This is a genomic window from Xylophilus sp. Leaf220, assembly GCF_001421705.1.
Lineage (GTDB): Bacteria > Pseudomonadota > Gammaproteobacteria > Burkholderiales > Burkholderiaceae_C > Xylophilus.
This window is the reverse complement of the sequence record NZ_LMKO01000026.1, coordinates 1-55,482: the sequence shown is the minus strand read 5'-3', so window position 1 is coordinate 55,482 and position 55,482 is coordinate 1. Positions and strand designations below refer to the sequence as shown.

Annotated in this window: 54 protein-coding genes and 1 pseudogene (1 of these 55 only partly in view); 26 read left to right on the top strand and 29 right to left on the bottom strand. The window is 70.0% G+C overall.

The window, feature by feature from the left end:
- From ASE76_RS21410 to ASE76_RS17495, 9 genes are all read right to left on the bottom strand, one after another.
- On the bottom strand, positions 1-540 hold the start of the coding sequence (locus ASE76_RS21410) for a methyl-accepting chemotaxis protein (protein WP_055842592.1). The gene continues 1,413 nt to the left of window position 1, outside the view; only the first 540 of its 1,953 coding nucleotides appear in the window; the start codon lies at positions 538-540; its stop codon lies off the left edge, out of view.
- A gap of 91 nt (positions 541-631) precedes the next feature.
- Positions 632-1,627, bottom strand: coding sequence for a D-glycerate dehydrogenase (locus ASE76_RS17530; RefSeq protein WP_055842590.1), 996 nt, complete (start codon positions 1,625-1,627; stop codon positions 632-634).
- A gap of 61 nt (positions 1,628-1,688) precedes the next feature.
- The gene (locus tag ASE76_RS17525; protein WP_055842585.1) at positions 1,689-2,681 is read right to left on the bottom strand and encodes a sugar kinase; all 993 of its coding nucleotides are present in this window, start codon (positions 2,679-2,681) and stop codon (positions 1,689-1,691) included.
- On the bottom strand, positions 2,678-3,457 hold the full coding sequence (locus ASE76_RS17520; RefSeq protein ID WP_055842581.1) for a sugar phosphate isomerase/epimerase: 780 nt from the start codon (positions 3,455-3,457) through the stop codon (positions 2,678-2,680). Before ASE76_RS17520 ends, ASE76_RS17525 begins: the two co-directional genes overlap by 4 nt.
- 81 nt (positions 3,458-3,538) lie before the next feature.
- Positions 3,539-4,324 carry an amino acid ABC transporter ATP-binding protein gene (locus tag ASE76_RS17515; RefSeq protein WP_055842578.1) on the bottom strand — a complete coding sequence of 262 codons (786 nt, stop codon included), beginning with the start codon at positions 4,322-4,324 and terminating at the stop codon, positions 3,539-3,541.
- 122 nt (positions 4,325-4,446) lie between these two features.
- On the bottom strand, positions 4,447-5,247 hold the full coding sequence (locus ASE76_RS17510) for a transporter substrate-binding domain-containing protein (protein WP_055842576.1): 801 nt from the start codon (positions 5,245-5,247) through the stop codon (positions 4,447-4,449).
- Positions 5,248-5,306: 59 nt separating this feature from the next.
- Positions 5,307-5,960, bottom strand: a complete 654-nt coding sequence (locus ASE76_RS17505) for an amino acid ABC transporter permease (protein WP_055842574.1) — start codon at positions 5,958-5,960, stop codon at positions 5,307-5,309.
- 10 nt (positions 5,961-5,970) lie between these two features.
- Positions 5,971-6,642, bottom strand: coding sequence for an amino acid ABC transporter permease (locus ASE76_RS17500; RefSeq protein WP_055842567.1), 672 nt, complete (start codon positions 6,640-6,642; stop codon positions 5,971-5,973).
- 100 nt (positions 6,643-6,742) lie between these two features.
- The gene (locus tag ASE76_RS17495; RefSeq protein WP_055842565.1) at positions 6,743-7,831 is read right to left on the bottom strand and encodes a LacI family DNA-binding transcriptional regulator; all 1,089 of its coding nucleotides are present in this window, start codon (positions 7,829-7,831) and stop codon (positions 6,743-6,745) included.
- A 120-nt stretch (positions 7,832-7,951) separates the two neighbouring features.
- Between ASE76_RS17495 and ASE76_RS17490 the strand changes: the two genes are divergently transcribed.
- The 4 genes from ASE76_RS17490 to ASE76_RS17475 all read left to right on the top strand — a co-directional run bounded on the left by ASE76_RS17490 (position 7,952) and on the right by ASE76_RS17475 (position 11,115).
- Positions 7,952-8,842, top strand: coding sequence for a hypothetical protein (locus tag ASE76_RS17490; protein ID WP_055842562.1), 891 nt, complete (start codon positions 7,952-7,954; stop codon positions 8,840-8,842).
- A 272-nt stretch (positions 8,843-9,114) separates the two neighbouring features.
- On the top strand, positions 9,115-10,185 hold the full coding sequence (locus tag ASE76_RS17485) for a flavodoxin family protein (RefSeq protein ID WP_055842559.1): 1,071 nt from the start codon (positions 9,115-9,117) through the stop codon (positions 10,183-10,185).
- A 30-nt stretch (positions 10,186-10,215) separates the two neighbouring features.
- The gene (locus tag ASE76_RS17480; protein ID WP_055842556.1) at positions 10,216-10,653 is read left to right on the top strand and encodes an OsmC family protein; all 438 of its coding nucleotides are present in this window, start codon (positions 10,216-10,218) and stop codon (positions 10,651-10,653) included.
- 72 nt (positions 10,654-10,725) lie between these two features.
- Entirely contained in the window at positions 10,726-11,115 is a 390-nt protein-coding gene (locus ASE76_RS17475) for a hypothetical protein (protein ID WP_055842552.1), read from the top strand.
- A 28-nt stretch (positions 11,116-11,143) separates the two neighbouring features.
- Here the strand turns inward: ASE76_RS17475 and metW are convergent, their stop codons facing one another.
- The 5 genes from metW to ASE76_RS17455 all read right to left on the bottom strand — a co-directional run bounded on the left by metW (position 11,144) and on the right by ASE76_RS17455 (position 14,486).
- Positions 11,144-11,728: a methionine biosynthesis protein MetW gene (gene metW, locus ASE76_RS17470; RefSeq protein WP_055842549.1), complete on the bottom strand. Its 585-nt coding sequence runs from the start codon at positions 11,726-11,728 to the stop codon at positions 11,144-11,146.
- The gene (locus ASE76_RS17465) at positions 11,725-12,972 is read right to left on the bottom strand and encodes a homoserine O-acetyltransferase (RefSeq protein WP_369793415.1); all 1,248 of its coding nucleotides are present in this window, start codon (positions 12,970-12,972) and stop codon (positions 11,725-11,727) included. Before ASE76_RS17465 ends, metW begins: the two co-directional genes overlap by 4 nt.
- 142 nt (positions 12,973-13,114) lie before the next feature.
- The gene (locus ASE76_RS17460; protein ID WP_236698512.1) at positions 13,115-13,957 is read right to left on the bottom strand and encodes a transglutaminase family protein; all 843 of its coding nucleotides are present in this window, start codon (positions 13,955-13,957) and stop codon (positions 13,115-13,117) included.
- A gap of 83 nt (positions 13,958-14,040) precedes the next feature.
- Complete coding sequence (locus tag ASE76_RS20725; RefSeq protein ID WP_156362865.1) at positions 14,041-14,304, bottom strand: hypothetical protein; 264 nt, start codon at positions 14,302-14,304, stop codon at positions 14,041-14,043.
- On the bottom strand, positions 14,301-14,486 hold the full coding sequence (locus ASE76_RS17455; protein WP_055842546.1) for a DUF1328 domain-containing protein: 186 nt from the start codon (positions 14,484-14,486) through the stop codon (positions 14,301-14,303). The genes ASE76_RS20725 and ASE76_RS17455 overlap by 4 nt, the downstream gene beginning before the upstream one ends.
- A 268-nt stretch (positions 14,487-14,754) precedes the next feature.
- On the opposite strand from ASE76_RS17455, the gene gstA reads away from it, so the two are divergent.
- The 3 genes from gstA to ASE76_RS17440 all read left to right on the top strand — a co-directional run bounded on the left by gstA (position 14,755) and on the right by ASE76_RS17440 (position 17,527).
- Positions 14,755-15,363, top strand: a complete 609-nt coding sequence (gstA, locus tag ASE76_RS17450) for a glutathione transferase GstA (RefSeq protein WP_055842541.1) — start codon at positions 14,755-14,757, stop codon at positions 15,361-15,363.
- 178 nt (positions 15,364-15,541) lie between these two features.
- The gene (locus ASE76_RS17445) at positions 15,542-16,648 is read left to right on the top strand and encodes an alkene reductase (protein WP_055842538.1); all 1,107 of its coding nucleotides are present in this window, start codon (positions 15,542-15,544) and stop codon (positions 16,646-16,648) included.
- A gap of 192 nt (positions 16,649-16,840) precedes the next feature.
- A complete protein-coding gene (locus ASE76_RS17440) occupies positions 16,841-17,527 on the top strand; it encodes a type 1 glutamine amidotransferase domain-containing protein (protein ID WP_055842534.1) in 687 nt (228 codons plus the stop codon).
- Positions 17,528-17,710: 183 nt separating this feature from the next.
- Here ASE76_RS17440 and ASE76_RS17435 read toward each other — a convergent pair whose 3' ends face one another.
- Both ASE76_RS17435 and ASE76_RS17430 read right to left on the bottom strand, forming a co-directional pair.
- Positions 17,711-19,138, bottom strand: a complete 1,428-nt coding sequence (locus ASE76_RS17435; RefSeq protein ID WP_055842531.1) for a sensor histidine kinase — start codon at positions 19,136-19,138, stop codon at positions 17,711-17,713.
- Positions 19,139-19,187: 49 nt separating this feature from the next.
- Positions 19,188-19,907, bottom strand: coding sequence for a response regulator transcription factor (locus tag ASE76_RS17430; RefSeq protein ID WP_055842529.1), 720 nt, complete (start codon positions 19,905-19,907; stop codon positions 19,188-19,190).
- Positions 19,908-20,024: 117 nt separating this feature from the next.
- On the opposite strand from ASE76_RS17430, the gene ASE76_RS17425 reads away from it, so the two are divergent.
- The 3 genes from ASE76_RS17425 to ASE76_RS17415 are packed head-to-tail and all read left to right on the top strand — an operon-like array spanning position 20,025 to position 25,801.
- Positions 20,025-21,386, top strand: coding sequence for a TolC family protein (locus tag ASE76_RS17425; protein ID WP_082448692.1), 1,362 nt, complete (start codon positions 20,025-20,027; stop codon positions 21,384-21,386).
- Positions 21,387-21,443: 57 nt separating this feature from the next.
- Positions 21,444-22,679 (top strand): efflux RND transporter periplasmic adaptor subunit, encoded by a 1,236-nt coding sequence (locus tag ASE76_RS17420; protein WP_055842526.1) that lies wholly within the window; start codon positions 21,444-21,446, stop codon positions 22,677-22,679.
- Positions 22,676-25,801 (top strand): efflux RND transporter permease subunit, encoded by a 3,126-nt coding sequence (locus ASE76_RS17415; RefSeq protein WP_055842523.1) that lies wholly within the window; start codon positions 22,676-22,678, stop codon positions 25,799-25,801. The genes ASE76_RS17420 and ASE76_RS17415 overlap by 4 nt, the downstream gene beginning before the upstream one ends.
- 24 nt (positions 25,802-25,825) lie before the next feature.
- Here the strand turns inward: ASE76_RS17415 and ASE76_RS17410 are convergent, their stop codons facing one another.
- A complete protein-coding gene (locus tag ASE76_RS17410; protein ID WP_055842520.1) occupies positions 25,826-26,494 on the bottom strand; it encodes a DUF4197 domain-containing protein in 669 nt (222 codons plus the stop codon).
- A gap of 67 nt (positions 26,495-26,561) precedes the next feature.
- Between ASE76_RS17410 and ASE76_RS17405 the strand changes: the two genes are divergently transcribed.
- Entirely contained in the window at positions 26,562-27,914 is a 1,353-nt protein-coding gene (locus ASE76_RS17405; RefSeq protein WP_055842516.1) for a class I SAM-dependent RNA methyltransferase, read from the top strand.
- A gap of 75 nt (positions 27,915-27,989) precedes the next feature.
- On the opposite strand, the gene ASE76_RS17400 is transcribed toward ASE76_RS17405, so the two are convergent.
- Positions 27,990-28,358 (bottom strand): RcnB family protein, encoded by a 369-nt coding sequence (locus ASE76_RS17400; protein WP_055842513.1) that lies wholly within the window; start codon positions 28,356-28,358, stop codon positions 27,990-27,992.
- 152 nt (positions 28,359-28,510) lie between these two features.
- On the opposite strand from ASE76_RS17400, the gene ASE76_RS17395 reads away from it, so the two are divergent.
- A complete protein-coding gene (locus ASE76_RS17395) occupies positions 28,511-29,365 on the top strand; it encodes an urease accessory protein UreD (protein ID WP_055842510.1) in 855 nt (284 codons plus the stop codon).
- Positions 29,366-29,408: 43 nt separating this feature from the next.
- On the opposite strand, the gene ASE76_RS20205 is transcribed toward ASE76_RS17395, so the two are convergent.
- Positions 29,409-30,161: an IPTL-CTERM sorting domain-containing protein gene (locus ASE76_RS20205; RefSeq protein ID WP_156362861.1), complete on the bottom strand. Its 753-nt coding sequence runs from the start codon at positions 30,159-30,161 to the stop codon at positions 29,409-29,411.
- A 125-nt stretch (positions 30,162-30,286) separates the two neighbouring features.
- Here ASE76_RS20205 and ASE76_RS17390 point away from each other — a divergent pair, with 125 nt between their 5' ends.
- From ASE76_RS17390 to ASE76_RS17345, 10 genes are all read left to right on the top strand, one after another.
- On the top strand, positions 30,287-30,589 hold the full coding sequence (locus tag ASE76_RS17390; RefSeq protein ID WP_055842507.1) for an urease subunit gamma: 303 nt from the start codon (positions 30,287-30,289) through the stop codon (positions 30,587-30,589).
- Between the two features lie 110 nt (positions 30,590-30,699).
- The gene (locus ASE76_RS17385) at positions 30,700-31,338 is read left to right on the top strand and encodes a HupE/UreJ family protein (RefSeq protein WP_055842504.1); all 639 of its coding nucleotides are present in this window, start codon (positions 30,700-30,702) and stop codon (positions 31,336-31,338) included.
- A 14-nt stretch (positions 31,339-31,352) separates the two neighbouring features.
- Complete coding sequence (locus ASE76_RS17380) at positions 31,353-31,658, top strand: urease subunit beta (protein WP_055842501.1); 306 nt, start codon at positions 31,353-31,355, stop codon at positions 31,656-31,658.
- An 87-nt stretch (positions 31,659-31,745) separates the two neighbouring features.
- Positions 31,746-33,464 carry an urease subunit alpha gene (ureC, locus tag ASE76_RS17375; protein WP_055842498.1) on the top strand — a complete coding sequence of 573 codons (1,719 nt, stop codon included), beginning with the start codon at positions 31,746-31,748 and terminating at the stop codon, positions 33,462-33,464.
- Between the two features lie 50 nt (positions 33,465-33,514).
- A complete protein-coding gene (locus ASE76_RS17370) occupies positions 33,515-33,811 on the top strand; it encodes a type II toxin-antitoxin system Phd/YefM family antitoxin (RefSeq protein WP_055842495.1) in 297 nt (98 codons plus the stop codon).
- Positions 33,808-34,074: a Txe/YoeB family addiction module toxin gene (locus ASE76_RS17365; RefSeq protein WP_055842494.1), complete on the top strand. Its 267-nt coding sequence runs from the start codon at positions 33,808-33,810 to the stop codon at positions 34,072-34,074. The genes ASE76_RS17370 and ASE76_RS17365 overlap by 4 nt, the downstream gene beginning before the upstream one ends.
- A 16-nt stretch (positions 34,075-34,090) precedes the next feature.
- Positions 34,091-34,915, top strand: coding sequence for an urease accessory protein UreE (ureE, locus tag ASE76_RS17360; RefSeq protein WP_055842491.1), 825 nt, complete (start codon positions 34,091-34,093; stop codon positions 34,913-34,915).
- Positions 34,908-35,600, top strand: coding sequence for an urease accessory protein UreF (locus ASE76_RS17355; protein ID WP_055842488.1), 693 nt, complete (start codon positions 34,908-34,910; stop codon positions 35,598-35,600). Before ureE ends, ASE76_RS17355 begins: the two co-directional genes overlap by 8 nt.
- 6 nt (positions 35,601-35,606) lie before the next feature.
- Positions 35,607-36,269, top strand: coding sequence for an urease accessory protein UreG (ureG, locus tag ASE76_RS17350; protein ID WP_055842484.1), 663 nt, complete (start codon positions 35,607-35,609; stop codon positions 36,267-36,269).
- Positions 36,266-36,763 (top strand): putative toxin-antitoxin system toxin component, PIN family, encoded by a 498-nt coding sequence (locus ASE76_RS17345; protein ID WP_055842482.1) that lies wholly within the window; start codon positions 36,266-36,268, stop codon positions 36,761-36,763. The genes ureG and ASE76_RS17345 overlap by 4 nt, the downstream gene beginning before the upstream one ends.
- Positions 36,764-36,791: 28 nt before the next feature.
- Here the strand turns inward: ASE76_RS17345 and ASE76_RS17340 are convergent, their stop codons facing one another.
- The 10 genes from ASE76_RS17340 to ASE76_RS17295 form a co-directional block, all read right to left on the bottom strand.
- Entirely contained in the window at positions 36,792-37,799 is a 1,008-nt protein-coding gene (locus ASE76_RS17340) for a hypothetical protein (RefSeq protein ID WP_055842479.1), read from the bottom strand.
- Positions 37,800-37,803: 4 nt separating this feature from the next.
- A complete protein-coding gene (locus tag ASE76_RS17335) occupies positions 37,804-39,342 on the bottom strand; it encodes an efflux transporter outer membrane subunit (RefSeq protein ID WP_304437655.1) in 1,539 nt (512 codons plus the stop codon).
- Complete coding sequence (locus tag ASE76_RS17330; protein ID WP_055842476.1) at positions 39,339-42,500, bottom strand: efflux RND transporter permease subunit; 3,162 nt, start codon at positions 42,498-42,500, stop codon at positions 39,339-39,341. The genes ASE76_RS17335 and ASE76_RS17330 overlap by 4 nt, the downstream gene beginning before the upstream one ends.
- Before the next feature lie 60 nt (positions 42,501-42,560).
- Positions 42,561-43,847, bottom strand: a complete 1,287-nt coding sequence (locus ASE76_RS17325; protein ID WP_055842473.1) for an efflux RND transporter periplasmic adaptor subunit — start codon at positions 43,845-43,847, stop codon at positions 42,561-42,563.
- A gap of 162 nt (positions 43,848-44,009) precedes the next feature.
- On the bottom strand, positions 44,010-44,858 hold the full coding sequence (gene asd, locus ASE76_RS17320; protein WP_055842470.1) for an archaetidylserine decarboxylase: 849 nt from the start codon (positions 44,856-44,858) through the stop codon (positions 44,010-44,012).
- Positions 44,859-44,959: 101 nt separating this feature from the next.
- Positions 44,960-45,670: an SH3 domain-containing protein gene (locus ASE76_RS17315; protein WP_055842466.1), complete on the bottom strand. Its 711-nt coding sequence runs from the start codon at positions 45,668-45,670 to the stop codon at positions 44,960-44,962.
- Positions 45,671-45,788: 118 nt separating this feature from the next.
- A complete protein-coding gene (locus ASE76_RS17310) occupies positions 45,789-46,835 on the bottom strand; it encodes a homocysteine S-methyltransferase family protein (RefSeq protein ID WP_055842463.1) in 1,047 nt (348 codons plus the stop codon).
- Between the two features lie 85 nt (positions 46,836-46,920).
- The gene (locus tag ASE76_RS17305; RefSeq protein ID WP_236698511.1) at positions 46,921-48,744 is read right to left on the bottom strand and encodes a nitric oxide reductase activation protein NorD; all 1,824 of its coding nucleotides are present in this window, start codon (positions 48,742-48,744) and stop codon (positions 46,921-46,923) included.
- A 13-nt stretch (positions 48,745-48,757) separates the two neighbouring features.
- The gene (locus tag ASE76_RS17300; protein WP_236698510.1) at positions 48,758-49,597 is read right to left on the bottom strand and encodes a CbbQ/NirQ/NorQ/GpvN family protein; all 840 of its coding nucleotides are present in this window, start codon (positions 49,595-49,597) and stop codon (positions 48,758-48,760) included.
- A gap of 19 nt (positions 49,598-49,616) precedes the next feature.
- On the bottom strand, positions 49,617-50,657 hold the full coding sequence (locus ASE76_RS17295) for an aliphatic amidase (protein WP_055842457.1): 1,041 nt from the start codon (positions 50,655-50,657) through the stop codon (positions 49,617-49,619).
- 180 nt (positions 50,658-50,837) lie between these two features.
- Between ASE76_RS17295 and ASE76_RS17290 the strand changes: the two genes are divergently transcribed.
- The 4 genes and pseudogenes from ASE76_RS17290 to ASE76_RS20195 form a co-directional block, all read left to right on the top strand.
- Positions 50,838-53,075, top strand: coding sequence for an NADP-dependent isocitrate dehydrogenase (locus ASE76_RS17290; protein ID WP_055842453.1), 2,238 nt, complete (start codon positions 50,838-50,840; stop codon positions 53,073-53,075).
- A 36-nt stretch (positions 53,076-53,111) separates the two neighbouring features.
- A complete protein-coding gene (locus ASE76_RS20720; RefSeq protein ID WP_156362857.1) occupies positions 53,112-53,966 on the top strand; it encodes a hypothetical protein in 855 nt (284 codons plus the stop codon).
- 74 nt (positions 53,967-54,040) lie between these two features.
- Positions 54,041-54,793, top strand: coding sequence for a hypothetical protein (locus ASE76_RS20200; protein ID WP_082448690.1), 753 nt, complete (start codon positions 54,041-54,043; stop codon positions 54,791-54,793).
- A 280-nt stretch (positions 54,794-55,073) separates the two neighbouring features.
- Positions 55,074-55,406: pseudogene (locus tag ASE76_RS20195) on the top strand (hypothetical protein); the annotation flags it as partial.
- Between the last annotated feature and the right edge of the window lie 76 nt (positions 55,407-55,482).

Here is a 55,482-nt window from a genome sequence, read left to right as displayed (position 1 = left end):
CAGGTTCAGCACGCCGTTCTGCAGGTGGTAGCCGCTTTCGTTGGGGTGCAGCACGATGCCCGATTCGGTCGCGATGCTCTGCAGCAGCGCCAGTTCCTGGGCCACCAGGGCGGTATGGGCCGCGTTGCTCTGCGGTCCGGTGAGGGTCTTGCCGCGCACGCCGCCGGACAAGGTCTGCCAGGCGCCGGCGACGCCATCGGCCTGGGACGACACCAGCGCGACGCCCATCGCACGGGTGCTCTGCTGCGTCCGGTCGAGCGCCTTGGCCACCTCGGCACCCTTGGCGGTGGCGTCGGCAGCAGCGGCCTCGTTGCCGCCCAGCAGCTGGGCCGACAGCGCCCGGTGCTGCTGCGTCAGCTGGATCAACTGCAGCAGTGCCCCGGCGGGCGGCAGGCCCGAGGTCTCGCGCTCGGCGGTGCGCAGTTCAAGCACCTTGTTCTGGATGAGAAAACCGCTCGGCACGGCGGCCGTCACGAGAGCGATGATGCCGATCAGCAGGAATTTGCCGCGCATCGGAAGGTTCTGGATGGATCTGTTCATTTTGCAGGGTCTGGCGATGCACCAGGACCGGGCGTAGCGGATTGCCACCGCTGCTTATCGACAGATCCGCACCAAGCTTGAGCGCTGCCCGCTAAATACTTCCCGCCGTGTCGTAGACCGCCGCAGGCCGTTCGCCGGCCAGGGTGTGCAGCAGGTTGTCGGTGGCCAGCACCGCCATCGCGCGGCGGGTCTCGTGGGTGGCCGAGCCGATGTGGGGCAGCGGCGTGACCCGGGGATGGGTGCGCAGCGGGGACTCGGCGGGCAGCGGCTCGGTGGCGAAGACATCCAGGCCGGCGGCGCGCAGCGGGCCGTGGTCGAGGGCCTGCAGCAGCGCGGCCTCGTCCACCGTGGCGCCGCGGCCGCCGTTGACGAAGATGCTGCCCGGCTTCATGCGGGCGAAGACGGACGCGTCGAGCATGCCGCGAGTGGCGGGCGTCAGCGGCAGCAGGGCGGCCACGATGTCCGACTGCGCCAGCAGCGCGTCGCGCGGCGTGTGATGCGCCCGGCCCTCCAGCGGCGTGCCGGCCAGCGCGACCGGACGCCGTGCGTGGTAGAGCACCCGCATGCCGAAGCCCAGCGCGGCGCGCCGCGCCACCGCCTGGCCGATGCGGCCGAAGCCCAGCAGGCCGAGCGTCTTGCCGTGCACGTCGGTGCCGAACAGATCCTCGCCGATGTTGTGCTTCCAGCGGCCTTCGCGCACCAGGGTCGAGAGCTCGACGATGCGGCGGCTGGTCGCCATGACCAGGGCGAACACCGTGTCGGCCACCGTCTCGTCGAGCACGCCGGGCGTGTGGCACAGCACGATGCCGCGGGCGTGCAGCGCGGCGAGGTCGTAGTTGTCCACCCCCACCGAGATGCTGGAGACGGCGCGCAGCCGCGGCGCCTGCGCCAGCAGCGCGGCGGTGACCGGGTAGCTGGAGCCGACCAGCCCCTGCGCGGTGGCCAGCGCCGCGTCGAACGCCGGCTTCTGCGCGGCGATGCGGGGGTTGGCGACGGTGACCTCGTGCACCGCCTGCAAGCGTGCGAGCTGGTCGGGCGGCAGCTCGCGGAAGACGAGGACGTGCTGGCGCGGGAGGCTTGTGGTCATGGCGATCCTGTCGGTGCGTAGAGGCCGGCACAGGCGGCCGGCGCAGGGCGGGGCGCGGGCTCTACAGCCCCGCGGCCTGCAGTTCGGCCCGGGTCGGCAGGCCTTCGGAATCGCCCGGCACCTGCACCTGGCGCGCGCCGATCCAGCTGCCGCGGCGCACCGCGTCGGGCACGCTGCGGCCTTCGAGCAGCGCGCTCACCACGCCCACCGCGAAGCCGTCGCCCGCGCCCACCGTGTCCACCACCTTCGCGACCGGGAAGCCCGCCACGTGGCCGGTGCCGGCGTCGGCATCGTCGTAGTAGGCGCCCTCGGCCCCCAGCTTGATCACCACCAGCCGGGCGCCGGCGTCGCGGTAGAAGCGGGCGATGGCGTCGGGCGCGGCATGGCCGGTCAGCAGCTGGCCCTCGGCCAGGCCGGGCAGCACCGCGTGGGCCTTGGCGGCCAGGCGGTTGATCTCGGTGCGCATCGTGTCGGTGGACGACCAGAGCGTCGGCCGCAGGTTGGGATCGAACGAGATGCTGCGGCCGGCCGCACGCGCCACGTCCAGGCTGCGGTGGGCCGCGGCCAGGCTGGTGGCGGAGATGGCGGCGAAGACGCCGGTGGCGTGCAGGTGGCGGGTGGCCTGCAGCCAGGCCGCGTCCACGTCGTCGGGGCCCATCAGGCTGGCGGCCGAGCCCTTGCGGTGGTACTCCACCGGCGGATCGCTGCCGTCGTCGACCCGGCCCTTGAACTGGAAGCCGGTGCGCTGGCCGGCATCGCTTTGCACCTTGCCGCAGTCGACGCCCTCCTTCTGCAGCTCGGCCAGCAGGTAGCGGCCGAGCGAATCGTCGCCCAGCCGGCTGGCCCAGCCCACCCGCAGGCCGAGCCGCGCCAGGCCGACGGCCACGTTGATCTCGGCACCGGCCATGCGGCGGTGGAAGGTCTCGACCCGCTCCAGCGGGCCGGGCTCGCCGGCGATGAACAGCGTCATCGCCTCGCCGAAGACGGCGACGTCGCGGGCGGCGCCGGGCAGCGGCGCGGTGAAGGGGGAATCGGGGGGGGCAGGCGGGTTCATGCGGTCTCTTTCTGCAGCCGGGCGGCGGCGCGCAACAGGTTCACTTCGCGGCGGGTCACGGCCGGCAGGTCGTCGCCGACCAGCGGGTATTCGATGGCCCAGGGCACGTCCACCGGCAGGCCGCGCAGCACCGCGCGCCAGGGCGCGGACGATTCCGCCAGCGGCACCGCCACCCATTGGTCGGGCCGGCGGTGCATGCCCTTGGCGTGCACGTAGCCGACGCGCGTGGCGAAAACGGCGGCGGCCTGCAGCGGGCATTCGCCCAGGGTATGCCAGTTGCCCATGTCGAAGGTCATCGGCAGCGCGAGGCCCGCCCCATCGGCCGCGGCGAAGAAGCGGCGCAGCGCGGCGACGGTGCCGGCGGCGGGCGTCTGGTCGTTCTCGATCACCAGCTCGCACGGGGCGTCGGCCAGTGTGTTCTGCAGGTCGCGCAAGGACGCGGCCGAGCCGGCGCCGAAGCCGCCGATCGACATCTTAAGCCGCGCCGCGCCCAGCTGGTCGGCGATGCCCAGCGCGCGGTGCAGGGCGCCCGCGTCCAGCGTGCCGTCGGCGGCCCACAGGCCTTCGGGGCTGGAGTAGACGCGCACGTTGCCGGTGGCGCGCAGGGCGGCCAGCTCCGACGCGGCGGGCGGCACCGCGAGCAGCTCGCCGCGCACCTCGACCCCGTCGGCACCGGCCGCACGGGAGAGTTCGGCGAAGTAGCGCTGGCCGTGGCGCTTCACCTCGGCGGCGCCGAAGGCGGTGAGGGAGATGAGGATCGGAGGCACGTCGGGCATGGGGGCTCTTGCGAAGGCACCGGGGCACGGGAGGCCGGCGCGAGCGCGGCGCCCTCTACCCCGGCGGGTTCTGTCGGCGGTTCAGGCGTGGTTCGCCGTCAGGATCTGGCCGAGGAAGGTGCGGGTCTTCTCGTGCTGCGGATTCGAGAAGAATTCCTGCGGCGGCGCCTGCTCGACGATGCGGCCCTCGGCCATGAAGATCACCCGGTCGGCCACGCTGCGGGCGAAGCCCATCTCGTGGGTGACGCAGAGCATGGTCATGCCGTCCTCGGCCAGCGACACCATGGTGTCGAGCACTTCCTTGACCATCTCGGGGTCGAGCGCCGAGGTGGGCTCGTCGAACAGCATGATCTTGGGCGACATGCACAGCGCCCGCGCGATCGCGACCCGCTGCTGCTGGCCGCCCGAGAGCTGGCTCGGGTACTTGGCGGCCTGCTCGGGAATGCGCACCCGGGCGAGGTACCGCATCGCCACCTCTTCGGCCTGCGCCTTGGTCATGCCGCGCGAGCGCATCGGTGCCAGGGTGCAGTTCTCGAGGATGGTGAGGTGCGGGAACAGGTTGAACTGCTGGAACACCATGCCCACCTCGGCCCGCACCCGGTCGACGTTCCTGCCGCCGGCCGTCAGCTCGATGCCGTCGACCACGATGCGGCCCTGCTGCACCGTCTCCAGCCGGTTGATGCAGCGGATCAGGGTGGACTTGCCCGAGCCCGACGGCCCGCACACCACGATCCGCTCGCCGGTGCGCACGCTCAGGTCGATGCCGGTCAGCACCTGGAACTGGCCATACCACTTGTTCACGCCGTCCATCCGGATGATCGGGTCGTGCGGTACGGCGGGGGCGGTGGGGGCGACTGGGTCCGTCATGCTCGTGAATCTCGTGTTGGTCAGGCGCCGCGGCCATCAGCCGGGTCCAGGGGTACCGCGGATCCGGCTCCGCCGGTCCGCTGGTACCGCCCCCTGCAAGGGGGTAGGCGCAGCCTGGGGATTTACTTGAACGCCGGCAGATCGGCGCCGAGCCACTTCTGGTAGAGCTTGTTCAGCTCGCCGTCGGCGCTGCGCTTGGCGACGAAATCGTTGACCGTCTTCTCCAGCTCGGCCTGGCCGGGGCGCATCGCGATGCCCATGTTCTGCTGCACCAGGTTGAACTTGTTCTCGAACATGCCGGCCGGTGCGCGCTTGGCGATCTGCGCGGCCACGGTGACCGAGCAGCCGATCGCGTCGACCTGGCCCGACAGCAGCGCCTGCATGGCCGATGCGTCGTCGTCGAAGCGGCGGATCTCGGTGCCCTCGGGCGCGGCCTTGGTCACCGCGATGTCCTGGGTGCTGGCGCGGGCCACGCCGATGCGCTTGCCCTTGAGCGCAGCGGCGTCGGCGATCGCGTCGGACTTCTTGCCGTACAGCACGATGGTGGCGGCCGCGTAGGGCTGCGAGAAGGTCACCTGCTTGGCACGCTCGGGCGTGATCGCCAGCGAGGCGACCAGCAGGTCGACCTTGTTGGTCAGCAGGAACGGGATGCGGTTGGGGCCGGTGACCGGCACGATGTTGGCCTTCACGCCCAGGTCCTTGGCCAGCAGCCTGGCCACGTCGGCGTCGTAGCCGTCGGGCTGGTTCTTGGCGTCGGTGGTGCCGTAGGGCGGGAAGTCGACCAGCATGCCGATCGTCAGCTCGCCCTTCTTCTTGATGTCGGCCAGCGACTGCGCATGGGCCGGTGCCAGGGCGGCGAGCGAGGTGCCCAGCGCCAGGGCTGCGGCGACGACGACGGTGCGGCGGGGGAGGAAGCGGGTCATGGGGTCTCCTGTTGTGGGGAACGGTCGAGAGAGAAGGGAAAGCGGGGGCAGCGGCGGCGTCAGCGCGCGTTGGCCACGGCCAGGCGGCGCTCCATGTGCCCGGCCAGCAGCGAGAGCGGCCAGCACAGCACGAAGTAGATGGCGGCCACAACGCTGAACACGATCAGCGGCTGGAAGGTGGCGTTGTTGATGATCTGGCCGGCGCGGGTGATCTCGGTGAAGCCGATGATCGCGGCGAGCGAGGTGCCCTTGATCACCTGCACCAGGTAGCCGACGGTGGGCGGCACCGCGATCTTCCAGGCCTGGGGCAGCACCACGTCGCGCATCCGCGAGACGTAGGAGAGATTGAGCGCCTCGGCCGCTTCCCACTGGCCGCGCGGAATCGCCTGGATGCAGCCGCGCCAGATCTCGCCCAGGAACGCGGCGGTGTTGAGCGACAGCGCGATGCCGGCGGCGATCCACGGGTTGATGTCCAGCCCGAGGATCGGCGCGCCGAAGAAGATCAGGAAGAGCTGCAGCAGCAGCGGCGTGCCCTGGAACACCTGCACGAATGCGGTGGCCGCGCCGCGCACCCCGGCCACCGGCGAGACGCGCGACAGCGCCACCACCAGCCCGCCGAGGGCGCCGAAGAAGAACGCGATGGCCGAGAGCGCCAGTGTCCACTTGGCGGCCTCCAGGATGAACCAGAACTCGGGCATGCCGAACGTACGCATCGTGGGCCCTCTACTTCCGGTCGGGGTAGTTGAGCGTGGCGTTGAACACCAGCTTGAAGAAGCCCGAGAACGCGAGCGACAGCAGCAGGTAGATGCCGGCCACCACGATGTAGATCTCGAAGCTGCGGAAGGTCTGCGACTGCAGGTTGGCCGCGACCGAGGTCAGGTCGTCGGCCGAGATCACCGACACCACGGCCGAGCTGAGCATCAGCAGAATGAACTGGCTGGTGAGCGCCGGGTAGATCGCCCGCAGCGCCGGCGTGATGACGACGAAGCGGAAGATCTCCCAGCGCTTCAGGTTGAGCGCCAGGCCCGCCTCGATCTGGCCCTTGGGGATCGACTCGATGCCGGCCCGGATGATCTCGGCGGCATAGGCGCCCAGGTTGACCACCATCGCCGTCAGCGCCGCGGTGTAGGGCGTCCAGCGCAGGCCGAGCGCCGGCAGCGCGAAGAAGAAGAAGAACAGCTGCACCAGGAAGGGCGTGTTGCGGATCAGTTCGATGTAGACGTTGATCGCCCAGCGCAGCGGCTTCGGCCCCGAGGTCTTGCCCCAGGCGCAGAGCACCGCCACGCACAGACCCAGCGCCATCGCCAGGAAGGACAGCTGGAGCGTGGTCCACGTGCCTCGGAGCAGCAGCGGCCACGCGGCGAAGACATCGCCGAATTGAAACGTGTAGTTCACGGAACGGAGGGGGTTCGCAGGGAAACCGGGCCTTGCGGCCGGTGTCTGAAACCGGTTTCAGTTTAGCGACGCAGCGTGCGGCGCGAACTCGGGAAATACCCTAGTCGGCTGCGCGCGGTGGAAGCACGGCGGCGCCCGGCACCACCGACGAGGCCCGCGGCACCAGCCGGCCCGGCAGCAGGATCTCGCGCGGCGCATGGGTGGCGCCACGCAGCCGCTCCAGCAGGCACTCGACCGCAGCACGGCCCAGCGCATCGGTCGGCTGGGCGACGGTGCTCAGGCCCGGGCCCACCAGCGGCGCCCATTCGGTCTCGTCGAAACCGACGAAGCCCAGCTCCCGGCCGAACTGCCAGCCGAGCCGCATCGCGGCGGCCGCCACGCGCAGCGTGGCGACGGCGTTGGCGCTCAGCACCGCGGCGGGCCTGCCGGTGGCCCCGGCCTCGGCATGCAGGCGGCGCAGGGCGTCGTCGAGCGCCGCGTCGTCGCCTTCGGCATGCTCCAGCACGGTGGCGGCGGTGCCGGTCTCGGCCGAGAAGGCGCGGAAGGCGGCGGCCCGCTCGTGCCGGGAACTGACGTCCTCGATCGGTTCGGTCACGAAGAGCTGGTGGTGGTAGCCGGCGCCGTGCAGGTGCGCGGCCGCCATCCGGGTGGCCGCGGCGTTGTCGAGCGAGACGAAGTCGGCCGCCAGCGTGTCGTTGCGCCGGTCGACCAGCACCATCGGCCGGGCGCTGCGGGCGGCCTCGGCCATCGCGGCGGCGTCGTCGCCCACCCGGTTGAGGATGAAGCCCTCGACCTGGTAGGCGGCCAGCGCCTCGATGGCCTGGCGCTCGCGCCCGCCCTCGTTGCCCAGGTTGAACAGCATCAGCAGGTAGCCGGCCTCCTGGCAGGCTTTCTCGGCGCCGCGCAGCACCGCCACCGAATACGGGTTGGTGATGTCGGCCACCACCAGGCCGATCAGCCGCGAGCGGCCGCGCTTCAGGGCCTGCGCCATCGGGCTGGGCGAGTAGCCGAGCGCGGTGACCGCCACCTGCACCCGCGCCGCGATGTCGGGCGTCAGCAGCGTCTCGCGGTGGTTGAGGAAGCGCGACACCGTGGCCTTCGACACGCCCGCGGACCGCGCCACGTCGTCGATCGTGGCGCGGGCCGGGGCGGTGCGGCCGGTCGGGGAAGGCGGTGGGGTCGTCGGCATCGGAAACCAGTTTCAGGGTGGCGACGATGGTACCCGCGCAGGCCTGCTGCGCCCGCCGCGCCGCCGCCGGGTACCTGTATGAAAGTACAGGTCTTTCGCCCCCCGCTACCCTTGCCGCCCATGTCCGCGCTGCCCCTCGCCGAACCCCTGCCCCTGGCCGACGTCCTGGAGACGGCCGCGCCGCCGGCGCCGGTGCTGGGCCGGACCCACGCCCGGCGGCTGCGCGAGATCTACCGCTCGGCCGGCTGGCCGTGCCAGGACCTGGTCGAGGTGGAGCTGCTGGCCTTCGGCCTGGTGGAGCGGGTGGCCTCGTCCGCCGGCGAGACGCTGCGGGTGACCGATGCCGGCATCGCCGCGATCGCGCAGAGCCTGCAGCGCAACCGGGCCTGCCTGTCGCAGCACGAGGCGCTGGTGGAGGCGGTGGCGCGCGAGATGCAGCGCGCCGGCCGCATCGCCTGGCGCGGGCTGTCGCTGCGGGCCCAGGTGCAGCGCGATCCTGTGCCCGGCGCGGACCCGGTGGAGCCCGGGGCCGACGCGATGGCCGCGCCGGCGCCGGCTGACCTGCGCTGGTGCATCGCCAAACCCGATGTCTTCTCGATCCGCAACACGACCGTCGAGGCCTACGCCCTGCCGGTGGTGCACGAGGTGAAGGTCCGCCGCGCCGACCTGCTGGGCGACCTGCGCAAGCCCGCCAAGCGCGCCGCCTACCTGCACATGGCCAGCGAATGCTGGTACGTGCTGGGCAACGACGCCCGGGGCCGGCCGATCGCCGCGGCCAACGAGATCCCGCTGGAGTGCGGCGTGATGGTGCTCGAAGGCACCCGCCTCTGCGTGGCGCGGCCCGCACCGCGCCGCGCCGCCCTGGTGCCCTTCGCGGTGTGGATGACCCTGGCCAAGGCCACGCCGGTGCCCTGGCTCGACGAGGGCGTGCAGCAGATGCTGGGCGAGTGCGGCGCACCGGACGACGGCGGTGCCCCGGCGGGGGGCTGCCTGAACGTGGTGGAGCCGTAACGGACGGTACGACAGGGGCGGCGAGAGCTACCGGCCGGTCCATGGGCAATTGGTCGATTTGTCGATTGACCGTTTGCTACATATTTAATAGCACGAGGTCGGCATACCGTGCGGGCCCTGGCTATTTTCGGCTTGAAACCGACCCGGTGCCCGGATCGGAGGCCGGGGTGTAGGAAGCCGCAGCCACCATCTACGCGGCAGCGTCCGACGGTGGGCGCTGGCGCCGGCGGCCATGCTGCGGCAGCTTCGCCCACAAGAACACCCGCCCCACCATGACAACCCCCCGCACCGGACAGGCACCGCCCCACCTCGACCGCGCTGCCTTCGGGCAGCGTTTCCGCTTGCGCTACTACGACCCCGCCTACCGGGCCGAGGACGCGGCGATCGCCCGGCTGGAGGCGATCGCATGGGAAGCGTACGACGAGGGCCGCAAGGCGCCGGTCACCGAGAAGGCCGGTGCCGGCTTCGCCGACCCCGACTACGACATGTCGGTCGAGTGGATGGACACCCACCGCCGGCTGGAAGCCGCCCAGGCGCGCTGGAAGGAGCCGGCCACCCGCTCCCGCGTCCTGCTGATCAACGGCAGCGCCCGTAACGACGGCACCTGCCCGGGCGAGATTTCGAAGACCTGGCGCTTCAACCAGATGGCCCGCAAGGTCGTGGAAGACGCCGGCATGGAGGCCGACCTGCTCGACCTGAGCCTCGTCACCTCCGAATACGGCCGCACCATCCACCCGTGCAAGGGCTGCGTCTCGACCGCGATGCCGCTGTGCCACTGGCCCTGCAGCTGCTACCCCAACCATTCGCTCGACCAGGCCGACGACTGGATGGCCGAGATCTACGAGCGCTGGGTCTCGGCCCACGGCATCGTGATCATGGCGCCCACCTACTGGAACCAGTCGCCCAGCCCGCTCAAGCTGATGATCGACCGCCTGGTCTGCGCCGACGGCGGCAACCCCGACCCGAGCAGCACCCACGGCAAGAAGGCGCAGGAGGCCAAGGACATCGAGCAGAAGGGCTGGGATTTCCCGAAGCATGTGGCCGGCCGCGCCTACGGGGTGGTGGTGCACGGGGACGTGTCGGGCATCGAATCGCACCGCCGCAACCTGACCGACTGGCTCGACTGGATGGGCCTAGTGCCTGCCGGCCACTGGTCGCAGATCGACCGCTACATCGGCTACTACGCGCCCTACTACGACAGCCACGAGACGCTCGACCGCGACACGCCGATGCAGGACGAGGTCTCCAACGTCGCCCGCGCGGTGGTGCAGGCCGTGCGCCAGCTGCGCGCCGGCGAACTCCGCCAGCCCGACCACGCCATCCGCCCGCCGCGCCCGAAGTGACGCGGCTCCTCCACCCCTGAAAGGAAATCCATGATCGAGAAGAACGCACGCGTCCATTGGGAAGGCCCCGGCAAGAAGGGCCAGGGACAGATCACCACCGAGACCGGTGCGCTGAAGGCCTATCCGTACGGCTTCGGCACCCGGTTCGAGGACGACCGCACCGGCACCAATCCCGAGGAGATCGTCGGCGCGGCCCATGCGGCCTGCTTCACCATGGCCTTCGCACTGGCCGCCGAGAAGGCCGGTTTCCCGACGAAGGACGTGGACACCAATGCGGTGGTGCGCCTGGCCAAGGACGGCGACGGCTTCAAGATCGACCGGATCGCGCTGACGCTGGACGCCTCGGTGCCGGGCATCGACGACGCCCGCTTCCAGGAACTGGCGGAAACCGCCAAGCGCGGCTGCCCGCTGTCGAAGGCGCTGGCCGGCGTGCCCGAGATCACGCTGACCGCCACGCTACGGCCCTGATCGCACCCGCTTTCCAGACTCCCCGCGGCCGGCAACGCCGGCCGTCGTCCCCATCGTTTTCGAGGTAGCCCCATGACATCCATCGTTTCCTGCATCGCCCGCGCCGCCGGCATCGCCCTGCTCTCCAGCACCGTCTGGCTGGGTGCCGCCCAGGCGCAAACCCCTACCGCACCGGTCGAAGCCGGCTGCACCCCGGCCGGTGCCCAGAGCGACCCGGCCGCCTGCCGCCGCGAAGGCGGCGCCGCTAAGCAGGAAGCCGCCCGCGGTGGCCTGACCTCGCCGAGCACGCCGGAACAAGGCCGCAACGGCACCGACCGCTGCGGCAGCCTGCCCGCCGGCGAGCGTGCCGACTGCATGAAGCGCATGGGCGCCTCGAGCGCCCCCGGCACCACGACCAGCAGCGGCAGCGTGGGCAGCGGCGGCATCATCCGCGAGACGGTGACGCCGGTCCCCGCCAAGTAACTTCGCGGGTCTTGCAGCGCGGCCCGCGTCAGCCGCGCTGGAAGCGGAACACCGCCGTGCCCGCCAGCAGGTTGGGCAGCCAACGTACCTCGCGCCCGTCCTGCAGCCCGAATCCGTCGAGGATCTGCAGGGCGTTCTTGCGCGCCAGCACCTCGAAATCCTTGAAGGTACCGACCCGGATGTTCGGCGTGTCGTACCACTCGTAGGGCAGCCGCCGCGTCACCGGCATCCGGCCACGCGCCACGCTGACCCGGTTGGGCCAGTGCGCGAAGTTGGGAAACGCGACGATGCCCATGCGGCCCACCCGCGCGGTCTCGCGCAGCATCGTCTCGGTGTTGTGCAGGTGCTGCAGGGTGTCGAGCTGCAGCACCACGTCGAAGGCCTGGTCGTCGAACAGGTCCAGGCCCGCGCCCAGGTCGCGCTGGATCACGTTGACGCCGCGCTGCACGCAGGCCAGCACGTTGGCGTCGTCGATCTCGATGCCGTAGCCGGTGCAGCCGCGCTCCCGCTGGAGCAGGTCGAGCATGGTGCCGTCGCCGCAGCCCAGGTCGAGCACCCGGGCGCCCTGCGGCACCAGCCGGGCGATGCGTTGCTTGGTGGCCAGGTCGCTCATGCTGCCGCTCCTTCCACTGGCGGCGGTGGCGCCACTGCCGCGGCTGGCGCGGTTGCCGGCTCGCGTGCGATGCGGTCGAAGTAGGAGCGCACCAGCGCCAGGTAGCGCGGGTCTTCCAGCAGGAACGCGTCGTGACCGTGCGGCGCGTCGATCTCGGCGTAGCTCACGTCGTGCCCGTTGTCGAGCAGCGCGCGGACGATCTCGCGGCTGCGGGCCGGGGAGAAGCGCCAGTCGGTGGTGAAGCTGGCGATCAGGAAGCGGCACTGCGCGCGCGCCAGCGCCTCGGCGAGCCGGCCGCCGTGGTCGCGCGCCGGGTCGAAGTAGTCGAGCGCGCGGGTGATCAGCAGGTAGGTGTTGGCGTCGAAGTAGTCGCTGAACTTGTCGGCCTGGTGCCGCAGGTAGCTCTCGATCTGGAACTCGACGTCCTGCGTGGTGTAGCGGTAGGCGGCGGGGGCCGCGGCGTCGCCGCCCGGGCCCGCACCCTCGACCGTGTCTTCCACTGCGCGGCGCAGCTGGCGGCCGAACTTCTCGTTCATCACGTCGTCGCTGAGGTAGGTGATGTGGCCCACCATCCGGGCGATGCGCAGGCCGCGCTTGGGCACGGTGGCGTGCTCGTAGAAGTTGCCGCCGTGGAAGTCCGGGTCGGTCACGATCGCGCGGCGCGCCACCTCGTTGAAGGCGATGTTCTCGGCGTTGAGGTTGGGCGCGCTGGCGATCACCACCGCATGGCGCAGCCGCTCGGGGTGCTGCATCGTCCAGGAGAGCGCCTGCATGCCGCCGAGGCTGCCGCCCATCACCGCGGCCAGGGTGCGGATGCCCAGCGCGTCGAGCAGCCGGGCCTGCGCGTTCACCCAGTCCTCCACCGTCACCACCGGAAAGTCGGCGCCCCAGATGCGGCCGGTGGCGGGGTTGGCGTCGGCCGGCCCGGTGGAGCCGAAGCAGGAGCCGAGGTTGTTGATGCCGATGACGAAGAAACGGTCGGTGTCGACCGGCTTGCCGGGCCCCACCATGTTGTCCCACCAGCCTTCGGACCGGGGCTGGCCGGCGTAGCTGCCCGCCACATGGTGCGAGGCGTTGAGCGCGTGGCAGATCAGCACCGCGTTGGAACGCGCGGCATCGAGCGTGCCGTAGGTCTCGTAGGCGAGGGTGTAGTCGGCGATCGCCGCGCCGCTCTGCAGCGGCAGCGGTTCGGCGAAGTGCATCGACTGGGGCGTGGCAATGAACGACATGGAAAAGCCCGGCATCGCTGAAAACGAGGCCGGGCTTCTGGACGTGGGGTGCAGCGCGTCGGTCCGTCTTTAGCAGGATTTATAGAGCGCCCGCAAGCTGGAGCAAATCGGCGCGGGGCCAGTATAGCAACCGGCCCGTTCGCGTGGCGGTGCGGCCTCAGGCCAGCAGCACCGTCGCCTGGGCGGGATCGGGGTTTTCGGATGGCGGCGTGCCGTCCTCGTTGACCTGGATGATCATGCGGGTCATCTGCACCGGGCCGAAGATCGTGGCGAATGCGGTGTCCTTCGCGTCGCGGCCCGAGCTGACCCGCACGATGCGGTCGACCTGCGCCATGTCGGTCGGGTCGAACAGCACCCAGCGGTTGCCGATGAAGGCCTCGAACACCGCATGGAAATCCTGCGGCGGATCGGCGAAGCGCACATAGCCCACCACCAGCCGCGCAGGAATGTTGAGCGCGCGGCAGAAGGTGATCGCCAGGTGGGCGAAATCGCGGCACACCCCGGCGCGCTGCAGGTACACGTCCTGCGCGCTGGTGGTGGAAGTGCTCACGCCCAACTGATAGGCGATGTTGGCGCGGATCCATTCGCAGATGTGCTGCACCCGCTGGTATCCCTGCGGCACCTGGCCGAACAGGTGCTGGGCGGCGCGGCTCATGACGTCCGACTGGCAGTAGCGGCTGGGCATCAGGTAGTGCAGCACCTCGTGCGGCAGCGCCGACACGGCGGCCTCCGGCAGCGTGGGATCGACCGGCTCGCGGATGCGCTCGATGCGCGCGTCGTAGCGCACGTTGAGCCTGCCGCCGTCGGCATCGCAACGGAAGAAGCGGTTGCCGCTGCCCGGGTCCTCGAAGGAACGCAGACCGATGTCGGGCGTCACGACCAGGGACTCTTCCAGGATGCGGTGGTCGCCGCTGCGGGCCGCCTGGATGTTGAAGAGGAAATGCGAGTTGCCGCCGACCACGTATTCCAGGTCGCAGCGCAATGCAGTGATGGGGTTCACGATCGAGACCGCGAAACGCGGCGGATGAGAAAGGAGCGAGGGTCGCGCGAGGCGCCGGTTGAGAAAAGCTGCAGACGCGGCGCTCAGTAGGCAGATGGGCTGGTACGGTGAGAGGGCACCGGCTTCAGATGCCGGACCACCGAAGAGGCCATCTGCGCGACGGCGTCCGTCGCGCGCTCGCTGCGCTTGCGAGCGGGCGGAACACCGCCGTCCCACCAGCTATGGGCAGTCGTGCTGAGCACCTTGGCGGCATGCCACAGCGGGGTGTACATGCCGACCACCACCGTAGCGGAACCGCTCCCGGCAGTTGCCGGGAGCGGCAGCCGCAGAACGTTGGAAGCGGTCACTTCAGTACCTTGCGCGCGGCACCCACGCCGAGGGCCGCCAGGACCACGAACACGATCGCGATCACCAGGAACAGACCGAACAGGATCTTGGCGATGCCGGCAGAGCCCGCAGCGACGCCGGTGAAGCCGAGTGCGCCTGCGACCAGGGAGATCAGCGCGAAGATGATGGCGTATTTGAGCATTTTGTATTCCTTTGCAACCAGATGAGGACACCCCCGCGGCAGGGCGACCGCCCTGCCGAATGCCCTGATTGGCAATAGCGTGATCGTATGGGTGCCCCCCGGGCCCCCAGGTCGGGCGCTCCCTTTTCGGGCTGTAGGACGCAATCCAGGCCCCGGCGCAGGGCCGATCGGCACCCAGCGGGAAATGCGGGAAATCGCTAGCATGGCGGTCGCCGGGGTGCGGGCACACCGCCCTGCACCCCCAGCCCCAACAGAGGACCGCACCTTCATGAAGCTCTACTACAGCCCCGGCGCCTGCTCGCTGTCCCCCCACATCGCCCTGCACGAAGCGGGCCTGGCCTTCGAGGCGGTGGCCGCGCCCACCAAGACCCACCAGCTGCCCGACGGCAGCGACTACTACGCGATCAACCCGCTGGGCTACGTGCCGCTGCTCGAACTCGACGACGGAACCCGCCTGCGCGAAGGCCCGGTGATCGTGCAGTACATCGCCGACCAGGTGCCCACCAAGAACCTGGCGCCCGCCAACGGCACGCTGGCCCGCTACCGCCTGCAGGAATGGCTGAACTTCATCGGCACCGAGCTGCACAAGAGCTTCGGCCCGCTGTTCAACCAGGCCACCCCTGCCGATGCCAAGGCCGCCGCGGTGGAGAAGATCGGCAAGCGCCTGGCCTTCGTCGACGGCGAACTCGACGGCAAGGACTACCTGGCGGGCGACCACTTCTCGGTGGCCGACGGCTACCTTTTCACCGTGGTGAACTGGGCCGGCAAGGTCGGAATCGACCTGTCGAAAGTGCCCAACGTGCAAGCCCACCACGCCCGCGTCGGTGCCCGCCCCGCGGTGCAGACCGCTATGAAGGCCGAAGGCCTGCTGGCGTAGAACCTCCGGCACCGCCGCGCCGGCCACGCGCACACGTAGCACAGGGTGCGGTGCGCCGTCTCCGGCAAGGATTAGCCCGGCCGGCTACGCTGGCCCGGCACGCGCGCCATCGCGCACTGCGCGGCAGGCCGCTCCATGCGACGCCTGCCGACCGACCCCTCAAGCACCAGGAACCCGAATGTCGTCACTCTTCGAAAGCACCAAGGCCGGCCGCCTGGACCTCGCCAACCGCATCGTCATGGCGCCGCTGACCCGCAACCGCTCGCCGAACGCGATCCCGCGCGACATCACCGCCACCTACTACGCGCAGCGCGCCACCGCCGGCCTGCTGATCACCGAGGCCACCGCCATCAGCCACCAGGCGCAAGGCTATGCCGACGTTCCGGGCCTCTACGGCACCGAGCAGCTCGACGGCTGGAAGAAGGTCACCCAGGCGGTGCACGACAAGGGCGGCAAGATCGTGGTGCAGCTCTGGCACGTGGGCCGCGTCTCGCACGTCGACCTGCAGCCCGACCACCAGGCACCGGTGGCCCCGTCGGCCATCGCCGCCAAGACCAAAACCTATCTGGTCGACAAGGACGGCAAGGGCTCCTTCGCCGAGACCTCCACGCCGCGCGCGCTGGACGCCGGCGAGATCCCGTCGATCGTGAAGACCTTCCGCGCCGCAGCGCGCAACGCGGTGGAGACGGCCGGCTTCGACGGCGTGGAAATCCACGGCGCCAACGGCTATCTGCTCGACCAGTTCCTCAAGACCGGCTCCAACAAGCGTACCGACGACTACGGCGGCAGCATCGAGAACCGCGCCCGCCTGCTGCTCGAGATCGCACGCGGCATCGCGGACGACATCGGCGGCGACCGGGTCGGCATCCGCCTGTCGCCCGTCACCCCGGCCAACGACGTCACCGACGACGCGCCGCAGCCGCTGTTCGAGTACGTGCTGCGCGAGCTGGCGCCGCTGAACCTGGCCTATATCCACGTCATCGAAGGCGCCACCGGCGGCCCGCGCGACGTGGACGGCCGCCCGTTCGACTACGCCGCCGCCAAGGCGGCCTACCGCGACGCAGGCGGCAAGGGCGCCTGGATGGTCAACAACGGCTACGACAAGGCCCTGGCCGAGAAGGCCGTGGCCGGTGGCGCCGATCTGGTCGCCTTCGGACGCCCCTACATCGCCAACCCCGACCTGGTACGCCGCCTGAAGGAAGACGCGCCGCTCAACACGCCCGACAAGAACACCTTCTACGGCGGCGGCGAGCACGGCTACACCGACTATCCGACGCTGGACTGATCTGCAGAGGCTTTCGGGCCTCCGGCCGGCCATTGGCGCCGACGAGCAGCTATCGAAAAGATAGCTGCTCTTTTTTACGTCCGCCCCTGGCGCAAGGGGTGGAAGGGGCCGGCCAGACTGTTACCGGCCCGCAGCGGCCCTCCTCCTACACTGCCAGCCCGTCACAGCCGCCCACGGCACAGGAGCACCGCCATGAAGATCCTCATCGTCCTCACCTCGCACGACCGCCTGGGCGACACCGGCAAGAAAACCGGCTTCTGGCTGGAGGAGTTCGCCGCGCCGTATTACGTGCTGAAGGACGGCGGTGCCGAGGTGGTGCTGGCCTCGCCCCTCGGCGGCCAGCCGCCGCTCGACCCCAAGAGCGACGCGCCCGATGCGCAGACCGACGCCACCCGCCGCTTCAAGGCCGACGCCGAAGCGCAGCAGCAACTGGCCGCGACGCTGCAGCTGGGCGCCGTCTCGGCCGACGGCTTCGACGCGATCTTCTACCCCGGCGGCCACGGCCCGATGTGGGACATGCCGGACAACATGGACTCGCTCGCCCTGATCGCGGCGTTCGTGCAGGCCGACAAGCCGGTCGCCGCCGTCTGCCACGCGCCGGCCGCGCTGGTCAACGCCCGCGACAAGGACGGCGAGTACCTGGTCAAGGGCAAGCGGGTCACCGGCTTCACCAACGGCGAGGAAGCCGGCGTGCAGCTCACCGACGTCGTGCCCTTCCTGCTGGAAGACCGGCTGCGCGAGCGCGGCGGCCTCTACGCCAAGGGCCCCGACTGGAAGCCCTTCGTCCAGGTCGACGGCACGCTGATCACCGGGCAGAACCCCGCGTCGTCCGAGGCGGTGGCCGAGGAACTGCTGCGGCAGTTGAAGGCGCGCGGCTGAAGCGCACCGGGCGGGCCGCTGCGGAACGCCCTGCGGGCCTGCCGAACGGAATTCCATATGAAAAGTGCCTGGGGCCGGCGTCCATCGCCGGCCTCCAGCTATTGAATTAATAGCGCACAGCCGGCGACGGGTCGTGGCCCTCGTCCGATGGCAGGTCGCCGTGTTCGGGCGGCGGCCGCAGCGTCAGGCCCTGGGCAGCGTCACCGACACCGCCAGCCCCTGCCCGCCCGGCGCATCGCCCAGGCGCAGCGGCGCCTCCATCAGCTGGGCATAGCGGGCGATGATCGCCAGGCCCAGGCCCATGCCCTGGCGCAGCCACTGCCCCTCGGGCCCCTGGGACCAGCGCTGCTGCAGCCGGCCGCGCTGCTCGACCGAGATGCCGGGGCCGTTGTCGACCACGCAGAGGGTGACCGTGTCGCCCTCCTGCACCACCTCCACCGTGATGCTGCGCGGCGTCTGCGGCGGGGCCAGGCCGTAGCGCAGGGCGTTGTCGAGCAGGTTGTTGACGATGCCCTCCAGCAGCGCGGCATGGCCCAGCGCCGCGACCGGGTCGTCGATGCCGCGCGCACCCAGGTCCACCCCGGCGGCGTCGGCCCGGGGCAGGAAGCGCAGCACCGCGTCGCGCACCAGCACGTCGAGGGCGACCGGGCCCATGCGCAGGGCCGGGCCTTCGTCGGCGCGGGCCATCGCCAGCAGCTGGTCGACCAGGTGGCTGGCGCGCTCCTCGCTGCGGGCGATGCGCTCGAGCTGCTCGCGCCAGGCGGCGGGGTCGTTCTGGGCCAGGCCGTATTCGGCCAGCGCGCGGATGCCGGCCAGCGGGGTGCGCAGCTCGTGCGCCACGTTGCCGGCGAACTCGCGCTGCGCCCGCACCCCGCCGCCCACCCGGGCGAACAGGCCGTTGACCGCCTCGCCCAGGCGCTGGATCTCGCTGGTGGAGGCGGTGGCCGCGACCGGCGAGAGGTCGTGCACGTCGCGCTGGTCCATCGCATGCTGGAGCGCCGCCAGCGGCTGCAGGTCGCGGTCGACGGCGCGGCGCAGCCAGAAGGCCAGCAGCGCCAGCAGGCCCAGCTGCGGCAGCACCGACAGCACCAGCACGTTGCGCAGCAGCGTCTGCCGGGTCTGGGTGGTCTCGCCCATGATGACGGTGAAGGGCCGCTCGCCGCCGCGCTCGAGCGTCACCGCGCGCAGCGCATGGCCCTGGTAGTGGATGTCCGAGAACCGGTAGCTGGCGCCACCCACCGGCGAGGGTGCATACAGGTTGGCATGGCCGGCGACCAGGGTGCCGTCGGGCCAGCGGACGGCGAAGTACACCGTCTCGGTCTGGTCGAAGAGCACCGCGCCCACCTCACGCGGGGTGAGCGTGAGCTCCAGCGAATCGCGGGTGGGCCGCACGCTGGCGGCGACCGAGTAGGCATCGTCGAGCAGGGCCCGGTCGAAGGCGCGCTGGGTGAAGACGCTCGCCACGCCGACCGCCACCACGCCGCCGGCCAGCCAGGCGATCGCCATCGGGCCGAGCACGTTGCGCAGCAGCCGCGAACGCAGCGAGGGCGGCTGCGGCGCGGCGTCCGGCGCGGCGGCGGGCGGCTCCGGCGAAGGGGCAGCGGCGTTCATCGGGCGGACGGGGCCGTGCGCCGGACTGCCGTGTCGGCCGGGACAGGGCTCATGCGCCGCCGACAGCGGCCGCAGACGCCGCCGCTTCGGACTCCAGCATGTAGCCCAGCCCGCGCAGGGTGCGGATGCCGGCGCCGGAGCCGGCGAGCTTCTTGCGCAGCCGCGAGATGAAGGCCTCGAGCGCGTTGTCGCCCAGGTTCTCGTCGAAATCCGACAGCTTGGCCGACAGGTCGCGCTTGCTGACCACCCGGCCGGGCGGCGTCATCAGCTCCCACAGCACCTCGAACTCGCGCGCCGGCAGGTCGATCCGCTGGCCGCGCAGGGCGAAGAGGCGGGCCTTGCGGTCGAGCTGCAGCGCGCCGACCTCCGACACGTCCTGGGTGCCCAGGCTGCGCCGCACCAGGGCGCGCAGCCGGGCCTCGACCTCGGAGAGCTCGAAGGGCTTGCCCAGGTAGTCGTCGGCGCCGGCGTCGAGGCCGGCGATGCGCTCCTCGGTGCGGTCGCGGGCGGTAAGCACCAGCACCGGCGTGCCGTCGCCCCGGGCGCGGGCGGCGCGCAGGGCGGTCAGGCCGCTGGCGAGCGCGGGGCCGGCGGCGTCGGTGGCCGGCAGGTTCAGGTCGAGCAGCACTGCGTCGAACGCCTGCACCCGCCAGAAATGGTCGGCCTCCGACACGGTGCGGGCCACGTCGACCCGGTGGCCGGCATCGCGCAGGCTGCGGACCATCATGTCGCGCAGCACGGCATCGTCTTCGACCACGAGGATGCGCATAGGGATGCAGGTTCGGTGGGGAAAAACGCACACCCGCCAGGGGTTTGCACGAGGGGAAAAGGCCCTGACCGGCGCCGGTCAGGCGATGGTCAGCCGCAGGGCCCGATAAACGCGGTCATGAGCATACGACAGTTATTCGTGGCGTTCGGCCTGGCCGCCGTCCTGCCCCTGCAGGCGCAGGTGACCGGGGCCGTCCCCGCGCCGGCGACCGGCCCGGCCGGCACGCCCACGGCCTCCGCCGCCCCCGTCACCCCCGTGCCGGGCGCCTCGCCCGCGACCCGGCTGAGCCTGGCGCAGGCCCTGGTCGCGGCGCGCGAGAACCTCGACGTCGCGATCGCCCGCGGCGGCCTGGCCGCGGCCCGCGCCGACATCCTGGCCGCCGACCACGCGCCGCTGCCGGTGCTGAGCACCTCGGCCGAGAACGTCGACCTGAAGAACGGCATCGGCGCCGGCAACCTGGTCCGAAAGCGCATCGACAAGAAGATCGGCCTGGACTGGACGATCGAGCGCGGCAACAAGCGCGAGCTGCGCACCGCCGCCGCCACCCGCGCCGCCGACGCCGCGGCCGCCGACGTGGAAGACGTGCGGGTGCAGCAGCTGATCGAGGCGCTCTCGGCCTACTACGACCTGCTGGCCGCGCAGGAGCGCCAGGTGCAGGTCGAGGAGATCGAGCGCGGCGCCACCCAGCTCTCCAACGGCGCCAACCGCCGGGTGCAGGCCGGCGACCTGCCCGCGCAGGACGCGCTGCGCGTCGAGATCGAGACCCAGCGCGCCCGCGCCGACGTGCAGCAGGCGCTGCTCGACCGGCAGCGCGCGGCCATCGCGCTGGCCCAGTCGATCGGCGCGCGCGGCGCCGCGGTAGAGCCCAACCTGCAGGCCGAGGACGCCTGGCCGGTGCTGCCGTCGGTCGATACGCCGACGGCCGACTACGCCTCGCTGGCGGAGAACCGGCCCGACGTGCGCGCCGCCCTGGCACGGGTGCAGTCGGCACAGGCCAGCCTCGACGGCGCGCTGGCGCTGAAGAAGTCGGACGTGACCATCGGCGCCGGCTTCGAGCACTACCCGGGCGTCTCCACCCGCCTGCTGGAAGTGCGCGCCTCGATCCCGCTGCAGTGGGGCTACGGCTTCGACGGCGAGATCGGCCGCGCGCAGGCGAGCTACTACCAGGCCCAGGACGCGCTCGACAAGATCCGCCGCGACGGCGCGCTGGAGCTGCAGGGCCTGCAGCAGGCCGCCCTGACCGCCGAGCGCCGTGCCCGCAGCTACGAGACCGAAATCCTGCCCCGCGCCCGCCGCGTGGCCGAGAACGCCGAGCTGGCCTTCCGCCGCGGCGCGATTCCGCTGTTCGACCTGCTGGACGCCCGCCGCGTGCTGCGCGCCACCCTGCTCGAAGCGGTCGCCGCCCGCACCGACTACTCCAAGACCTCCGGCGCCTGGACCCTGCAGACCCGGCCCGACCTGCTCGTCGGCAACCGCTGACCGGCGCGCCGCGCACCGCCTCTCCCATTTGTTCCCGAACGCTCCGAGACACCCGCCATGCCGCATCCGTCCCGCCCCCACATTCGCCCGGCCCGCGCCGCATTGCTGGCGTCCGCCTGCGTGGCCGCCCTGCTCGCCGGCTGCGGCGAATCCGCCGCGCCCAAGGCCGAGGCGCCGCCGCCCGCGCCGATCGTGCAGGGCCAGCAGCTGCGCTTCCCGCCCAACCATCCGCAGCTGGCCTTGCTGACCACGGTGCCCGCCACCGCGGCGACCGCGCTGGCGGTGGAACTGCCCGCGCGCCTGGTATGGAACGAGGAACGCACCCAGCGCATCTACCCGAGCTTCGGCGGCCGCATCGTCGCGATCAGCGCCGACGTGGGCACGCCGGTGAAGCCCGGCACGCCGCTGGCGCGGCTGGCCTCGCCCGATTTCGGGGTGGCCCAGGCCGACACCGCCAAGGCCAACGTCGACGTGTCCCTGGCCCGCAAGACCCTGCAGCGCCAGCGCGAGCTGTTCGAGGCCGGCATCATCGCCCGCAAGGACCTGGAGCAGAGCGAGGCCGACCTCTCCCGCTTCCAGGCCGAGGCCGCCCGCTCGGCGGCCCGCACCAGCCTCTACGGCACCGGCAGCAGCGTGAACCAGCAGCTGGGCCTGGTCTCTGGCATCAACGGCGTGGTGGTGGAGCGCAACCTCAACCCCGGCCAGGAAGTGCGGCCCGACCAGTCGGGCCCCGGCGTGCCGGCGCTCTTCGTGCTGACCGACCCGACCTCGCTCTGGGTGCAGATCGACGCCAAGGAAGCCGATGTCGGCAGCCTGCGGCCGGGCGACAGCTTCGTGCTGCAGGTGGCGGCCTATCCGGGCGAGAACTTCGCCGGCAAGGTGACGGCCGCGGCCGACTTCATCGACCCCAACACCCGCACCATCAAGATCCGCGGCGTGATCCCCAACGCCGACCGGCGCCTGAAGGGCGAAATGCTCGCGACGGCGGTGGTGCAGGAAGCCCTGCGCGGCGTGATCGTGCCTTCGGGCGCGGTGACGCTCGACGGCACCCGCCACACCGTCTACGTGCAGGTGCAGCCCGGCGTGTACGAGCCGCGCCAGGTGGTGCCCGGCAACATGGGCCCGCGCCAGGTGGTGATCACCAGCGGCCTGAACGTGGGCGAGCAGGTGGTCGCAGAGAACGCGCTGCTGCTGGCCCGCCAGTTCGCCGTCTCGCGCGAAGGCAGCGCCGCGCCCACCGCGGCCCCCGGCACCGCACCCAAGGCCGCAGCGCCCAAGGCGGCCGCCCAATGAAACGCCTGATCCACTACGCGCTGCACCAGCCGCTCTTCATCGTCCTGGGGACGCTGCTGTTCGCGCTGGCGGGCGTCATCGCCTTCAAGAACCTGTCGGTCGAGGCGTTCCCCGACGTGACCGACACCCAGGTCACCGTGATCGCGCTGTTCCCCGGCCGCGCGGCCGAAGAGGTGGAGAAGCAGGTCACCCTGCCGATCGAGGTGGCGCTGGCGGGCCTGCCCAACGCGATCCGGGTGTTCTCGCACACCCAGTTCGGCCTGTCCTTCACCGTCGTCACCTACGACGACAAGGCCGAAGTGAACCTGGCCCGCCAGCAGGTGGCCGAGCGGCTGCGCGGCATCGACCTGCCCGACGGCGTCGAATCCGACATCGCCCCCAACGCCACCCCGGTCGGCGAGATCATGCGCTACCGCCTGAAGGGCGACGGCAAGACCACGACCGAGCTGCGCACCCTGGAGGACTGGGTGGTCGAGCGCGCCCTGCGGCAGGTGCCGGGCGTGGCCGACGTGGTCGCCATGGGCGGCGCCATCAAGCAGTACGAGGTGCAGCCCGACCTCGACAAGCTGCGGGCCTACAAGGTCACCTTCCAGAACCTGCTCGACGCGCTGGCCCGCGGCAACTCGAACGCCGGCGGCAGCTACCTGCGCCAGGGCGCGCAGCAGTACACGATCCGCGGCATCGGCCTGCTGCAGTCGGCCGACGACATCGGCCGCATCGTGGTGGCCGCGCGCGGCGGCACCCCGATCCTGATCCGCGACATCGCCGAGGTGAAGATCGGCGCGGTGCCGCGCCTGGGCGTGGTGGGCCAGGACGACGCCGACGACATCGTCACCGGCATCGTGATCATGCGCAAAGGCGAAAACCCGAGCGTGGTGCTGAAGGGCGTGAAGGAGAAGATCGCCGACCTCAACGAGCGCGGCCTGCCCGCCGGCGTGCAGATCGTGCCCTTCTACGACCGCACCTGGCTGATGGAGAAGACCCTCGCGACCGTATTCCGCAACCTGGTCGAAGGCGCGCTGCTGGTGTCGCTGGTGCTCTACATCTTCTTGTCGAACTTCCGCGCCAGCCTGGCGGTGGTGGTGGTGATCCCGCTGGCCCTGCTCTCGACCTTCATGGGCCTGAAGATCATGGGCGTGCCGGCCAACCTGCTGTCGCTCGGTGCGATGGACTTCGGCATCATCGTCGACGGCGCGGTGATCGTCGTCGAGAACATCCTGCACCGGCTGGCCGAGCGGCGCGACCTGAAGGGCGACGACCTCGACCCGACCGAGCGGCGCGAGACCATCAGCCTGGCCGCCAACGAGGTGGGCCGGCCGACGCTGTTCTCGATGCTGATCATCATCGCGGCCCACATCCCGATCTTCGCGCTGCAGCGCCACGAGGGCCGGATCTTCCAGCCGATGGCGCTGTCGGTGACCACCGCGCTGATCGGCTCGCTGATCTTCTCGCTCACGCTGGTACCGCTGCTGGCCTACTGGATGCTGCGCAAGAAGCTGCCGCACGGCGACAACCGGGTGGTGCGCGGCGCCAAGCGTTTCTACGCACCGGTGCTCGACTGGGCCCTGCGCCGCCGCCGCACCGTGGTGGTGATCGCGCTGGCGGCCTTCGGCGTGACGGTGGTGGTCGCCTCGCGACTCGGGTCGGAATTCCTGCCCGAGCTGAACGAGGGCACCACCTGGGTCAACTTCACCCTGTCGCCCAACGTCTCGACGCAGGAGGCCTCGCGCATCCTGCGGATGGCGCGCAAGGCCCTGCTGACGGTGCCCGAGGTGCGCACCACCGTTTCTAAGGCCGGCCAGCCCGAGGACGGCACCGATCCCAAGACCATCTCGATGGCCGAGATCTTCGTGGACGTGAAGCCCGAGGAGGAATGGCGCCCCGGCATGACCCGCGAGAAGATCACCGAGGAGATGAACCGGGTGCTGTCGGCGATCCCGAGCATCGACCCGGCCTTCTCGCAGCCGATCCGCGACAACGTGCTCGAGTCGATCTCGCAGATCAAGGGCCAGATCGTGATCAAGCTCGCCGGCGACGACCTGGCGCTGATGAAGCAGGTGACCGAAGCCATCGCCCGCGAGGTCAAGCAGGTGCCGGGCGTGGCCCGCGCCGAGATCGACCGCGAAGGGCAGGTGCCGCAGCTGCTGCTCGACATCGACCGCGACCGCGCCGCCCGCTACGGCCTGAACGTGGGCGACATCCAGGACGTGATCGAGGCGGCGCTGGCCGGCAAGGCCGCCACCAGCCTGTGGGAGGGCGAGCGCAAGTTCGCCGTCGCGGTGCGCCTGCCGGCCAGCGAGCGGGTGATGGCCAACCTGCGCCGCACCCCGATCGCCACGCCCGACGGCGGCTTCGTCGTGCTGGGCGACGTGGTCAACGTGCGCGAGACCACCGGCGCGATGAACATCGCCCGCGAGTCGGGCCGCCGCACCACCGCCATCGGCATCTTCATCGCCGGCCGCGACATGGGCTCGGTGGTGGCCGACATGAAGGCCCGGGTCGAGCAGAACGTCAAGGTGCCGCAGGGCTACCAGGTCAACTGGTCGGGCGAGTTCGAGAACCAGGAGCGGGCGATGAAGCGCCTGGCGGTGGTGGTGCCGATCTCGCTGCTGCTGATCTTCGTGCTGCTGTTCGACGCCTTCAAGTCGTTCAAGATGGCCGGCCTGATCCTGATCAACGTGCCGCTGGCGCTGATCGGCGGCTTCGTGGCGCTCTACGTCTTCGGCATCCCGCTGTCGGTGTCGGCGGCGATCGGCTTCATCGCGCTCTCGGGGCAGGCGGTGCTCAACGGGGTGGTGATGCTGTCGGTGTTCCAGCAGCTGCGCCAGGCCGGCATGCCGGTGGTGCAGGCGGTGCGCGAAGGATCGCTGCAGCGGCTGCGGACCGTGCTGATGACCGCGATGCTGGCCGCGCTCGGCCTGCTGCCGATGGCCCTCTCGCGCGAGATCGGCTCCGAGACGCAGCGGCCGCTGGCGATCGTGGTGATCGGCGGCCTGTTCACCGCCACCCTGCTCACCCTGGTGGTGCTGCCCGCGCTCTACGTGGCCTGGTTCGGCAAGGACAAGGCGCCGGCGCCGGACGAGGACACCGCCGCGTTGCCGCTGCCGAAGCCGGCGGCCTGATGCGAAGGCCCGCTGCGGCGGCCCTCAGAACCGCAGGCCCTTCAGCAGCTGCGTGCCGGTCCCGATCGGGTCCTGCCGCATCCGCGTCTCCTCGCGGCCGACATAGGTGAAGATGCCGTCCGAGGTCTTGGCGGCCACGTAGTCGGTCAGGCGCGCTTCGTTGAAGCCCAGGGCCTGCAGCTGGGCCGTCTTCTGCAGCACGCCGCTGCTCTGCAGGGCGGTGCGCACCAGGGGCTGCAACTGCGCGGTGATCTGCGCGCCGGTGCTCTTGCGCAGGTAGTCGGTGGCCCCGGTGCTGCCGCCGCGGGCGATGTCGACCGCGTCGTTGAGCGTGGCCTTGTCGATCGCGGCGCGGAAGATCGGCTTGGCCTGCGTCGCGGCCTGCTCGGCCGCGCGGTTCAGTGCGGCGTCGAGGTCGGCGGTCATGCCCGATTGCTGGGCCAGCTCCAGCAGCTTGCCGACGCCCTTGTTGCCGGCGCCCGGCAGGGCGATGCGGATCGCGGCATCCGACGAGAAGGCGCCCGGCTGCGAGAGCCGGTCGAGCGCCGCGTCGGAGGCCTGGCCCAGCAGCGGCTTGATGCCGAAGCTGGGCATCTGGGCCGCCGCGGGCAGGGCGACGGCGACGGCGGCGAGGGCGGCGGTGGCGAGGAAATGGCGCAGACGCATGGCGATGTCTTCCGATGGCGTGGGCATGCGGGCGATTGTGCGCCGCCCGGTATCGGCGCGTGACAGGGCGCAGCGCGTATCCTCCTGGCTTCCCATGAACCAACTACAACTCTTCCTCCCTTGCGCCGCGGGCGTCGAGGGCTACCTGGCCGACGAGGTGCACCGCCTGACCGGCCTGGCGGGCATGGACCTGCAGACGCTGCGCGGCGGCACCCTGCTGCGCGCCTCCTGGCAGGACGCGATGATGCTCAACCTGCACAGCCGCCTGGCGCAACGGGTGCTGGTGCAGCTGTCGACGACGCCCTACCGCAACGAGCAGGATCTCTACCAGGCGGCCTCCGAGGTCGCGTGGGAGATCTGGTTCACCCCGCGCCAGACGATCAAGGTCGAGATCACCGCCCAGCACAGCCCGCTGCAGAGCCTGAACTTCGCCGCGCTCAAGATCAAGGACGCGGTCGCCGACCGCTTCCGCGACAAGCGCGGCGAGCGGCCCAGCGTGGACACCCAGCGGCCCGACGTGCGCATCCATGCCCACCTGACCACCGACACCGCCACGATCTACATCGACACCACCGGCGAGCCGCTCTTCAAGCGCGGCTGGCGCGAGGACAAGGGCGACGCGCCGCTGAAGGAGACGCTGGCCGCGGCCATGATCGCCGCCACCGGCTGGGCCGACGGCGATGCCGAGGGCTTCGAGGCGCTGCCGCTCTACGACCCCTGCTGCGGTAGCGGCACCGTGGCGATCGAGGCGGCGCAGATCGCCTGCAACATCGCGCCCGGCCTGCTGCGGCGCTTCGCCTTCGAGAAGCTGCTGCCCTTCCAGCCGCATGTGTGGAACGCGCTGCGGGAAGAGACCCGCGCCGCGATCACCGAGCCGGCGGTGCCGATCTTCGGCAGCGACGTGTCGCACCGGATGGTCGATTTCTCGCAGCGCAACGCCGAGCGCGCCGGCGTGGCGCATGCCATCGAGTTCCGCGGCGGCGACGCGCTGCAGCGGATGCCGCCGGCCGAGCGCGGCCTGCTGCTGCTCAACCCGCCTTATGGCGAGCGGATCGCGCCGGGCGGCGTGGCCGGCCGCCCCGCGCTGGCCCGCAGCTCGCGCGACCACTACCGCCAGCCCCCGGGCCGCGAGCAGGCGCGCAACATCGACTTCGAGCAGGACTACGCGGCCGCATCGGGCCCCAGCGGCGCCCGCGAGACCGCCCATACCGACGACGGCGGCGATTTCTTCCCGCAACTGGCCACGCACTGGAAGAAGAATTACGCCGGCTGGACCGCCTGGATGCTGACCCCCGACCTGAAGCTGCCGAGCCGCATGCGCCTGAAGGAATCGCGCCGGGTGCCGATGTGGAACGGCCCGATCGAGTGCCGGCTGTTCCGCTTCGACATGGTCCGCGGATCGGCCCGCGACCGCGGGCCTGCTGCCGAGGGCTCCCAGGACAGCTAGCCCCCGCTCCAAACGCACGAAAGGCCCTCGCGAGGGCCTTTCGTCTTTACAAGCGGTGGCTGCGCCGCAGCGGGATCACCGGCCGTTCAGGACCTGGACGATCGCGCCGGTGCGGATCGAGACCAGCAGGTAGTCGCCGCCGGCCTGCACCCAGTGGTGGCCGCGGGGCGGTGCGCTCAGGCGGTGTTCGCGCCAGTCCTCGACCACGTACTGGCGGCTGCGGTAGGCCGGCGGGACATGGCCGCCACGGCGGAACTCGTGGCGCTCGAACTCGGGGCCGCGGCGGTCGTTCTGGGCTGCGCCGTAGCGCGGGTCGCCCCCGGGGCGGGCCATCGGCGGGCCGTTGTCGCGCGGGCCGTTGCGGTCGTAGACCTGGGCGCTGGCGGCGGTGGCGCCCAGCGCGAGCGCGGCAAGGAGGGATGCGGAGATCAGGCGGTTTTTCATGGAGTGGTTCCCTGTGTGATCGAGCCTGCATCGTCGCCCCGGATTCGGCTCCGCGGCGTAGTCCCGCTGCGCCTTTACCCGGGCGCAACACAAGGGCTACAGATGCGACGGAGGGTGCGGCGCCCCGCGCGCTGCCTCTACACTCGCGCCCCATGCCCTGGCACGCCCGACTCCGACTCGACTACCGCAGCGAACCCGCCACCGATGGCACCGTCGATGCGGTACGCACCGCCGCCCGCTTCCGGCACGACGGCCCGCTGCGCATCCTGCAGAGCCTGTTCCCCGAAGGCCCGGGCATCTGCCACAACGTGCTGGTGCATCCGCCGGGCGGGCTGGTCGGCGGCGACGTGCTCGACATCGGGGTGGGCGTGGGCAGCGGCGCCCATGGCCTGGTCACCACGCCCGGCGCCACCCGCTTCTACCGCTCGCAGGGCGAGACGGCGGTGCAGCGCAGCCGCATGGTGCTGGAGGCGGGCGCCCGGCTGGAGTGGCTGCCGGCCGAGGCGCTCTGCTACGACGCCTGCCAGGCCGAGAACCACCTTCGGATGGAGCTGGCCCCCGGTGCCGAGCTGATCGGCTGGGACGTGACCGCCTTCGGCCTGCCGCACGCCGGCCTGCCCTTCCTGCGCGGCAGCCTGCTGCAGCACATCGAGATGCCGGGTGTCTGGCTGGAGCGCGGCCGCATCGCGGCCGGCGACACCCTGCTGCTCGACTCGCCGCTGGGCCTGGCCGGGCACCGCTGCATGGCATCGGTCTTTTTGCTCGCCGGCAGCCCGCTCGACCGCGGCGCCCGCGAAGCGGCCCTGGACGCGGCCCGCGCGGTGATCGACGCCCACGCCCTGCGCGAGACCGCCGGCGCCACCAGCCCCGACGGCCGGGTGGTGGTGGTGCGCGCCCTGGCCCCGGTGGTGGAGCCGGCGATGGACCTGATGCGCCAGGTGCGCGCCGCCTGGCGCGCCGCCCGCTGGGGCCTGCCGGCCACCCTGCCGCGGATCTGGGCGATGTAGGAAATCTTTAGGGCCGGCTCGGCCCGCAGAATTGAGGCGGCGTCTAGGAAAGCTGGCCTCCGAGGCGAATTTTTGTAATGGCAATAGCAGCAATAAGCAGGCCAAGTGACGCTAATGCCCACTCATTCAGCGTCGGAATGCTGGATATTTGTTGCCCACTAAGCGTGCCAGCATTACTGTTGCCCCGACTGGAGCTCGTGTCCGTACCCTGGACATTGCACGAATCTGCCACCCCTGTGTCGATGGCTGGACCTATGGCAAAACAAAATTGGTTGTAGTGCGCATTCAGGCTGGTCGAAGAAATTGATAAATTGTCATAGCGATCAGTAACTATGACATGAGACGTACCGGGAGATTGCCATCTTTGAAAGTCGAATATGAACCCGGTAAGTTGGCCTTGTGCGTTTGTGGAAGCTCTGGCGACGCGAACTCTGACCTTAGGGTCAGCGCTAGTGAACGTGAGATTGCCATCTGTAAAAGAGAACGACTGCAGCTGCGTTGGAATGGGCGCGGCATTCAAATTCGGTGGCAGAGGAGCGATGTCGAAGGTGCCTGTGAACCGCATGGCGGTGGAGACCGCTGTACAAACTGGTACGTTGCACGGGGCTGTAAAGTTCATCACGCTGTTGAAGTTGGCACCGTTGTAGGTATAGGTTGCGCCGAACGCAGCTTTTATGAAAAGCAAGCTGAAAATTGCTGCAGTTTTTTTCATTGAATGGGTTTGCGGGCTGGAAGAAAACGTATTGTTACGCATCCGGTCGGTCACCTGTGACCTACCCGGCACCTGATCCAGCACGGCCGGTCCAACCTGCTCCGCCGACCGGCCCGTCTGGCAGGTTTCCTGCTTTACGATCCTGGACTGCCCGGCCCTGCGCCGGAAGGTGCGCCGTACGGCGCACGGCACCGAACCCGAGGAACGGCATGGAACTCACGCCCCGCGAAAAAGACAAGCTGCTGCTCTTCACCGCCGCCCTGCTGGCCGAGCGCCGCAAGGCCCGCGGGCTCAAGCTCAACTACCCCGAATCGGTCGCGCTGATCAGCGCCGCGGTGATGGAGGGCGCGCGCGACGGCAAGACGGTGGCGCAGCTGATGAGCGAGGGCCGCGAGGTGCTCTCGCGGGCCGACGTGATGGACGGCGTGCCCGAGATGATCCCCGACATCCAGGTCGAGGCCACCTTCCCCGACGGCACCAAGCTGGTCACGGTGCACCAGCCGATCCAGTGATGGGCGCCCGGCCGCGTTTCGCCGGCAGCGCCGCTGCCCGTCGCGCCGGCCATGCCGGCGCCGTGCCCGCACCTTCCGTTTCCCCTTCGTCCGCCCGAAAGGAACCCGTGATGTCCCGCAACAAGCTCTTCCTGGCCCGCACCGCGGCCGCCACCGCGGCCTGTGCCGCCCCCCTGGCCGCGCTGGCCCACCTAGGGGCCGATGCCGGTTCCCACCACGGCGGCACGGCCGCGGGCGGGGCGGGCGGCTTCCTCGCCGGCTTCGTGCATCCGTTCACCGGCACCGACCACCTGGCCGCGATGGTGGCGGTGGGCCTGTGGTCGGCGCTGGTGGCGCGCCAGGGTGGCGCCGAGCTGCTGCGGGCGCCGCTGGCCTTCGCCGCGATGCTGCTGGCCGGCGCGCTCCTGGGCCTGCAGGGCCTGGCGCTGCCCGCGGTCGAGCCGATGATCGCCACCTCGTTGCTGGCGCTCGGCCTGCTGGTGCTGACGCGGATGCGGCTGCCGGGCGCGGTGTCGGCGGCGGTGGTGGGCGTGTTCGCGCTGTTCCACGGCATCGCCCACGGCACCGAGCTGGCGGGCAGCGCCAACGCCGCGCTGGTGCTGGCCGGCATGCTGGTCGCCACCGTGCTGCTGCACGGCGCGGGCATCGCCGCCGGCTGGGCGCTGCGCACCCGCTCGGCCTGGCTGCCGCGCATCGCGGGTGCGGCGGTGGCCGGCCTGGGCGTGGTGCTGCTGACCCGCCTGGCCTGAAAGGGACCGTCAGCATGATTCCCGGCGAACTCTTCACCGACGAGGGCGAGCACGCCCTCAACACCGGCCGCCGCACCGTGACCCTGGTGGTGCGCAACGAAAGCGAGCGGCCGATCCAGGTCGGCTCGCACTACCACTTCGCCGAGACCAACGGCGCGCTCGGCTTCGACCGCGACGCGGCGCGCGGCATGCGGCTCAACATCGCCTCGGGCAGCGCGGTGCGCTTCGAGCCGGGCCAGCAGCGCACGGTGGAACTGGTCGACTACGCGGGCGACCGGGTGGTCTACGGCTTCCGCGGCCTGGTGCAGGGGCCGCTGTAGCCGTTTCTTGAACGAAAAATGGCTGCAGCCGGCGCCGGCCGCCGGCTTCCAGCTATTAATTAAATAGCAAACCAGAGAGAGCTCGCCATGGCCACCATCTCCCGCCGCGCCTATGCGGAAATCTTCGGCCCCACCGTTGGCGACCGGGTGCGGCTGGCCGACACCGACCTGGTGGTCGAGGTCGAGGCCGACTACACCCTGCGCGCCGGCAGCTACGGCGAGGAGGTGAAGTTCGGCGGCGGCAAGACGATCCGCGACGGCATGGCGCAGAGCCAGCGCACCAACGCCTCCGGTGCCATGGACCTGGTGCTGACCAACGCGCTGATCCTCGACCACTGGGGCATCGTCAAGGCCGACATCGGCATCCAGGGCGGCCGCATCGTGAAGATCGGCAAGGCGGGCAACCCGGACGTGCAGCCCGGCGTCGACATCGTCATCGGCCCGGGCACCGAGATCCTGAGCTGCGAAGGCAGCATCGTGACCGCCGGCGCGATCGACAGCCACATCCACTTCATCTGCCCGCAGCAGATCGAGCATGCGCTGGCCGCCGGCACCACCACCATGCTGGGCGGCGGCACCGGCCCGGCCACCGGCACCTTCGCCACCACCTGCACGCCCGGCCCGGCCAACATCGAGCGGATGCTGCAGGCGGCCGACGCCTTCCCGATGAACCTGGGCTTCCTGGGCAAGGGCAACGCCAGCCGACCCGACGCGCTGCGCGAGCAGATCGACGCCGGCGTGATCGGCCTGAAGCTGCACGAGGACTGGGGCACCACGCCGTCGGCGATCGACGCCTGCCTGAGCGTGGCCGACGAGACCGACACGCAGGTGGCGATCCACAGCGACACGCTCAACGAATCGGGCTTCGTCGAGAACACCATCGCGGCCGCCGCCGGCCGCAGCCTCTGCGCCTTCCACACCGAAGGCGCCGGCGGCGGCCACGCGCCCGACATCCTGCGGGTGGTGGGCGAGGCCAATTTCCTGCCCAGCTCCACCAACCCGACCATGCCCTACACCATCAACACGCTCGACGAACACGTCGACATGCTGATGGTCTGCCACCACCTCGACCCGGCCATCGCCGAGGACCTGGCCTTCGCCGAAAGCCGCATCCGCAAGGAGACCATCGCGGCCGAGGACATCCTGCACGACCTGGGCGCGATCAGCATGTTCAGCTCCGACAGCCAGGCGATGGGCCGGGTCGGCGAGATCACCATCCGCTGCTGGCAGACGGCGCACAAGATGAAGCAGCAGCGGGGCACACTGCCCGAGGACTCCGCGCGCAACGACAACTTCCGCGCCAAGCGCTACATCGCCAAGCTGGGCATCAACCCGGCCATCGCCCACGGCATCAGCCACGAGGTGGGCAGCATCGAGGAAGGCAAGTGGGCCGACATCGTGCTGTGGAAGCCGGCCTTCTTCGGGGTGAAGCCGTCGGTGATCCTGAAGGGCGGCTTCATCGCCATGGCCGCGATGGGCGACCCCAACGCCTCCATCCCCACGCCGCAGCCGGTGCACTACCGGCCGATGTTCGGTGCCTACGGGGGCGCGATCGCGCAGGGCTCGCTCACCTTCGTCTCGCAGGCGGGACTGGGGCTGGGCATCCAGGAGAAGTTCGGGCTGAAGAAGACGCTGTCGGCGGTCAAGAACATCCGCGGGGTGCGCAAGCACCACCTGGTCCACAACGGCGCCACGCCGCGCATGGAGATCGACGCCCAGACTTACGAGGTGCGGGCCGACGGGCAACTGCTGACCTGCGAGCCGGCCAGCGTGCTGCCGATGGCGCAGCGGTATTTCCTGTTCTAGCTCAAAACGTACAATAGATGGTACGTACCATTTTTTGTACTGGAACTCCCATGGATGCCGTCAGCTATTCGGATGCACGCAGCAACTTCGCCTCGCTGCTCGACAAGGTGAACGACGACCGGGCGCCGGTGCTCATCACCCGCCAGCGGGGCAAGCCCGCCGTACTGATGAGCCTGGACGATTTCAGCGCGTGGGAGGAAACTGCCTACCTCCTGCGCTCGCCCGAGAATGCGCGTGCCTTGCTGGCGTCGATCGACGAACTCAACCGTGGCGGTGGCGTGATGCGGTCGCTGGAAGAGCTCGATGCGATGGCGCAGGACGACGCAGGCGGTTCCAAGGGCGCATGAGCAGCAGCCTGACTTTTTCCTCCAGAGCTTGGGAGGAATATCTGCAATGGCAACTGACCGACCGCTCCATCGTCAAGCGCATCCATCTGTTGATCACGGATATCCAGCGTCACCCGTACGAGGGCATCGGCAAACCCGAGCCCCTGAAGCACAACCTGGCCGGCTGGTGGTCGCGGCGGATCACCGACGAACACCGCATCGTCTACCGGTACCACGAAGAGCGTATCGAGATCGCGCGACTGCGCCAGCACTACAGCACCTGAAAACCCACTGCACCCCATGCTCACCGCCAACAAACTCATGCCCCAGGGCCGCGGCCTCGCGCCCGTCCTCTTGAAGCGCGCCGCCACCGTCGAACTCGACTGGGACGTGCGCCAGAAAAGCCGTTTCGACGCCACCGACAGCGGCGGCCGCCACATCGGCGTGTTCCTGCCGCGCGGCACGCTGGTGCGCGGCGGCGACGTGCTGGTGGCCGAGGACGGCTCGCTGGTCCGCGTGGTCGCAGCAGCACAGCCGGTGCTGCGCATCACCCACTGCACCGCCCACGGCACGCCCTTCGACCTGACCCGCGCCGCCTACCACCTGGGCAACCGCCATGTGCCGATCGAGCTGAACCCGGCCTACCTGCAGATCGAGCCCGATCATGTGCTGGCCGAGATGCTGCGCTCCCAGCACCTGATCGTGCGCGAGGCGACCGAGCCGTTCGAGCCCGAGGGCGGCGCCTACGGGGCGCACGGCGCGTCCCACGGCGCGCACGGCCATGCCGGGCACGGCCATGCGCATGGTCACGACCACGCCCACGGCGCGCCGCAGCACGCCCACGCCCCTGCGGCCGAAGCCGGCCACGGCCACGGCCACGCGCACGATACGGCGCCCGCCCACGGCGCGCCCGGCCACGTCCACGGCCCGGGATGCGCCCACGGCCACCACGATCATGGCCATACGCATGACCACACCCCCGCGGCGCCTGCCCCCGCTGCGCATGGCGCGCCCGGCCACGTCCGCGGACCCGGATGCGCGCACGGCGACCACGGTCACGACCACGCGCCCGCTCCCGCGCCGGTCGCCGTGCAGTTCCACGCCAAGCGTCCCGGCCATGCCTGAGGCCGCCCCGGCGCCGCGCGCCAGCGCCGGCCTGCTGCAACTGATCTGGCTCGCCTCGCCGGCGCTGCCGGTGGGCGGGTTTTCATACTCGGAAGGGCTCGAGGCCGGCGTCGAATACCGGGGTGTTGCTACGGAATCGATAGCATCCGACTGGATCTGCGACCAGCTGCACCTTTCGCTCGCCCGCAGCGACCTGCCGGTGCTGGCGCAGGGTGTGGTGGCCGCCCGGGCCGGCGATGCCGCGCGCCTGCGTACGCTCGACGACTGGGTGCGCCGCAGCCGCGAGTCGAGCGAGCTGCGGCTGCAGACCGAGCAGATGGGCCGCTCGCTGGCCGACTGGCTGCGCAACCTGCATCCGGCCGATGCGGGCCTGCTCGCCGGCTGGCAGCCGACCTACCCGGTGGCCTTCGCCGTCGCCGCGGCGCGTACCGATGCGGCGCCGGTCGACATCTGCAGCGCCTTCGCCTTCGGCTGGGCCGAGACGATGGTGCAGACCGCCCTCAAGTCGGTACCGCTCGGCCAGAGCGCCGGCCAGCGCATCCTGGGCCGCCTGGCCGATGCGATTCCCCTCGCCGTCAAGCGCGCGATGGCGCTCCCCGACGACGAACGCCAGGCCCTGAGCCCGATGCTCGCGATCCTCTCGGCCCGCCACGAAACCCAATACTCCCGTTTATTCAGAAGCTGATCCGCCATGACCTCCGCACTCCACCACATCCCCCACCGCACCAAGAAGCTCCCGCCGCTGCGCGTCGGCATCGGCGGGCCGGTCGGCTCGGGCAAGACGACGCTGCTCGAAATGCTCTGCAAGGCGATGCGCACGCAGTACGACCTGGTCGCGATCACCAACGACATCTACACCAAGGAAGACCAGCGGCTCCTGACGGTGAGCGGAGCGCTGCCGGCCGAGCGCATCCTGGGCGTCGAGACCGGTGGCTGCCCGCACACGGCGATCCGCGAGGACTGCTCGATCAACCTCGAGGCGATCGACCGCATGCTGGAGGCGTTTCCGGACGCCGACATCGTCTTCGTGGAATCCGGCGGCGACAACCTGGCCGCCACCTTCAGCCCGGAGCTGAGCGACCTGACGATCTACGTGATCGACGTGGCCGCCGGTGAGAAGATCCCGCGCAAGGGCGGCCCGGGCATCACCAAGAGCGACCTGTTCGTCATCAACAAGACCGACCTGGCGCCGCACGTGGGCGCCGACCTGGCGGTGATGGAATCGGACACCGTCCGCATGCGCACCAACGCCCAGGGCCTGCGCCCCTTCGTCATGACCAACCTGAAGACGCAGGACGGCCTGGCGCAGGTGATCGCCTTCATCGAGCAGCGCGGCATGCTGCAGGCGGCTTGAGCGCGCTGCCCGAGGCGGTGGCGGCCGCCGCGGGGCCGGCGCGGCCTTGCCTGGTGCTCGACACCAACATCGTGCTGGACGTGTTCGTCTTCGACGACACCGCCGCCGCGCCGGTGCGCGCCGCGCTGGCCGCCGGCAGCCACGACTGGATCGCGACCGATGCGATGCGGGTGGAGCTGGCCCGGGTGCTGGCCTATCCGCAGATCGTGCCGCGCCTGGCGTTCTACCGGCTGGAGGCGGCCGACGTGCTGGCCCGGTTCGACCGCCACGCGCGCATCGTCCCGGTCGCGCCCAAGGTCGCCGCCACCTGCAAGGACCCGGACGACCAGGGCTTCATCGACCTGGCCGTCGCGCACCGCGCGCAACTGCTGAGCAAGGACCGCGCGGTGCTGTGCATGCGCAAGCGCGTGCTGCCGCACGGCGCCCGGATCGGGACGGTGCTGGACACCACGGCGGTCGACCCGGCGGTGCTGCTGCCGCCGCGCGCTGCCTAGCCGGCGGTTCGCGCGCCTCTTGCCGCTGTCAAGGCGGCGCCCCCAGCAGCGCCGCCCGTGCCTCCGGCGCCGGGAACACGCAGGCCACGTCGTGGGCGCAGCCGGGCACGACGACCAGTTCGCGCGGCGCGGCCCGCAGCGTGCCTTCGTGCGCCACGTAGGCCTGGCCGCGCTGCAGCCTGAACGGGCCCTGCGCATCGGCGGCGCAGGACTTGTCGAGCGCGCGGTAGGCGATGCCTTTCCCCTCGCCGCTGTCCAGCGCCCCTTCGAGGTAGTGGATCTCGGCGGCGGCATAGGCCGAGCGTGCCTGCTCCGCGGAGCGGGGCAGGTGCGCCGGCAGGGCCTCGAGCCCGTATTTCCAGCGGTTCACCTCGGGGCAGGTGGCCGGGTCGGCCGGCGCGGGCCGGAACGCGTCGAAGTACAGCCAGGTGCCCGGGTCGGCCACGACATAGCGCAGGGCCACGCCGGCCGGCGCGGGCGCCGCGAAGGCGATCGCATGCTGGACCATCTGCGCGCCGGCCGAGAAGCCGGCCACCGTCACCACCCGCAGGCCGGGCCATTGGCGCACCAGCTCGGCCACCAGCGCATCGAGTGCGGCGAACGCGCCCAGCCCTGCGCCGTTGACCGACGGCGCGCCCTCCAGCCACGAGGCGCAGGTCCACAGCAGGTCGCCCGGCTGCGCGGCCGGCACGCCGGGCGTGCTGCACCGGGCGGCGCGCGTGGCGTCGACCTGGAACACCGGCGCGACGACCAGCGTGTCGCCCGTGCGGCCGCGCTGGCGCACCGCCCGCAGCGCGGCGTCGAATGTCTTGGCCGCATCGCGCGGATGGCCGTGCAGGGCGATCAGCGCGCGGGTCGGCGCGGCGGCGGCGGTGCCTGGCGGAATCGAGGCGTAGTAGTGCAGGCGCCCCTGCGCCGCCGGCGGCTCGAAGCCGAAATAGCAGGCATCGGAGGCTCCGGCATCGCAAGCCGCGGCGTTCGCGCCGGATGCGAGCAGGGCCCAGCACAGCCCGACCAGCATGGCCGCGACACGCATGGGGCTACGCGCCACCGCCCATCACCCGGTAGAGCGTGATCCGGTTGGCCTGCTCCGCCAGCTGGAGGGTGATCAGGTTCTGCCCGGCGGTGTAGAACGCGCGCTGCGAGACCAGCACGTCCAGGTAGCTGTCGAGCCCGGTGCGGAACCGCGCCTGCGACAGCTGCAGCACGGTGGCCGTCGAATCGCGCAGCGAGCGTTGGGCATCGAGCTGCTCGCCCAGGTTGGCGCGGGCGTCGAGGGCGTCGCTCACTTCGCGAAACGCGGTCTGCAGCGTCTTCTCGTACTGGGCGACGTTGATGTCGCGGGTGATCAGCGCCACGTCGAGGCTGGCGCGCAGTGCGCCGGCGTTGAAGATCGGCAGCACGATCTGGGGCGAGAAGCTCCAGGTGCCGTTGCCGCCTGCGAAGAGCCGGTCCAACTCGCGGCTGGCGCTGCCGGCCGAGGCGGTGAGGGTGATCCGCGGGAAGAAGGCGGCCCGCGCCGCGCCGATGCTGGCGCCTGCGCCCTGCAGGGTGTGTTCGGCGGCCAGCACGTCGGGCCGGCTCTGCAGCAGCTCCGACGGCAGGCCGGCCGGCACCGCGACCAGCGCCGCGGCCGGCACGGTCACGTCTTCGGCGGTGGGCAGCAGCGCGTCGTCCACCGGCGCGCCGACCAGCAGGGCCAGCGCATTGCGGTCCTGCGCGGCCTGCCGGGTGAAGCCGGCCACGTCGGAGCGGGCCGAATCGACGGTGGTGCGGGCCTGCGCCAGCGTCAGGCCCGATTCGGCACCCAGGTCGTGGGCGCGGCGGGTCAGCTCGTACGAGGCCTGCTGGCTCTTGAGGGTCTCCTGCGCCAGCTGCAGCCGCCGCAGGTCGGCCGCCAGCGTGAGCCAGGCGGTGGCGGTGTCGCCGACCAGGCTGATCTGCACGCTGCGGCGGGTGTCGGCGGTGGAGAAGAAGGTCTGCAGCGCCGCGTCGTTCAGGTTGTTCAGCCGGCCGAACAGGTCGACCTCGTAGCTGGCGAAGCCGATGCCGGCGTTGAACTGGTTGCCGGTGGCAGAGCGTCCGCTGGCCGCCGTGTCGGCCGCGGTGCGGCTGCGGCTGGCGCCGCCGCTGGCGTTGACCGACGGGAACAGGTTGGCACGCTGGATGCCGTACTGGGCGCGGGCCCGCTCGATGTTGAGGGCCGCCACCCGCAGGTCGCGGTTGTTCTCCAGCGCCAGGCCGACCACGGTGCGCAGCCGCGGGTCGAGGAAGAAATCGCGCCAGGCCAGTTCCTGCGGCGGCGTGGCGGTGGCGGCGGGCGCACCGGCGACCGGTGCGGCGGCACCGGGCTTCCAGTCGGCCGGGATCGGCGCGGCAGGCTGCCGGTAGGCCGGCGCCAGGCTTCCGCAGGCGGCGACCAGGGCGGCGGCGCACAGCACGGTCAGCCGCAGCGCGGCACGCAGTCCGCCGGCGGGGTGGCCGGGCAGCGGCCGGGTGGCGTAGAGGACGCGGGTCATGGCGGGCGTGGTGGGGCGGAGGGCGGCGGTCGGCGCGGGGGCGGTGTGGCAGGCGCTCATGCCGGATGTCCTTCCTCGGCCGTGCCGTCGGGCGTCTTGCGGCGGCGTTCGCCGAAGAAGCCGCGGATCAGCACGAAGAACACCGGCACGAAGAACACGCCGAGCACCGTGGCGCTCACCATGCCGCCGAACACCGCGGTGCCGATGGCCTGGCGGCCGCCGGCACCGGCGCCGGTGCCGATCACCAGCGGCAGCACGCCGAAGCCGAAGGCCAGCGAGGTCATCAGGATCGGCCGCAGCCGCAGGCGCACCGCCTCCAGCGTGGCCTCGAACAGGTCCTTGCCCTGCTCCTGCAGCTGCTTGGCGAACTCGACGATCAGGATCGCGTTCTTACACGACAGGCCGACGGTGGTGAGCAGCCCCACCTGGAAGTACACGTCGTTCGACATGCCGCGCACGCCGGTGAACAGCACCGCGCCGACGATGCCCAGCGGCACCACCAGGATCACCGAGAACGGCACCGACCAGCTCTCGTACAGCGCGGCCAGGCACAGGAACACGAACAGGATCGAGACGGCGTAGAGCAGCGGCGCCTGCGCGCCCGAGCGGCGCTCCTCGAAGGAGGCGCCGGTCCATTCGTGGGCGATGCCCTGCGGCATGTCGGCCATGATCCGCTCGACCTTCTCCATCGCCGCGCCCGAACTGACGCCGGTGACCGCGCTGCCCACCATCTCGAACGACGGCCGGCCGTTGTAGCGCTGCAGCTGCGGCGAGCCGTAGCTCCACTGCTGCGACGAGAAGGACGAGAACGGCACCATCTGCCCGCTGGTGTTGCGCACCGTCCAGCGGCCGATGTCGTCGGGCAGCATCCGGAAGGGCGCGTCGCCCTGCATGTAGACCCGCTTGACCCGGCCCCGGTCGATGAAGTCGTTGACGTAGGTGCCACCCAGGGCGGTCGAGAGGGTGCTGTTGATGTCCGCCGTGGCCAGGCCCAGCGCGCCGGCGCGGCGGTCGTCGATGTCGACCGCGAACTGCGCCGCGTCCTCCAGGTTGTTGGAGCGCACGCCGGTCAATTGCGCGTCCTTGCGCGTCTCGGCGATGAAGCGGTCGCGCGCCTTCACCAGCGCATCGTGGCCCAGGGCGCCGGTATCCTCGATGTGGAAGTTGAAGCCGGCGTTGGCGCCCAGCCCGCGCACCGCCGGCGGCAGCAGCACCAGCACCCGCGCGTCGCGGATCTTGGCCAGCGCCGCGTTGGCCCGCTTGGCGATGGCGTCGGCCGTCTGGTCGGGACCGGGGCGCTCCTCCCAGGGCTTGAGCTTGATGAAGGCGCGGCCCGACCCCTGGTCGCCGCCGGTACCGGTGGAGACGTTGTAGGTGATCACTTCGGGCTGCTGGCGGATGTAGTCCTCGAACTGCGCCACCACCTGCTGGATGCGCACGTCGGTCGCGCCGGGCGGCAGCCGGATGTCGGCGGTCAGGATGCCCTGGTCCTCCACCGGCAGGAACGAGGTGGGCAGCCGCATGAACAGCACCGCCATGCCGCCGGCCAGCAGCAGGTAGACCAGCATCGTGCGCTTGCCGCGCCGGGCGATGTAGCCCACGGTGCGCTCGGTGCCGTGCGCGGTGCGGTCGAAGCCGCGGTTGAACCACAGGAAGAAGCGGTCGAGCCAGCCCAGCGGGCCGCGGCGCACCGTGCGGTGGCCGGCCTCGTCGTGCGGCTGGTGCTTGAGCATCGTCACGCAGAGCGCCGGCGTGAGGGTGAGCGCCACCAGCACCGACAGCGCCATCGCCGAGACGATGGTGATCGAGAACTGCCGGTAGATGATGCCGGTGGAACCGCCGAAGAAGGCCATCGGGATGAACACCGCCGACAGCACCATCGCGATGCCGACCAGCGCCGGCGTGATCTCGTCCATCGACTTGCGGGTGGCCTCCTTCGGGCTCAGGCCCTCCTCGGTCATGACCCGCTCGACGTTCTCGACCACCACGATCGCATCGTCGACCAGCAGGCCGATGGCCAGCACCATGCCGAACATGGTGAGGGTGTTGATCGAATAGCCCAGCACCGACAGCACGCCGAAGGTGCCCAGCAGCACCACCGGCACCGCGATCGCCGGGATCAGCGTGGCGCGCCAGTTCTGCAGGAACAGGTACATGATCAGCACGACCAGCAGCATCGCCTCGGCCAGCGCCTTGACCACCTCGTGGATCGAGGCCTGCACGAAGGGCGTGGTGTCGTAGTTGACGATCGCTTTCATCTGGTTGGGGAAGAAGGGCTCGAGCTCCTTGACCCGGGCGACCACCGCCTCGGACACCTTCAGCGCGTTGGCGCCGTTGGCCAGCACGATGCCCATGCCGGCCGAGGCGCTGCCGGCCAGGCGCGACTGGATCGTCAGGCTCTCGGCGCCCAGCTCGACCCGGGCCACGTCCTTCAGGAGCACCAGCGAGCCGTCGGCCGCCGCGCGCAGCACCACGTTCTCGAACTGCTCGGGCGTGGTGAGCTTGCTGCGGGCGGTGACGGTGGCGTTGAGCAGCTGCTGCGAAGTGGCCGGGAGCCCGCCCAGCTGGCCGGCCGAGACCTGCGCGTTCTGCGCGTTGAGCGCGGTGCCCACGTCGGACGGGATCAGCGCGAATTTCTCCAGCTTGCGCGGGTCGAGCCAGATGCGCATCGCATAGCCCGAACCCAGCACCTGCACCTCGGCCACGCCGTCGATCCGGCCGATCACGTCGACCAGGTTGCTCTGGATGTAGTCGCCCACGTCGGTCCGCGAGAGCTGCGGGTTCTCCGAGAACAGCGAGACGATCATCAGGAAGTCGCTGCCCGCCTTGGTGACGGTGACGCCCTGGCTCTGCACCGACTGCGGCAGCCTCGGCATCGCCTGCTGCAGCTTGTTCTGCACCTGCATCTGCGCCACGTCGGGGTTGGTGCCGGCGTTGAAGGTGAGCGTGGTGCGCGACTGGCCCGACGAGCTGCTGGTGGCCGCCATGTAGATCAGGTTGTCGATGCCCTTCAACTGCTGCTCGATCACCTGGGTGACCGAGTCCTCCACCGTCTTGGCCGAGGCGCCGGTGTAGTTGGCCGTGATCGACACCGAGGGCGGCGCGATGTTGGGGTACTGCTCCAGCGGCAGCGTGCGGATGGACATCGCGCCCGCCAGCATGATGACGATGGCGATGACCCAGGCGAAGATGGGCCGGTCGATGAAGAAACGTGCCATGGCGGTGCGTGCGTCCTGAAGGGCGTGCGGGCTGCGAGCGGGATCGGCGCGGGGGGCGCGTCAGCGCGCCGCGGCGGGGGCGGCAGCGGCGGCTTGCGGCGCGGTGCCGGCCGCGGCCGGCATGTTGCCGGTGGCCGCCGGCGCGCTGCCCGCGGCCCCGGTCGGCGCGGCACCCGCCCCGGTCGGCGCCTCGGGCACGTCCACCGTCACCGGCTTGACCTTCTCGCCCACCCGGGCCCGCATCGAGCCCTCGACCAGCAGCCGGTCGCCGGCGTTCAGGCCCTTCTGCACCACCCAGCGGTTGCCCACCGCGCGGCCCACGGTGACCTGGCGGCGCACCACCTTGTCCTCGGCATCGACCACCAGCGCGGTGGCGCGGCCGACCGCGTCGCGCTGGATGCCCTGCTGGGGCGCCAGCAGCGCGTCCTCGTCCACTCCTTCCTCGACCACCGCCCGCACGTACATGCCGGGCAGCAGCAGGCCGTCGGGGTTGGGCACCGTGGCGCGCAGCGTGACCGCGCCGGTGGTGGCATTGACGCTCAGACCGGCGAACTGCAACCGGCCCTCGCGGGCGTAGCGGCTGCCGTCCTCCAGGATCAGCCGGATGCGGGCCGCGTCGGGGCCGCTGCGGGTCAGCCGGCCGGCCGCGAAATCGCGCTTCAGGCGCAGCACCTCGGCGCTGGACTGGGTCACGTCGACATAGAGCGGGTCGAGCTGCTGGATGGTCGCCAGCGCGGTCGTCTGGTTGGCGGTCACCAGCGCGCCAGGGGTTACCGCCGAAGTGCCGATGCGCCCCGAGATCGGCGCGGTGATGCGGGTGAAGCCCAGGTTGATCCGCGCCGTCTCGACCGACGCCTGGGCAGTGGCCACGTCGGCCTGCGCCTGGGCGAGCGCCGCCTGGCTCTGGTCGTTGAGCTGCTTGCTGACCGCGTCGATCCGCACCAGCTCGGCGTTGCGCCCGGCCGTCACCTCGGCCGCCCCGGCGGTGGCCCGGTTGCGCGCCAGCGTGGCCTGGGCGCTGGCCTGCGCCGCCTGGTAGGTGGACGGGTCCAGCTGGTAGAGCACCTGCCCGGCCTTGACGGTCGCGCCTTCGGTGAACAGCCGCTTCTGCACGATACCGCCCACCTGCGGCCGGATGTCGGCCGTCAGGAACGCGCTGGTGCGGCCCGGCAGCTCGGTGGTGAAGGCCTGGCGCTGCGTCTTCAAGACGTAGACGCCCACCTCGGCCGGCCCCGCCGGCGGCGGTGCTTCGGCCTTGCGGGAACAGCCGGCCAGCGCCGCCAGGAGGATGAGCGCCAGCACGGGCTGGCACTGCACTGCGGGCAGCAGCGATCGGACGTTCTTCATGGGTTCTGGATTGGGAGGGACGGGCGATGGTGGCGGCGCTGTGTTAACCGGGAATGAAGCGGCAACATTCGTTCACATTTTGCCCGGACGATCGGATGCCGGTGTTGTTTTGCACCCTCTCCCCTCGACCGCTTCCGGGCACCCCGCCCGGGCCGGCCGCGCTCAGCCGATCCGGGCCATCGGCTCGCCCAGCCGCACCGCCCCGCCCGGCCCCCAGGCCGGATCGAAGCGCACCCCCGCCGCCTTCGGGAACAGCATCACCACGGTGGAGCCGAGCAGGAACCGGCCCATCTCCGCCCCCTTGGCGATCCGCACGTCCTGGTCGTCGTAGTTCCAGGTGCGCACTTCCTTGCTGCGGGAGGCGTTGACCGTGCCGTGCCAGACCGTCTCCATGCTGCCGACGATGGTCGCGCCCACCAGCACCAGGACGAAGGGGCCGAAGGCGGTGGAGAACTCGCACACCACCCGCTCGTTGCGGGCGAACAGGCCGGGCACGCCGCGGGCGGTGAGCGGGTTGACCGAGAACAGTGCGCCCGGCACGTACACCATGCGCCGCAGCCGCCCGTCGCAGGGCATGTGGATGCGGTGGTAGTCGCGGGGGCTCAGATACACCGTGGCGAAGCTGCCGTGGGTGAACTGCGCGGCCAGCGCGGCGTCGCCGCCGACCAGGGCGGTCGTGCTGTAGCTGTGGCCCTTGGCCTGGAAGATCTGGTCGTCCTGCACCGCGCCGAACTGGCTGATCGCGCCGTCCACCGGGCAGACCAGGGGCGCATCGGCGATCGGGCGGGCGCCGGGCTTCAGGGCCCGAGTGAAGAAATCGTTGAAGGTGGCGTACTGGGTGATGTCGGGCTGCAGCGCCTCGTCCATGCTCACCTTGTACTTGCCGACGAACCAGCGGATCAGGCCGGTGGTGGTGCGGCCGCGCTTCTTGGATGCGACCCAGCCGGCGAAATCGGTCAAACCGCGTTTGGGCAATGCGTACTGGGGCAGGACTTTGAAGCGGTCGGACATGTCTCGTTCTTCGGGCGTGGGGACAGCGTTCCATTCTAGGCAGGGATACCTGCCGCCCGCCACGCGCACTAACCCGTTACCGCGGCCCGCCGCCGGCCGCATTACCGGTCGCCGCGACCGCCGTGGCCCCCAGGGCCGCCGTGGCCTCCGCGGTCGCCGCGGTCGCCGCGGTCGCCGCGGTCGCCGCGGTCGCCGCGATGATCGCCCCTGTCCCCGCGGTCATGCCGATCGCCGTGCGGGCCGCGCGGGCCGGGGCCGCCCCGGTGGTCGTCGCCGCGGAAGTGGGGCGGGCCGCCGTCCCGGAAATGCGGCCGGGGGTCGGGCCGGGGGCCGCCCACCCAGTGCGGCTGCGGCGGGCGGGGCTGCACATAGCGCGGCGGTGGCGGCGGGTGGCCGCCCCAGTAGCGGCGGTCGCCGTAGAACGGCCGGTCGCGGTAGTGCGCGCCCCAGTAGTTGCCGATGGCGAAGCTGATCAGCGGAATGCCCACCGCGGCGCCGTACTGCGCCACCGGTGCCGGCCGGCCCTGGAAGGGATACGACAGGCTGGAGGCATAGACCCAGCCGCGCGGGCCGCCGGGCAGCAGCACGTCGCACCACTGGTACCCGGCGGTGCAGCCGGCCACGCCCAGGTGGGTGCCGGGGGCCAGCTGCGCGACCACCGGGTAGTTGCCGCCGGGGCCGGCACGTACGTTGACGCCGGTGTTGGTGACGGCCTGGCTGGCGGGCTGGGCCTGCGCCGCGGCGGGAAGGAAGGCGATGCACAAGGCACCGAGGCAGGCCGATGCGGCGATGCGCGAACTCTGGATCTGCATGGTGGACTCCTCTGCCCCGGCACGGCGGGGCCATGCGGTCACCTTAGCCCCCGGCCCCACCCCGGTCAATTGCATCCGGGTTTCTTTGCCGGGGCGATGCACCCCGGCGACCGGCGCTTTACAGACGTGACAAAGCAGCGGAGTTGGCCGCCAGCGGCCGCACCGGCATCGCGGCCACCGCCTGGCCGATCGCGCCGATGTGGTCGGGCGTGGTGCCGCAGCAGCCGCCGACGATGTTGACCAGCCCTTCTTCCGCGAAGTCGTGCAGCAGCCGGGCGGTCACGTCGGGCGTCTCGTCGAAGCCGGTGTCGCTCATCGGGTTGGGCAGGCCGGCATTGGGGTAGCAGCAGATGTAGGTGTCTTCGGCCACCCGGTTCAGCTCCTGCACGTAGGGCCGCATCAGCGCGGCGCCCAAGGCGCAGTTGAGGCCGATGGCCAGCGGCCGCGCATGGCGCACGCTGTGCCAGAAGGCGGTGACGGTCTGGCCCGACAGGATGCGGCCCGACGCGTCGGTGACGGTGCCGCTGATGATCAGCGGCAGGCGCTCGCCGCTGGCCTCGAAGAATTCGTCCACCGCGAACAGCGCGGCCTTGGCGTTGAGGGTGTCGAAGATGGTCTCGACCAGGATCACGTCGGCACCGCCCTCGACCAGCGCCGCGGTCTGCTCGTAGTAGGCGGCGCGCAGGCTCTCGAAATCGACGTTGCGGGCGCCAGGGTCGTTCACGTCGGGGCTGATGCTGGCGGTCTTGGGCGTCGGGCCCAGGGCGCCGGCCACGAAGCGGGGCTTTTCGGGCGTGCTGTACTTGTCGCAGGCGGCTCGGGCGATGCGGGCCGACTCCAGGTTCATCTCGCGCGCCAGGTGCGCCATCTCGTAGTCGTCCTGGGCGATGGTGGTGGCGCCGAAGGTGTTGGTCTCGATCAGGTCGGCGCCGGCGGCCAGGTAGCGCTCGTGGATGTCGCGGATCACGTCGGGCCGGGTGAGCGACAGCAGCTCGTTGTTGCCCTTCACGTCCTTGTGGAAGTCGGCGAAGCGCGTGCCCCGGTACTGTGCCTCGTCCAGCTTGAAGCGCTGGATCATGGTGCCCATCGCACCGTCGAGGATGGCGATGCGCTGTTCGAGGATGGCGGGCAGCTGGGCGGCGCGGGTGTAGGCGGGCGTGGACATAGGTGCGCGATTGTAGGAAAGGCGCCGTGCCGCGGGCTGTCCAGGGGCATGCACGGCAGGCCCATTCAACACCGCTGGGCCCCGCTCAGGTCCGCAGCAACCGGCCCAGCACCTGCGGCAGCTGCGCCGCATGCCGCAGCACCGCCGCACCGCCGGGCCCGAACGCGCGCACCAGCGCGGCCGGGCGGGCCGGCGGCACCGCCAGGCAGCGCACGGCGATGCCCTGCGCGGCCGCCTCCTCCACCGCGCGGGCCAGGTCGGCCTGCAGGTAGCCGGGCGTGTGCACGTCCACGTCGTGCGCCTCGCCGTCGGTCAGCAGCAGCACCAGCGGCCGGTGCTGCGCGGCGCCGGCGGCATCCTGCCCGCAGGCGGCCAGGCCGTGGCGCAGCACCGTGCCGAGCCGGGTGGAACCGGCGCAGGCCAGTTCCGCGATACGCGCCGCGACCGCCGGCGTGTCGACCGTGTCGGCCCAGGTCTGCAGGCAGGCGAGGTCGATCCGGTGCCGGCCCCGGGAGGCGAAGGACCACAGCGCGCCGCGGTGGCCGCGCAGGGCCAGGGCCTGCAGCGTGGCCAGCGCCACCGTGCCCAGCCGGTCGATCGGCCGGCCCCCGGGCACCGCGTCGCCGGTGGAGACGGAGGTGTCGAGCAGCACCGCGACCGCCAGCGGCCGGTGGTCGGGCTGCAGCCGGCGGTACGGGTCGGCCGCGGGCGTCTGGCGCAGGCGCTGCTGCAGGCGCGCTTCGACCAACGCCGCGGCGTGGAAATCTTCGCCCCGGGCCGCGCGGCCGGCGGGGCGCAGCGCGCCGCCCGCAGGCAGGGCCTGCGCGCAGCGGCGGGCCAGGGCGGACACGCCGGCGGCGGCCTGCCGCCGCGCGGCCGGGCCCACCGGGCGCGGCGGATGCTCGAACACCTGGCACCACGCGGGCCGGTAGCGGCCGATGCGCGCGTCCCATTCGGCATAGGCGACCGGCGTGCCCCCGCCGGGCCCGGCGCCTTCGCCCGGATCGCCCTGCTCCGCCGCGCGGGCGGCATCGGGCGGGCGGGGCCGCTGCACCGCATCGGGCGCGGGTGCCGCCGACGCGCCGCTGCCGCCGCCCTCCAGCGGCGTGGCCGAGGGCGGCAGCGTGTCGTCGGGTTCCCACAGCCAGTGGTGGTCGTCGCGGTAGGCGGCGTGTACCCGATAGGTGGCGGCGTTGAAGGGCAGGCGCATCTGGCCGATGTCGTGGCCCAGCACCGACGCGGCCTGCCGCACCTCGGCCGTATCGCGCAGCGCCAGGCCGCCCTGCGGGGTGTAGAACACCGCCCGGGCGCGCGCCACCCAGGGATGCGGATCGGCATGGCCCGGGTCCAGCAGGCAGTGCGACAGGCGCGCCAGCAGTGCCTCGAACTGCAGGCCCTGCGGCGCGTCCGGCCCGGCATGGAAGGGCAGCCAGATGCCGCGCAGGCCGGGCAGCTCCTGCAGCGCCAGCCATTCGACCCGCGCATCCTCCAACGCGCCGAAGAGGGCCTGCTGCACCGGCTTGAGCCTGGCCCGCGGCGCGGGCGGGCCGCCGAAGCGCCAATGGGCCGCGGCATGGCTGGCGGTGGCCTGGGTCCAGCCGGGTGGTGGCGGGGGCGGTGCGGGCGGCAGGTGCAGCACGGCGGGCTCGGGCGCGCGGCCGGTCAGCACCGGGCGCAGCGCGGTGGCGGTGGCCGTGCGCGTGGCCGGCTCGTCCAGAGTTGCCACCCGCGTGGGCAGGCCCCACAGGGCGAAAAGATACGCCGGCCAGCGGCCGATGGAAGGCGCAGTGGCCGCGCCCTGCGGGGCCGATGCGGCTCGCGCTGCAGGTGCCGGCGCGAGCGCCTGCAACGGCGACTGCGACGGTGCGGTCGGATGGGGGACCGTGGCCTGCGCGTGCGACTGCAACACGGTCGCCCCCGCCTCAGGCGAAGGCCGCATGCACCAGATCGCGCAGCACCGCCCCGCGCTCCGCATCGTCGGCCAGCGGTGCCGCGACGGCCTGCAGGCAGGCGGCGCGCGGCGGCAGGCCGGCGCGCACCAGTTGGGCCGCATGCACCAGCAGCCGGGTCGAGGCGCCCTCCTCCAACCCCTGGTCCTGCAGCCGGCGGGTGCGGCCGGCCAGGGCCACCAGCCGGGCGGCCAGGTCGGCCGCCACGCCGCCCTCGGCCGCGACGATGGCCGCCTCGACCTCGGCCGCCGGGTAGTCGAAGGCCAGCGCGGTGAAGCGCTGGCGGGTGGAGGGCTTCAGCGCCTTGTGCAGCCCGTGGTAGCCGGGGTTGTAGCTGGCGACCAGCAGGAAATCGGGGTGCGCCGGCAGCAGCTCGCTGCGGCGGTCGAGCGGCAGCACCCGGCGGGCGTCGGCCAGCGGATGCAGCACCACCACCGCGTCGCTGCGCGCCTCGACCAGCTCGTCCAGGTAGCAGATGCCGCCGTGCCGCGCGGCCAGGGCCAGCGGGCCGTCCTGCCAGCGGGTGCCGTCGGCATCCAGCAGCCAGCGGCCGACCAGGTCGCCGGCGGTCAGGTCCTCGTGGCAGGCCACGGTGACCAGGGGCCGGCCCAGGCGCCAGGCCATGTGCTCGACGAAGCGGGTCTTGCCGCAGCCGGTGGGCCCGGTGAGCAGCACCGGCAGCCGCACCGCGGCGGCCGCCTCGAAAGCCGCCACCTCGCCCGCCACCGGCTGCCAGTGCGGCTCGGCGGGCAGCCGCCAGCCGTCGAGCGGGGACGCTGCCGCCGCCACGGCCTCCGGGGGCATGGTGGTCATCGTCGTCGTCGCGGTCACCTCAGCGGTGGCCGGCGGTGGCGGGGTTGGGAATGCCCTCGATCGGGCACTCTTCGGTGCCCACCATCGGCCGGGTGATCGCCTCGACCGCCTTGCGGGTGCCCTCGGGATCGTTGACCCAGCGGGTGTAGAAGTCGTACGGGCAGGCGGCCACGCCCTGGTCGCCCTCCTGCGAATTGATCATGCCGGTGTAGCCGCGGTGCAGCAGCTTGAACAGGTGGTTTTCGCTCTGGCCGTTCTTGCGGAAGTCGCGGATCAGGCTGGTGGAGAGCGCGGCGTACTGCACGCCGTAGTCTTCCTCGCCGCATTCGCCCAGCGTGCGGCCGTCGAAGCCGATCAGCGCGCTGTGGCCGAAGTAGCTGTACACCCCGTCGAAGCCCGACGCGTTGGCCACCGCCACGTAGCTGTTGTTGGCGAAGGCCATCGCCTTGCTCATGAGGATCTGCTGCTCCTTGGCCGGGTACATGTAGCCCTGGCAGCGCACGATGAGTTCCGCGCCCTTCATCGCGCAGTCGCGCCAGATCTCGGGGTAGTTGCCGTCGTCGCAGATGATCAGGCTGATCTTCAGGCCCTTGGGGCCCTCGCTCACGTAGGTGCAGTTGCCGGGGTACCAGCCCTCGACCGGCACCCAGGGCATGATCTTGCGGTACTTCTGCACGATCTCGCCCTGGTCGTTCATCAGGATCAGGGTGTTGTAGGGCGCCTTGTACGGATGCTCCTCGTGCTGCTCGCCGGTGAGCGAGAACACGCCCCACACCTTGGCCTTGCGGCAGGCGGCGGCGAAGATCTCGGTCTCTTCGCCGGGCACGGTGGCGGCGGTGGCGTACATCTCCTGGGCGTCGTACATGATGCCGTGGGTGCTGTACTCGGGGAAGATCACCAGGTCCATGCCCGGCAGGCCCGATTTCATGCCGACCAGCATGTCGGCGATCTTGCGCGCGTTGTCGAGCACCTCAGCCTTGGTGTGCAGGCGGGGCATCTTGTAGTTGACGACGGCCACGCCTACCGTGTCCTTGCTGCTGGAAATATCGCCGTGGATCATGGTCTGCGCCTTCTGTGTCGGGGGTGGAAACCACCCGATTCTGGGAACGCGCGCCGCCCCTGCGAATACGTCGAACGACGTAGGCCGACGGCCGCCAGGGGGCATCCCGGACCCCCGCCGCCAGAAAGCGCGAAAATCATCGGTTGTTGATCCGTCCCCCCTCCCAAGGAACCCAAGCGCATGAGCACGACGCAACCGACCATCATCTACACGCTGACCGACGAGGCCCCGGCCCTGGCGACCGCCGCCTTCCTGCCGATCGTGCGGACCTTCGCCAAGCCTGCGGGCATCAACGTCGAGACCAGCGACATCTCGGTCGCCGGCCGCATCCTGGGCCAGTTCCCCGAGCGCCTCACCGAAGCCCAGCGCGTGCCCGACAACCTGGCCGCACTCGGCAAGCTGACGCTCTCGCCCGACGCCAACATCATCAAGCTGCCCAACATCAGCGCATCGGTGTCGCAGCTGGTGGCCGCCATCAAGGAACTGCAGGGCAAGGGCTACGCGATTCCCGACTACCCCGAGAACCCGACCACCGACGAAGAGAAGGACATCCGCGCCCGCTACAACAAGTGCATCGGCAGCGCGGTGAACCCTGTATTGCGTGAAGGCAACTCCGACCGCCGCGCGCCCAAGGCCGTCAAGGAATACGCCCGCAAGAACCCGCACAGCATGGCCGAGTGGAGCCAGGCCTCGCGCTCGCATGTCTCGCACATGCACCACGGCGACTTCTACCACGGCGAGAAATCGATGACGCTCGACAAGGCGCGCGACGTGAAGATGGAGCTGGTCGGCAAGAGCGGCAAGACCACCGTGCTGAAGGCCAAGGTCTCGCTGAAGGATGGCGAGATCATCGACAGCATGTTCATGAGCAAGACCGCTTTGCTCGAGTTCTACGAGAAGGAGATCGAGGACGCGCACAAGACCGGTGTGATGCTCTCGCTGCACGTCAAGGCCACGATGATGAAGGTGTCGCACCCCATCGTCTTCGGCCACGCGGTGCGCATCTTCTACAAGGAAGCCTTCGCCAAGCACGCCAAGGTCTTCGAGGAGCTGGGCGTCAACGTCAACAACGGCATGGTCGACCTGTACAACAAGATCGCCACCCTGCCGAGCGCCCAGCAGGACGAGATCAAGCGTGACCTGCACGCCTGCCACGAGCACCGCCCCGAGCTGGCGATGGTCGATTCGGCAAAAGGCATCACCAACTTCCACTCGCCCAACGACGTGATCGTCGATGCATCGATGCCCGCCATGATCCGCAACGGCGGCAAGATGTGGGGCGCCGACGGCCGCCTGAAGGACACCAAGGCGGTGATCCCCGAGAGCACGTTCGCCCGCATTTATCAGGAGATCATCAACTTCTGCAAATGGCACGGCAACTTCGACCCGAAGACCATGGGCACCGTGCCCAACGTGGGCCTGATGGCCCAGCAGGCCGAAGAGTACGGCTCGCACGACAAGACCTTCGAGGTGCCCGAAGCCGGCGTGGCCAACATCGTCGACCTGGCGACCGGCGAAGTGCTGCTGAGCCAGAACGTCGAGCAGGGCGACATCTGGCGCATGTGCCAGGTCAAGGACGCCCCGATCCGCGACTGGGTGAAGCTGGCCGTGACCCGCGCCCGCAACTCCGGCATGCCGGCGGTCTTCTGGCTGGACCCGTACCGCCCGCACGAGAACGAGGTCATCAAGAAGGTCAAGACCTACCTGAAGGAGCACGACACCAGCGGCCTGGACATCCAGATCATGAGCCAGGTGCGGGCGATGCGCTACACGCTGGAGCGGGTGATCCGCGGCCTGGACACCATCAGCGTCACCGGCAACATCCTGCGCGACTATCTGACCGACCTGTTCCCGATCATGGAGCTGGGCACCAGCGCCAAGATGCTGTCGGTCGTGCCCCTGATGGCCGGCGGCGGCATGTACGAAACGGGTGCCGGCGGCTCTGCGCCCAAGCACGTGCAGCAGCTGGTGGAAGAGAACCACCTGCGCTGGGATTCGCTGGGCGAATTCCTGGCCCTGGCCGTGAGCCTGGAAGACCTGGGCCTGAAGACCGGCAACCAGCAGGCCACCCTGCTGGCCAAGACGCTGGACACCGCCACTGGCAAGCTTCTGGACAACAACAAGAACCCCAGCCCCAAGACCGGCCAGCTGGACAACCGCGGCAGCCAGTTCTACCTGGCCCTGTACTGGGCCCAGGAACTGGCCGCGCAGACCGAGGACACCGCCCTGGCGGGCAAGTTCGCGGAACTGGCGAAGACTTTGGCTGCGAACGAGCAGAAGATCGTGGGCGAGCTGGCGGATGTGCAGGGCAAGCCGGCGGATATCGGGGGGTACTACCTGACCGATCCGAAGAAGACGGAGGCGGTGATGCGGCCTAGTGGGACGTTGAATGCGGCGTTGGAGGCTGTGACGAGCTGATGGTGTTTGCCGGCTAACAGCGGTGCTTTTTGATCGATGAAAGCCATACCAGCCGAGACGGCGGGTTTGGCTTTTCATCGGTATTGGCGCACAAGATGGACCTTCGTCGATGTGCTTTGGTACTACGTGGCCGCCGATGAGTTCATTCTGGAATTTTTAGATTTGCCCAAATGGGCGAATGCTGGAGTTTTGAAGACACGACGTAGGACTGCCTTTTTTATCGGACACGGCAGCTTTAAAACTGTTGTCCAGTTCACGTTAGATTGCTACAGCCACATCACTCCCACCATGTCTACCGACGTAAACGAATTCGATCAGTATTTGAAGAGCCGCCTGTATCGCGACTTGCTGTTCCGTACTATCGTTTGGTTAGCTGTCTCTTTGGCTACAGGCATCCTCGCTATCACATTGGTTGGCTCGACTGCTCTCTCGTATTTCGAACGTGTCGGCAACACCCTCGCGCCGCTAGTAAACAGTATTGGAGTGGGCGGACTTTTAATGTGCTTACTCGCGCTTTTCTTAAAAGATCTTGAGTTTGTTAGCAAGAACGCGAAGACCGTTGACGCAACCCGCGGAATGCTCGGGGGCTTTGCAAGGCGACTCGCTGGAGATATTTCTCTATGGACGCTTGGCGCACTAGTTGCGATGCTCTCCGCCATGATCATCGCGCTGTTGCATACCTCAATGTCGAAGTCGGAAGTGGGATCCGTATGTGTCCTCGCCTTCTTGCTCGTTCTTATGACGGCGTTGACATCGATCGCAAACGTATTTGTTCGTCGCTCAGGCCCCACGCCATGGGCGAATAGGTTCAAGAATTCGGCTTGGCTAGTAGTCGCATACGCCGGGGCGTTCGCCTTCTTGGTCGGGCGGCTACTTACGGCCGCAATCTAACCCCTCGTTTCAGCGGACTGCCTTCGGCAGCCGCTGAACTCAAACGTTAGAACTCACTCACACAGGTTCCGTATATGTCGAAATCCATTAGACAAGACTTTCCTGCTGGAGTTGTTCGTAAAGTTGCGGAACGAGCTACCTATATCTGTAGCAATCCTTCGTGCCATCGAATCACGATAGGGCCCGATCAAGCGTTACCCAATAGCTCCATAAAAACAGGGGAAGCTGCTCATATATGCGCCGCCAGTCCCGGCGGGCCAAGATATGACATGTCTCAGTCAGAGCAGGAGCGAAAGGGCATCAGCAACGCAATATGGTTATGTGGCGCTTGCGCAGACTTAGTTGATAAGAATCAAGGTAAAAGCTACCCGGCAGACTATCTGCGCAAATGGAAGCATGATCATGAAGCGTTGATGAAAGAATGCCTAGAGGGAGGCAAGCGACTTGTTTTTCAATTTCTTCCGCATCGTCACGACATGCCTCTTGCTCGCCGTGTCGTAAGCATCCTCGAAGACAAAAGCGCACTTTACCAACCATACGCACAAGAGGATCCCCGTAGAGTTCTAAACTCACTGAAAGATCTGCGCACGTCTCTCACAGCGATTCGCGCCGAGATCGATCCAGAGTCTCCTCTGTCGGTAATTACGGAGTCACTCATTCGCGCATGTCGGCACTATATGAATACAACTCCAGACAATCCAAGAACTGACGAACTAAACTTTTCTCTTGGCGCGGTCCGTAAGATAGTAGGCATTAATGTTGGTGACTTACTGCGTCACTACAAAATACCGGTCAGCCACGAATTAAGCTCCATTATTCCAAAGTGAGTTCTAACAATTCTTTAAAAACGGACGGCTACGCCGCCACTTAACGCCAGCGTTAGCACAAGCATTCTAAGTGCATTGCAACACACGCAAAATGAACAAAAATACCATTGACAAAATTTGGAAAGACACACCAGAGATAGTAAGAAGCTATCTTCACCTTCTACCAAGTTATGAAAAGATTTGCGAAGAGGTAGAATACACAATTAGTTCAAAGATCGAAGCAGCAGGAATAGAAATTGCACACACGTCATGTCGCGCAAAATAATTAAATAGCTACTGCGAGAAAATAGGTAGAAAAAACTACTCAGATCCTCTAAAGGAGATAACCGACTTGGCGGGAGTAAGAATTGTCTATCTTTACCCATCCGATCTACCAAGGATTGAAAAAATCATCGAAAAAGAATTTGACGTAGTTGAAAAGCAAAACAAACTTCAGGAGCACAATACCGAAAAATTTGGGTATGGTGCCCTGCACTATTTAGTCAAGATTAAAAAGAAAAATAGTGGCGCTCGTTATGACGACCTCAAACAATTGATCTGCGAGATACAAGTCAGAACTATTCTTCAAGATGCATGGTCTTTAGTCCGCCCTGAACAACCCGCAAGCCGTTGATCTGGTTCGTAGTTCTTCGGGTTGATGGGCGCGGGATTTGCAAGATATGGTTTTGCCAGTACCTGTTTTCTTGCAA

Coding starts and splice junctions, on each gene's coding strand:
- ASE76_RS17315 (WP_055842466.1), bottom strand. CDS start 45,670: ATGCAGATCCAGAGTTCGCGCATCGCCGCATCGGCCTGCCTCGGTGCC.
- ASE76_RS17505 (WP_055842574.1), bottom strand. CDS start 5,960: ATGCGTACGTTCGGCATGCCCGAGTTCTGGTTCATCCTGGAGGCCGCC.
- ASE76_RS17435 (WP_055842531.1), bottom strand. CDS start 19,138: ATGAACGCCGCTGCCCCTTCGCCGGAGCCGCCCGCCGCCGCGCCGGAC.
- ASE76_RS17335 (WP_304437655.1), bottom strand. CDS start 39,342: ATGAGCGCCTGCCACACCGCCCCCGCGCCGACCGCCGCCCTCCGCCCC.
- ASE76_RS17455 (WP_055842546.1), bottom strand. CDS start 14,486: ATGCTCAAATACGCCATCATCTTCGCGCTGATCTCCCTGGTCGCAGGC.
- ASE76_RS20200 (WP_082448690.1), top strand. CDS start 54,041: ATGTCGAAATCCATTAGACAAGACTTTCCTGCTGGAGTTGTTCGTAAA.
- ASE76_RS17465 (WP_369793415.1), bottom strand. CDS start 12,972: ATGCCGGGCTTTTCCATGTCGTTCATTGCCACGCCCCAGTCGATGCAC.
- ASE76_RS17325 (WP_055842473.1), bottom strand. CDS start 43,847: ATGAAGAACGTCCGATCGCTGCTGCCCGCAGTGCAGTGCCAGCCCGTG.
- gstA (WP_055842541.1), top strand. CDS start 14,755: ATGAAGCTCTACTACAGCCCCGGCGCCTGCTCGCTGTCCCCCCACATC.
- ASE76_RS17530 (WP_055842590.1), bottom strand. CDS start 1,627: ATGACCACAAGCCTCCCGCGCCAGCACGTCCTCGTCTTCCGCGAGCTG.
- ASE76_RS17380 (WP_055842501.1), top strand. CDS start 31,353: ATGATTCCCGGCGAACTCTTCACCGACGAGGGCGAGCACGCCCTCAAC.
- ASE76_RS17510 (WP_055842576.1), bottom strand. CDS start 5,247: ATGACCCGCTTCCTCCCCCGCCGCACCGTCGTCGTCGCCGCAGCCCTG.
- ASE76_RS17475 (WP_055842552.1), top strand. CDS start 10,726: ATGACATCCATCGTTTCCTGCATCGCCCGCGCCGCCGGCATCGCCCTG.
- ASE76_RS17390 (WP_055842507.1), top strand. CDS start 30,287: ATGGAACTCACGCCCCGCGAAAAAGACAAGCTGCTGCTCTTCACCGCC.
- ASE76_RS17295 (WP_055842457.1), bottom strand. CDS start 50,657: ATGATCCACGGCGATATTTCCAGCAGCAAGGACACGGTAGGCGTGGCC.
- ASE76_RS17420 (WP_055842526.1), top strand. CDS start 21,444: ATGCCGCATCCGTCCCGCCCCCACATTCGCCCGGCCCGCGCCGCATTG.
- ASE76_RS17515 (WP_055842578.1), bottom strand. CDS start 4,324: ATGACGGACCCAGTCGCCCCCACCGCCCCCGCCGTACCGCACGACCCG.
- ASE76_RS17480 (WP_055842556.1), top strand. CDS start 10,216: ATGATCGAGAAGAACGCACGCGTCCATTGGGAAGGCCCCGGCAAGAAG.
- ASE76_RS17445 (WP_055842538.1), top strand. CDS start 15,542: ATGTCGTCACTCTTCGAAAGCACCAAGGCCGGCCGCCTGGACCTCGCC.
- ASE76_RS20720 (WP_156362857.1), top strand. CDS start 53,112: ATGAAAGCCATACCAGCCGAGACGGCGGGTTTGGCTTTTCATCGGTAT.
- ASE76_RS17520 (WP_055842581.1), bottom strand. CDS start 3,457: ATGCCCGACGTGCCTCCGATCCTCATCTCCCTCACCGCCTTCGGCGCC.
- ureC (WP_055842498.1), top strand. CDS start 31,746: ATGGCCACCATCTCCCGCCGCGCCTATGCGGAAATCTTCGGCCCCACC.
- ASE76_RS17405 (WP_055842516.1), top strand. CDS start 26,562: ATGAACCAACTACAACTCTTCCTCCCTTGCGCCGCGGGCGTCGAGGGC.
- metW (WP_055842549.1), bottom strand. CDS start 11,728: ATGAGCGACCTGGCCACCAAGCAACGCATCGCCCGGCTGGTGCCGCAG.
- ASE76_RS17490 (WP_055842562.1), top strand. CDS start 7,952: ATGTCCGCGCTGCCCCTCGCCGAACCCCTGCCCCTGGCCGACGTCCTG.
- ASE76_RS17370 (WP_055842495.1), top strand. CDS start 33,515: ATGGATGCCGTCAGCTATTCGGATGCACGCAGCAACTTCGCCTCGCTG.
- ASE76_RS17430 (WP_055842529.1), bottom strand. CDS start 19,907: ATGCGCATCCTCGTGGTCGAAGACGATGCCGTGCTGCGCGACATGATG.
- ASE76_RS17300 (WP_236698510.1), bottom strand. CDS start 49,597: ATGACCACCATGCCCCCGGAGGCCGTGGCGGCGGCAGCGTCCCCGCTC.
- ASE76_RS17385 (WP_055842504.1), top strand. CDS start 30,700: ATGTCCCGCAACAAGCTCTTCCTGGCCCGCACCGCGGCCGCCACCGCG.
- ureG (WP_055842484.1), top strand. CDS start 35,607: ATGACCTCCGCACTCCACCACATCCCCCACCGCACCAAGAAGCTCCCG.
- ASE76_RS17310 (WP_055842463.1), bottom strand. CDS start 46,835: ATGTCCACGCCCGCCTACACCCGCGCCGCCCAGCTGCCCGCCATCCTC.
- ASE76_RS17415 (WP_055842523.1), top strand. CDS start 22,676: ATGAAACGCCTGATCCACTACGCGCTGCACCAGCCGCTCTTCATCGTC.
- ASE76_RS17485 (WP_055842559.1), top strand. CDS start 9,115: ATGACAACCCCCCGCACCGGACAGGCACCGCCCCACCTCGACCGCGCT.
- ASE76_RS17440 (WP_055842534.1), top strand. CDS start 16,841: ATGAAGATCCTCATCGTCCTCACCTCGCACGACCGCCTGGGCGACACC.
- ASE76_RS17495 (WP_055842565.1), bottom strand. CDS start 7,831: ATGCCGACGACCCCACCGCCTTCCCCGACCGGCCGCACCGCCCCGGCC.
- ASE76_RS17395 (WP_055842510.1), top strand. CDS start 28,511: ATGCCCTGGCACGCCCGACTCCGACTCGACTACCGCAGCGAACCCGCC.
- ASE76_RS17425 (WP_082448692.1), top strand. CDS start 20,025: ATGAGCATACGACAGTTATTCGTGGCGTTCGGCCTGGCCGCCGTCCTG.
- asd (WP_055842470.1), bottom strand. CDS start 44,858: ATGTCCGACCGCTTCAAAGTCCTGCCCCAGTACGCATTGCCCAAACGC.
- ASE76_RS17355 (WP_055842488.1), top strand. CDS start 34,908: ATGCCTGAGGCCGCCCCGGCGCCGCGCGCCAGCGCCGGCCTGCTGCAA.
- ASE76_RS17330 (WP_055842476.1), bottom strand. CDS start 42,500: ATGGCACGTTTCTTCATCGACCGGCCCATCTTCGCCTGGGTCATCGCC.
- ASE76_RS17410 (WP_055842520.1), bottom strand. CDS start 26,494: ATGCCCACGCCATCGGAAGACATCGCCATGCGTCTGCGCCATTTCCTC.
- ASE76_RS17365 (WP_055842494.1), top strand. CDS start 33,808: ATGAGCAGCAGCCTGACTTTTTCCTCCAGAGCTTGGGAGGAATATCTG.
- ASE76_RS17290 (WP_055842453.1), top strand. CDS start 50,838: ATGAGCACGACGCAACCGACCATCATCTACACGCTGACCGACGAGGCC.
- ASE76_RS17340 (WP_055842479.1), bottom strand. CDS start 37,799: ATGCGTGTCGCGGCCATGCTGGTCGGGCTGTGCTGGGCCCTGCTCGCA.
- ureE (WP_055842491.1), top strand. CDS start 34,091: ATGCTCACCGCCAACAAACTCATGCCCCAGGGCCGCGGCCTCGCGCCC.
- ASE76_RS17525 (WP_055842585.1), bottom strand. CDS start 2,681: ATGAACCCGCCTGCCCCCCCCGATTCCCCCTTCACCGCGCCGCTGCCC.
- ASE76_RS17400 (WP_055842513.1), bottom strand. CDS start 28,358: ATGAAAAACCGCCTGATCTCCGCATCCCTCCTTGCCGCGCTCGCGCTG.